This is a genomic window from Paenibacillus sp. PK4536, from assembly GCF_028594455.2.
Lineage (GTDB): Bacteria > Bacillota > Bacilli > Paenibacillales > Paenibacillaceae > Saccharibacillus > Saccharibacillus nuruki.
In genome coordinates this window covers 1,092,853-1,150,523 of record NZ_CP126313.1, presented here as the reverse complement: position 1 = coordinate 1,150,523, position 57,671 = coordinate 1,092,853, and the positions used below count along the sequence as shown (strand labels likewise).

The window sequence follows — 57,671 nt, the reverse complement described above, 5'->3', positions numbered from 1 at the left end:
AACCGCAAGAAGGTCATCGTCTAACTGATATTCCTGCTCATGATCCATTTGTGTTAGCAGATTCATCGACAGGTACATATTATTTATATACCGGGGCAGTACCTTCACTACACGGGGTAGCATCTTATGGAGTCTTGACGTATACCAGTCAGGACTTGGAGTCTTGGAAAGGCCCTTATCTTGTCTTTACCGTACCTGAAAATAGTTGGGCAAATCCTCAACATGGGGCTTGGGCTCCTGAAGTACACGCTTATAAAGGTCGGTACTATTTATTTGTGACACTTCATAATCAAGAGCGGAAGCTAGATGGTGAGCCTGTTCAAGGGTATGAGAAGCATTGGAGAGGTACTGTGATTGCTGTGAGCGATTCACCAGCAGGCCCTTTTGAAATGATCAACCCGGAAGCTCCTGTGGTATCTTCAACTCAGATGACATTAGATGGCACGCTGTATATGGATGAACAAGATGAGCCATGGATGGTCTATTGTCATGAATGGATTCAGACGATTGACGGTACGATCGAAGCGGTGCGTCTTAATGCTGACTTATCAACTGCTATCGGAGAACCGATGACGTTATTACAAGCTTCTTCGGCACCGTGGTTATCCCAGCAACAGCATGCGCCAGAGGATCAAGAGATATCTGTCTATGTCACCGATGGTTGTCAGCTTTATCGTACATCTGGCGGTAAGCTGATGATGTTATGGTCAAGCTATGAAGGAGATAGCTATGTGCAGACGATTGCTCGCTCAATCAGTGGTACACTTGCAGGTCCATGGGAACAATTGGAGCCATTAGTGAAAGAAGATAGCGGTCACGGGATGCTTTTTCAGACTTTTGATCAGCAATGGATGTTGATTTTGCATCGTCCTTTTGATATGCCTGCTTCACGTTGTTATCTATATGAGATTGAAGATACTGGAGATCGATTTAGACTGAAACATTCGATAGCAACGTTGTAATGCCAACTATATAATGGTCGCTGTACCTAAAGGATACGTAGTTTCTATCCAAAGCTAACGTATCCTTTTGACCTACATATTATGTATAATATAACATAATAAAAGCTGTAGATTGCTAGACAAAAGCATAGTAACCCGATAGACTTTAAGATGTTCGACTATTTCAGTCAATCTTCTCATTTTTTACCAGATCAAAATAGTTTATAATGAAGAGACACATGCCGATAATATTTTAAATAGAAGATAATTTGGTTATAATGAATACAGATAACGTATATTCCTGAGTGGAGCTTTGCTTCTGGAATGACCTGGATAGAAGCGCCTGCTCTTTTTTGCAAATATAAAGAGATAAAGGAAGGTTTTTATGAACAGCATACCGAAAAAAACAGACATTATCTTAATTGGTGCCGGAGTCATGAGTGCGACTTTGGGGTCATTGCTTAAAGAGTTAGCACCCGAATGGGAAATCAAAGTATTTGAGAAGCTAGCCAATGCAGGAGAAGAAAGCTCTAACGAATGGAATAATGCAGGAACAGGTCATGCTGCGCTGTGTGAACTGAACTATACGTCAGAGAAGCCAGATGGATCGGTCGATATTAGCAAAGCCGTTAATATTAACGAACAATTTCAATTATCCAAGCAGTTCTGGTCTCATCTCGTAAAGCGCAATATTATTCGTCGACCACAAGACTTTATCAAGCCGATTCCACATATGAGTTTTGTATTAGGACAAAGTAATGTGACTTTTCTGAATAAAAGATTTAAAGCGCTTTCGGAAAATCCATTATTTCAAGGCATGCAATATTCAGAAGACCCGGTTAAATTAAAACAATGGATTCCATTAATGATGGAAGGTCGTACATCGAATGAACCAATCGCCGCTACCAAAATCGATTATGGAACCGATGTGAACTTTGGTGCGTTAACTCGTATTTTATTCGACGATCTCAAAACTAAAAATGTAGAAATACACTATAAACATATGATTAAAGATATCAAGCGTGCTGCCGAAGGTGGATGGGAAGTCAAAGTCCATAATATCAGCACAGGCAAAACAGAACTTCATATTGCCAAATTTGTTTTTATTGGCGGAGGTGGCGGTAGTCTACCGTTGCTTCAAAAAACAGGTATTCCTGAATCCAAGCATATAGGTGGATTTCCGGTTAGTGGCGTCTTTATGTCATGTACCAATCAAGCAGTGATTGAGCAACATCATGCCAAAGTCTATGGTAAAGCAAAATTAGGTGCTCCGCCGATGTCTGTACCGCATTTGGATACACGTTATATTGGTAATAAAAAAGCACTACTCTTCGGCCCATTTGCAGGCTTTTCACCGAAATTCTTGAAAACGGGTTCAAATATGGATCTGATCAATTCGGTCAAACCGAACAACTTGTTCACGATGTTAGCCGCAGGAGCAAAAGAGATGGCGCTAACCAAATATCTGATTCAACAAGTGATGCTATCAAACGATAAACGGATGGAAGAAGTACGTGAATTTGTTCCTAATGCCAAAAGCGAAGATTGGGAAATCGTTGTTGCTGGTCAGCGTGTGCAGGTTATTAAAGACACAGAAGATGGCAAAGGTACACTTCAATTCGGGACAGAAGTCGTCAGTGCTGCTGACGGATCAATTGCTGCGTTGCTAGGTGCTTCACCCGGTGCTTCGACAGCTGTACATGTTATGCTCGATCTTTTCCAAAAATGTTTCCCGCAACGGATGCCAGAATGGGAACCTAAGCTTAGAGACATGATTCCTTCGTATGGTAAAAAGCTGGCGGAACATCCAGACCTTTTCCAAAGTATTCATGCCTCCACTTCTGACACGTTAGGTCTCAGCGATTATCCAGCGAATGAGCTAGATATGGATACCAAAGTCTTTAAAAAGGTATAGCTTGATGTGGAGCAACATAAGATAACATACGGTAATGTAAATAGTAGAACCTTTGATCTGTTTTGCAGATGGAAGGTTCTTTTTTTGACCAAAATTCCATATATCGCCAATCTAAACAGTCGGAATAACAGTTCTCACCAAAATGCTTGCCTAAAAACACAAAATGTTGCAATCGTCCCATGTTGCTGTGCAAAAGAGGATGCTATAGTGATCACAGCTATATGTAAGCGCTTTACATAAAAGAACAGTGCTTATGTGAAGATATACACATAGATAGAGCGAAAGGGGATACATCATTGAAAAGAAAGAAAAAGATAGCTTCGTTGTTGTTAGTAATGGTGATGATCATCGGTCTATTACCGGTTCATCTGACACCTGCATTAGCAGCAACAACGAATGACAACGAATGGATTCAAAATGGAGGATTTGAAAGTGACTTTTGGAATGATTCATCATGGCAAGTGGATTCTTCAGATTGGAAATTAATTGATATTCAGCAATATGCGTATGCGAATGATTCTTTTATTACACCCTCAGAAGATACGTATGCATTCAAATATTGGATAAGCGATCAATCCACGACTAGCCAGCAAGTCACTGTGAGTCAGAATGTGCCTACACTTTCTGCTGGAAGCTACGAATTATCTGTCCAGTCAATGGGCGGTACAGGAGCAGAAGCAAGTCATGTTCAATTGTTCGCAGGCAGTGAACAAAGTAATGACGTGGCAACAACAGGATACAATCAGTGGGGAACGGTCACATTGAAATTTGTTCTGACCGAGCCGACGACTAACCTTAAGATTGGAGCTAGAATCACAGGTGGAGCAGGCGCATGGGGATATCTTGATGCAGTGAAGTTGAAGCAGACAAGCACCGATACAACCACACCTGTACAAGCCGATATTTTTGTCCAAAAAGTACCGGGCTTGAAATCAGACTTTATCAAAGGGGTCGATGTATCCAGTATTCTCTCACTGGAGCAAAGTGGAGTGCGTTTCTATAATGAGCAAGGGATAGAGCAAGATATATTTACAACGTTAAAACAATCCGGTGTCAATTATATTCGTGTGCGTATCTGGAATGATCCGTATACAGCAGAAGGTAAAGGGTACGGTGGCGGAGATAATGATCTTGCCAAAGCGATCGAAATAGGAAAACGAGCGACGGCAAATGGTATGAAATTGTTAGTCGATTTCCATTATTCTGATTTCTGGGCAGATCCGGGTAAGCAACATACTCCGAAAGCATGGGCAAACCTTAATCTAGCGGACAAAGAACAAGCGGTCTATGATTATACCAAGACAAGCCTACAACAGATTATAGATGCAGGGATAGATGTAGGTATGGTGCAAGTAGGTAATGAAACGAATCAATCATTTATCGGGGAAAATAACTGGCTGAATATCAGCAGATTGTTCAATAAAGGCAGTCAGGCGATACGAGCAGTAGATCCTAAGATTCTGATTGCACTACATTTTACGAATCCAGAGACACCGGGTCGTTATCTTTCTTATGCCAAAGCGCTTGCGGAACAAGGAGTCGATTATGATGTATTTGCCAGTTCGTATTATCCATTCTGGCACGGTACACTGAGCAATCTGACTGCTGTATTGAAGCAAGTAGCCGATACGTATGGCAAAAAGGTGATGGTCGCTGAAACGTCTTATGCCTATACAGCCGAAGATGGAGACGGTCATGAAAATACAGCGCCTCGCAGTTCAGGACAGACCCTTGATTATCCGATCAGCGCTCAAGGACAAGCGACATCTGTGCGTAATGTGATCCAAGCGGTATCGCAAGTTGGAGATGCCGGCATAGGTGTATTTTATTGGGAACCTGCATGGTTACCTGTAGGGCCGAAAGAAAATATCGAACAAAATAAAAAACTATGGGAACAATATGGATCAGGTTGGGCATCTAGTTATGCGGCAGAATATGATCCTGATGATGCGGGTAAATGGTATGGCGGTAGTGCTGTCGATAATCAGGCATTGTTTGATTTTGCAGGTCATCCATTACCTTCGCTCAATGTATTCAAATACGTAAACACGGGTGCAGTAGCGACGCTCAAAGTCGATGAAGTGCAAACTGTGAATATTACAGCTAATGCAGGTGATCCTATCACATTACCTAGTGTAGTGACAGCAACTTATAATGACGGTACTACAGGCACGCTAGCTGTAGTCTGGGATCAGCAAGAGTTAGAAGATGCACTACGTCAAGGTGCAGGTCAGTATACGATCAAAGGAACAGCTACCGGTGGATATGCGGCACAAGCAAAACTGGATATTCGCCGTCCCAATCTACTGCTCAATGGTGGATTCGAACAAAATGATCGTAGTATGTGGGAAGTGACGTATGGCGATGGAAGTACACCGCATACTGATTTCCAAAACAAAGCTTCAGATGCCAAATCCGGACAATACTCGCTCCATTTCTTTTCAGCGGATGGTGTGAATTTTAAAGTGAAGCAGATCGTACAAGGACTGAAGCCCGGTTATTATGATCTCTCCATGTCGATTCAAGGTGGCGAAGCAAATCCATCCCAGATGGCTTTATTTGCTTCTACAGGTGGACAAGAAGTACAAGCAGAAACAGGAGTTAAAGGCTGGGTGCAATGGAATCAGCCTGAACTGAAAGACATCAAAGTAACTGATGGAATGTTAACCGTAGGTGCTACAATTCAAGCGGGTGGTGGAGCATGGGGATCATTAGATGATTTCTATTTAACATTTGCACGTGATCTAGAAGCGACTGAACCGGATGGAGGCACAACGCCTAATCCTGTTCCTAATCCAGAACCAACACCGACTCCAGAGCCTACTCCTACTACGGGTAATTCTTCCAGTAAAGGTGGCGGTGGTTCAGCAGTAGCGACTGAGAACATTACTTCTTCTAACCTTATAATTAAACGTACAACATTAGCAGATGGCACCAAAAAAGACACTGTTAATTACGAAGCGTCCCAAGCACAAGAAACGGTGCAAAAAGTAAAAGCAGAAGGTAAATCAACCTTACGTCTTATGATGCCAGATCCCAACAATGAAGTTAGTGAATTACAATTGAGTTTACCTCAACAAACAGCGAGCATATTGGTAAATAATCAAATGAATCTAGAAGTGTATACTAATCATGCACGACTAATTCTACCTGTAGCTACATTGTCTGCATTAGGCGCAGATCGTCTATTTACGATTCGTCCTTTGCAAAAAGCAACCGATCAACAAGCGGTGAACGAACGTGTGCAACAAGATCGTCTCATACAATCTGCTATAGGCAATGGAACCGTACAAGTGATCGGTACACCTGTAGAGATCGATACGAATCTACAAGGACAGCCTGTGAATCTAGTTCTTCCTTTAACAGAGCAAGCTTTACCAGCATCCACAACAGAACGTCAGACATTTGTGAACAATCTAATGATCTATGTTGAACACAGTGATGGAACCAAAGAGTTACTACAACCTACATTAATCTCTGAAGATAATGGATCTTCTGCATTACAATTTAGCGTTAACAAATTCAGTACATTTACAATTGTTCATCTGGAGAAATCGCTAGATCGTGACAAGACAAGCGAAAGCAAGCCAACGAACGAACCTTATATGCAAGGTTATCCGAATCAGACTTTTCAACCTAATCGTACTGTGACACGCGCCGAGTTAGCATCTATTCTTGTCCGTCTGGGAGGAGATGGCTTATCTACATCTTCCACAACAACAGATCAGACATCGAAGTATAGTGATGTGATTGCTGGCAAATGGAGTACAGAAGCGATTCAAGCGGTTACTGCCGCAGGTTGGATGCAAGGGGATAGTCCGAACACATTCGCACCGGAACGTCCAATCACTAGAGCTGAAATGGCGACGATTCTTGCTCGCTGGATGAAGCTTAGCGGAGAAGGTCCTATTTTCCCGGATACGAAAGGACACTGGGCAGACGTATCTATTGCTCAAGTTCAGCAAGCAGGTTATATGCAAGGGATGCCAGATGGTACATTCAAGCCGAACCAGACATTAAGCCGTGCACAAGCGGTTACCTTATTCAATCGATTACTGAATCTAACACCAAGCGTAGAGACAACTACCTCTCAGTGGTCGGATGTTCCAGCATCTCATTGGGCATTTGGAGATATTGTAACAGCGACAAGAATCAATCAGTAAAAGTGGAAAATTCAAAAAGAACGTTCTGGCTATAGGCTGGAGCGTTCTTTTTTTATAGAATAATCGTATGAGTTATACCTAAACCTAGAAATATTGATTATTGATGTAAATATAACTTTAATAAAGGCATGTTTTGATAGTATATTTAACGTAGCAACCTAGAGAATGAGCATCTATAGCCATTACCCAAACTACATTTCAGGAGGATGAATCATGTCATCTAAAATGATCTCCAAAGTAGAAGGTCAAACGTTAGTGCTAGAACGGGTTTTCGATGCTACACGTGAACATGTATTTCAAGCATTCTCAACAGCAGAACATTTGACAGAGTGGTGGGGGCCTAATGGATGGACGCTAACGGTCTGTAATATCGATTTTCGTCCAGAAGGGATCTGGCATTATTGTATGAAGTGTATCGATCCCACGCAAGGTGATTTTTATGGATATGAATCATGGGGTAAAGCCGTCTATCATGAGATTGAACCTAATCAAAAAATAGTCTATACCGATTATTTCTCCGATGCCGATAGCAATGAGGTTGAAGGAATGCCACCTAGTCATATTACGATGTTATTTGCAGATCAGGACGGGCAGACTCAATTAATCAGTCATTCTCGCTTTGAATCTGTGGAAGCTTTGCAACAGGTGATCGAGATGGGAGTAGAGCAAGGTATTCGCGAAACATGGGACCGACTTGAAGCCTATCTGCAATCTCTTTAATTAAATAGAATCGATGATAAAAGCCCTGATGGATGATGAAGTATATTCAACATTCGTTCAGGGATTTTGTTATTTTGAGTGAGTTTATTTTAAAATTTCACTTGAAATAAAACCGTCCAGACGGTATATTAAAATGGGTGATCAATGATGACAACAACTAAAAAAGAATTAAAAAAAGAAATGATTCTCAAAGCGGCTGCTCATGTGGTACGTGAAGAAGGCGTAGACAAATTAACGTTAGAAGCAGTAGCCAAACAAGCAGGCATCAGCAAAGGCGGACTACTATATCATTTTCCGAACAAAGAGGAATTGATTCTAGGTATGGTCGAACGGATGTCCAATCATTTTACCGGAGAATTATATCAACGAGCTGAGCAAGATTCCGATTCTAAAGGGAAATGGACACGTGCTTATGTAGAGACTTCATTTTCAGAAGAGCAGGATGTAGATGGTCTATATACCGCACTATCGGTAGCACACTTTACTCATCCCAAAATGCTTAAATTATTGCAAGAAGATTATCAAGATATTCAGCATAAACTCGAACATGATGAACTTGATCCAGTACGTGCTACGATGGCGCGATTAGTGGTAGATGGATTATGGTTCGCAGGTATGTTTGGTCTGGCGCCACCTGATGATAAGTTACAACAGCAGATTATGGAAGAACTTAGAAATTATATAAAGGAGCAATCATAATGGCATATCTGTTTTTGGCAATTTCAATTATAGGCGAATTGATTGGAACGTCGATGCTCAAAGCTTCTGAAGGATTTACCAAGTTATATCCGACATTGCTGACCATTGTTGCTTTTGTGATCTCATTTTACTTTGTTTCGTTAACGCTCAAAACGTTACCACTTAATATGACTTATGCGATCTGGTCAGGTGTCGGAGCTGTAGCGACAGCATTGATCTCTGTACTCATCTGGAAAGAAAAGATCAACACAGGAAGTATGGTAGGTATAGCGCTGATTGTAGTAGGAGTTGTGGTATTGAATTTATTTGGCGCAGGACACGGTGAAGCAAAAGAATCGACAGAAACAACAAGTTCAATTGCTCAGAAGTAAAGTTCGATGAAATCATATGACTCTTATATCTATCCCAAGCCAGCCTTGATCAAGGTTGGCTTTTTGCTATTCCTTTTTTCGCAAAAGATTCTTAAATAGTGAAGTCTCTTAGATATTTAAAAGGTGGGTATCATAGAACAAACAACAAATCACTTCCTAACTATTAGGAAACACTATAGGCTTGGTGTAAATAAAGCGCTTGCATTAGTATAAATGCGAGGAGGAAAACAAATGCGGAAACGTTACATTAAGCTATTGGAGCATTTAAAACAATCGGAGCATGACTTTGTGAGTGGGAGCGAATTAGCTAATCTATTTGATGTAACGACGAGAACGATACGCAATGACATCAAAGAAATCAACGAGAATTATTTAGATAAAGCGATTATCACAGGTAACACTCGCAAAGGATACAAGCTTGTCGGAGACTTGTCGAATCTCCATCAGAATGAAGATGATTATGAAGAGCGAGCTTTCCATATTATTAAAGCGTTATTGTCACAGACAGACTTTATCACTTATGAAGATTTAGCCAAAAATCTTTATTTTTCTACACAAACGATTCGCAAAGATGTACAGAAATTGTTGCAGACCATTCAAGCAGAAAAGCAGAATATTGAGATCGAAGCGATTATTTTTCAAGGCATTCGGCTTAAAGGAAGCGAAGTCGAAAAGCGGATTTTGCTCAAAAAGCTGGTGACTGCGGATTGTCTCAAACGCATGTCGTTGGATGAAGCGCTACAGTATTATTTTGGCGATTGGTTTAATGAATCAGCGATTACTTTTATCTATACATGTATCGAGGAAGAAGTCGCACGATATCATTTGCTACTGAGTTCACAGGAATTATTTTCGATCTGTGTGAATGTACTGATTAGCCTCAAGCGGGTTGAACTCGGACAGCCTATCGCAGCACAAGATATGCGTCTCGATCATACAAGCTTTGAAGAATTACGTATCGCCCGTTCTATTTTGAACCGTTTGACCATGGAGTTAAAGACTCCATTTGATGAATACGAGTATCAGTATCTAGGTTATCTGTTGATTGCACTACAGATTTTACCGAAAAAAAATGAAGGCATCGAACATGAGCAATCCAATGAGATCGAAGCGAAGATCAAAGCTGTGATCCAGAACGTTGGAGAGCAATATGGATTTGTCAGTTACAAAAATGAAGAACTGTTCGATCGACTACTTGCTCATATTACCAAGTCCTTATATCCGTTAAAGTATTACTTTCCTGTCGAAAATCCTTTTATTGCTCAAATAAAATCAGAATACACCAATGCTTATAATATTGCGGTTGTGTTAGCGAAAGAACTGCAATTTTGCTTAAATATCAAAATCCCGGAAAATGAAATCGGTTATTTAACGCTTCATGTGATGGGTATTATCGAGAACTCTCAAGAAACACGCAAACGAATAGCGATTATTTATGGCAAAAACCCGTTAGTGGGCAAGCTATTAGAACGCAAAATCAATCTGTATTTTCCGAATATCAAAATCGACAGTCTGCTCGCTAATCATGAAATTCATCTTCTGCCTGAAGGAATCGAGACCATTATTACGACAAGCGAGATCGCCGAACAACATCAATTACAGGCTCAAAATATAATTGTCGTGAGTGAAATGATTACCAGTGAAGATATGAAAAATATTTCGATCCAGTTAAATCGTGGATTATTGAAGTATTATTTATCGCCAAACGATCTCTTTTTCTTAGATGAAGATCAACCTACTGATTTATTGAAAACCCTTACAGAATTAGGAGACATTCAACATCTATATACCAGTATTCTGGAACGGGAAAAAATGTCGAGTACCAATATAGGAAATCTAGTCGCGATGCCCCATCCCTTTGATTGTGGAGATAACAAAAAATTACGTGTACTGGTCGCTATCAATAAGCAAAAAATACTGTGGGGCGATCAGATGGCGCAGATCATCTTTCTATTTATCCCACCCAAAAATCAAAAGGTGAACAACACCAAATTTTTTGAAGAAATTTATGATGTATTCAAGCAGACCAATATGACAGAAAAGCTACTCAAAATCACTAATTATGATGAATTTTTGGAAGTCTGGTCTTCCAAATAACCCTTAGGAGGCATTCAAATGTTAATAAATATGAGAGATTTACTTAAAGTGGCGTATGAGAATAAATTTGCAGTCGGTTCTTTTAATGTAGCAAATAGTGAGTTCGTCAAAGTGGTCATCAATGCCGCAGAAGCACAAAATTCACCTGCGATTATGCAGATCCATCCGAACGAAATTGATCTAGTCACAGATAGTTTTGTCGCTTATGTACGTGAAGCCGCATCCAAATCGAAAGTACCGTTTGTGATTCATCTGGATCATGGAGCAAGCATCAAAGATATTACACGCTCGATTCGTAACGGCTATACATCAGTCATGATGGATGCTTCGCATTTACCCTTTGAAGAAAATATTGCGGCTACTCGAGAAGCTGTAGAATTAGCACATCTGGTGGATGTATCGGTTGAAGGTGAACTGGGTACGATCGGTAGTAATGAAGGTAGCTCTGAAGGTGGAGCAGATGAGATTCTGTATACGAATCCTGATGAAGCGGCGATTTTTGTAGAACAGACAGGTATTGATACATTGGCTGTTGCGGTAGGGACTTCACACGGTATCTATCCGCAAACGAAAGACCATTCGATCAAAATTGATCGACTCCAACAGATCCATGAAAAAGTGAAAATTCCATTAGTCTTACATGGTGGTTCAGATAATCCAGATGAAGAAATCAGAGAAGCGGTGAAGCACGGTATCGCTAAGATTAATTTATCTACAGATATGAAGAGGGCCTTTTACAATCAATTAAGAAAAACACTCGATGCGAATCCTAATGCCTATGAACCTGATTTCTTAATGCCTGAAGCGACTCAAGCGGCAACAGAATTGGTGAAGAAAAAAATGGATCTGTTCGGATCAACAGGTAAAGCATCCCTTTACAAATTGGGAGAGCTATAAGAGGAGTGATCAATCATGAAGATTTCTAGTGTGTTACAACCGGAAAATATCATATTGGATGTCACCGCTACCACCAAAGCAGAATTGATAGATGAATTAGCGCAAAAGTTAAACGATAACGGCTATTTGAGCGATATTGAGCAATTTAAAAAAGATATCTGGGCGCGTGAAGAACAGGTACCGACTGAAGTGGGCTTCGGGATTGCTATTCCACATGCCAAGTCCGCAGGAGTTAAAGCGCCCGCAATTATTATGGGTCGATCACTAAGCGGTATTAATTACAGCACAGAATCATGTAATCTGTTTTTTATGATTGCTGTTGATCAACATTCGTCTTCTGAACATTTGCAGACGTTATCCAAAATCTCCACTTTTTTGATGGATGAATTGTTCAGAGCGAAGCTCATTCTGGCGCGTGATCGTGAAGAGATTGTGCGCCTATTTGAACAAGCCGAACAACAAGATACAGCAGCTCTGCATAGTGATAAAAAATATGCAGGCAAAAAAATCGTCGGCGTTACTGGTTGTCCTACAGGAATTGCTCATACCTTTATGGCGGCAGAATCATTAAAAAATGCCGCTCAAGAATTGGGAGTACAGATCAAAGTACAGACAAACGGATCAACAGGTGTCGAAAATGAATTAACAGCGGAAGATATTGAGCAAGCAGATGGAATCGTAGTTGCCGCCGATGTCAAAGTCGATATGAGCGTTTTCGGTAACCGTAAAGTGGTTCAAACGTCGGTCAAAAACGGTATTCATCATGCTAAAGATTTGATTGAAGAAGCGATAGCAGGTAAAGGTGTCGCTCAAAATGGTGGTCAATCCAACCTCAAAGAAGCAAAAGAAAAAACACGTCTCAAACAGCCTAAAATCTACAGCCATATTATGAATGGTGTCTCCTTTATGATTCCATTCGTCGTCGCTGGCGGAATATTGATTGCGCTCTCATTTATGTTCGGTATTCATGCCGCTGATCCAACAAGCCCTGATTATAATCCGTTTGCTGCTTTTTTGAGTACAGCAGGTGGTAGTGCAGCCTTTGCTCTAATGGTTCCTGTATTAGCAGGGTATATTGCCTATAGTATTGCAGATCGTCCTGGTCTAGCACCGGGGATGATTGGCGGAATGCTTGCCACACTTGGTGGTTCAGGCTTCCTCGGCGGGATGTTAGCAGGATTTATCGCAGGATATAGTATTTTAGCGATCAAACGATTAGTGAGAGGGATTCCTGATTCCTTACAAAGTCTGTCGCCTGTGTTGATTTTACCTTTAGTCGGTTCATTTGTAACAGCGATTATTATGTACTTTGTCGTGAATACACCGATGGCTTGGATTAACGTATCGTTACAGGGATGGCTCAATAGCTTAACAGGGACGAATGCGATATTGTTAGGTGCTTTACTTGCAGGTATGATGGCATCGGATATGGGTGGGCCGATTAACAAAACTGCATCTGCTTTTGGACTCGCTATGTTTGCCAATCAGATTTTTGAACCGTCAGCTGCTCTGATGGTTGGAGGTATGGTTCCACCGTTAGGCATCGCCTTAGCAACAACATTGTTCAAAAATAAATTTACCATCGAAGAACGCAATGCTGGCAAAGCCGCTTATATTATGGGAGCTTCTTTTATTACCGAAGCCGCTATTCCTTTTGCCGCTAATGATCCATTACGGATTATTCCTGCTAACATTGTTGGGGCAGCGATCGGTGGCGGAATGTGTATGGCACTAGGTATTTCACTACAAGCTCCGCATGGAGGCATCTTCGTGATTCCGATAGCAGCCAGTAATCCATTGCTCTATATCCTCTGTATTGCTGTTGGTTCTGTCGTTACCGCTTGTATCATTGGCTTGTTAAAAAAGCCAGTCTATCAATCGAAAAACAATGACCAAACAGAAGTAGAGAAAAGTGAATTAGCACCAACTATGAAATCAGCATAAGAATAGACTATATAGTCACATTTTAAAAAGAGTAGAATCCTTCAGAATGTTGAAAGGATTTTACTCTTTTTGGCGTGCAAATAACCTTTATTTTATAAAAATACATTACATACCTACATAAATCTTGAAAACCATTGACAACGTTTAAAAAATTACATAAGATAATCTTGTTCATTACTCTGTACAGAGTAATCTACGCAAAGTAATTTTTGATAAGCAAAGCATCGATAGAATCAAACCTATAGATAAATACACTGTTATAAATGAATAGGAACAAAGGAGATGCTTTTAATTGTCTATACAGATTTTTATTTTGGGAAAGCTTCATGATCAGGATTATCACCCGTATGATATCAAAAAAATTATTAATAACGGCACAGAAGGTCTGGTACGGGTCACCGATGGTAATTTGTACTACAATTTCGAAGCATTGCAAAAGAAAGACTATATTCAAAAAGTGAATACGATTCAAAATGATAATCGTCCTGAAAAAACAAATTATACGATTACTGAAAAAGGGAAAGAACATTTAAAAGAAATGATTTATAAAAGCTTTAAAAATCCTGAAGATGTTCGTTCTTTATTTGCTTCGCTGTTGTTTATTCAGCTTGTAGATGTGAACAAACTGATCTATTCGACATTGGAAACCATCGAAAATTTGGAGAAGCGAATAGACTATTTACAAACAAATTCATATCATCCTTTGCCTGACTATGTCGATCCTGATCAACACGAGATGGTTGATTTTATGGGTGCATATACATTGGATAAAAAGAAAGTCGAATTAAAAGCATTTAAACAATTACTATCGTTACTTGAAAAACATCGTTCTTGATGTATTACATGCTCTAAAGCAGAGATGAGTACAGATCGCGATGATTTTGAATAGGGATTCCCAACTTTTAGACTGCTGAGGTGGAGTAAGTGAAGAAGAAGATTATTTTAATTATTTTACTGGTACTACTGGTCGTAAGTGGTAGTGCACTGGGCTATTACTACTGGTATCAAGGAAGTCATTTCGTCAAAACAGATGATGCTCGAATCAGTGCAGATCAGTATAAAGTGATGCCTCAGCTGACTGCTCGATTAGATCATATTGATGTCGAAGAAGGCGATATTCTTAAAAAGAATGAACCGATCGCTGAACAAGATGTATCTGGTCTAGAAGCAAGTGATATTAGTAAATCAGTGGTACGTGCCCCTATTGACGGTACGGTGCTCAAAGTACAATCCAAAGAACGAGAAATGGGATCACCGAGTACAGCGATCGCTATTATGGCAGATATGAAAAATCTATATGTATCCACCAATATCGAAGAAACAGATATCAGCCGGATTAAGTTAGGTGCAAGGGTTGATATTACGCTTGATGCGATTGAAGGAGCCACGATACAAGGCAAAATTCGCAAAATTGGACAAGCTTCGAATGCTGTATTTTCTGCGATTCCTGCTACCAATACCAGTGGTAACTTTAACAAAGTGACCCAACGAATCCCTGTTGAAATAGCATTGAATGTACCGGACGGCATGACACTGATTCCCGGAACCAATGTTGAAATTAAAATCTATACACAGTAAAAGGGGGAGTCGATGTGGCTTCTAATGAAATGGCTGCTGCTCCTTCCTTGGATACCTCTTCCAAAGAACGCTGGCTTGCTTTCTTCGCTATTGTTCTTGGTGCTTTTATCGCTGTACTAAATAACAGCCTGATCAATGTAGCGATTCCGCAATTAACGACCGATCTAGGCTCAACCACAACCCGGATTCAATGGGTCATCACCGGCTATACATTAGCGTCAGGTATTATCGTGCCAATTACAGGATTTATGGAACGCAAAGTAGGCTACAAAAAGTTCTTAATTGGTGCATTAGCCCTGTTTACGCTAGGAATCGCTTTTTGTATTTTCGCATGGAATGATATGTCGTTGATTATTGCTCGTATTATTGCTGGTCTTGGTGGCGGCGTTATTATTCCACTGAGTATGACGATTATTTATAAAATTATTCCGCGTGAGCAAGTTGGTATGGCAATCGGGATCTGGGGGATTTCAGCCATGGCGGCTCCAGCGATAGGCCCTACACTAAGCGGATACTTGATCGAATGGTTTAACTGGCGTTTCCTCTTTATCGCTTGTGTACCGATTGCATTATTCGCTATTCTCATGGTCATGTTATTGATCAAAGAACCACCCAAAAGTGAACCGATTAAGTTCGATATTTTGGGATTTATACTGGCAGGAACATGTGCAGGAACTTTATTGTATGCTCTATCGAATGGTTCATCAAAAGGATGGACATCTTTTGAAATAGTCGGATTACTGTTTATCTCGGTCTGGTCATTAATCTTTTTGATCGTGGTCGAATGGGGCAAAGACAATGCTGTTATCGATGTATCTTTATTCAAAAATTATAAATTTACGATTAGTGTGATTACGTCTAGCTTTGTCATGATGGGAATGTATGGCGGAACATTTTTGGCACCTGTCTTTTTGCAAAGTGTACAGTCTTACTCGGCAATCGATACAGGCTTAATCTTACTTCCTCAAGCGTTAGCGATGGCGATAGTGATGCCATTTGCAGGGAAGCTACTGGATAAGATAGGCATTGTTCCAATAGGTCTGGTGGGCTTAACGTTAACCAGTCTGATGACTTTCCATATGTACAGCCTATCTCCACAGACTTCTCGGACTTGGTTCGAGATGGTCACCGTTCTACGTGGCATCGGAATCGGTATGTGTCTCATGCCTTTATCTACAGTAGGGATGAATGCGGTAGCACCGGAAAAAGTAGCCAATGCTTCGGCGGCATCCAATCTGATTCGGACGATTGCAGGTTCTATTGCGATTGCCATTTTAACATTTATTATGCAAAGTCGAACCGCTTTACACGGTCAACATATTGCAGAATCGATCACAGCAGATGGCGCTCAGACCTTGCAATCGACACTCGGTAGCTCATGGGTCTCTTCGTTAACAGGCATGATTTCACTGGATGCGTATTCGCGAGGGATTGCAGATACTTTTGTGATCTCATCGATTCCACTATTTTGCTCGATTCCATTAATCTTATTATTTATTAGCAAACGTAAGCCCAAACCAGCGAAAGAAGAAGTGATTTTGTCCAAAGCTTAAAGCCTCACCTATCCATATAGACAGAACCGTTCTCTAGAAAGGAAAGAAACGATGAACATCAAAAAGTGGGAAGTTACAGCAACAGCGCTATTATTAAGTACGGTTATTTTAGCAGGTTGTTCCAGTAGTGAAGCTGTTCAAGATATGAATGTCACGGTCAAAGTCAGTCAGGCGCAAACAGGCATGATCGGACAAGGCGAAATCTATACAGGCACAGTAACGCCATCAGCTACCGTCAATATTATGCCCAAAATATCCGGTAAAGTGTCAGCCATCTCGGTTGATATTGGGACAGAAGTGAAAAAAGGTCAGGTTCTTTTCAAGTTAGAAGACGATGATCTACGCAATAATCTGAAGATCGCTCAATCGAATGTAGAAGCGGCGGCGGCAGGTGTTACAACTGCTAAAGATTCGCGTGAATCCGGTATGGTCTCTGCCAATTCAGGTGTAGTGAGTTCAAAAGGCGGTGTGATTTCTTCCAAAAGCGCAATCGATCAAGCGACTGGGGGGATGAACCAAGCACAAGCAGGGGTAAATCAAGCGCAGACTGCACTCAAACAAGCGCAAACGGCTATTTCTACAGCTACGAATACCATTAGACAAACACAAGAAAATGTAACCAATGCACAAAAAACAGCATCACGTACACAATCGTTATTTAACAGTGGTCTAGCTACACAAGCTGAATTGGAGCAGGTTAATGCAGCGGTAATTACAGCGCAAACGGCGTATCAAAATGCTCTAAATACTAAAGCGAATGCAGAAGAACAATTAGTGGGCGCTCAAAATGCGCTAGGTACAGCGCAAAAAGGATTATCGACTGCACAAAGTGCCTATCAGAATGCTACAAACAGTTATGAAAATGCCAATAGCGGTTACAGCAATGCTCAGCGCCAGCTAGATGTTGCTCAAAGTACAGCAGGCATATCAGCTAGTGAGCAAAAAGTAGCTCAAGCTCGCTTGAATGTCAATATCGCTCAAGATAATCTTAAAAATGCTGTTGTCACTTCGCCAATTAATGGCATTATTACAACTAAAAATGCTGAAACGGGTGAAATGGTTGCTCCTTCCGCACCTTCACTTGTGATCGCAAATCTCAGTACGGTGAATATGCTGATCTATGTACCAGCAGATCAAATCAATAATATTCAAGCAGGCGATCGTGTACAGGTACGAGTCAATTCATCGAACATTTTAACGACAGGTAAAGTGAAAAATATTAACTCTATCGATAGCAGTGGAAATGGTTATCCGGTCCAAGTGGCTGTATCTAATGCAGACAATAAACTCAAACCGGGTATGCTTGCAGATGTCAGCTTTATCGGCAACGATGCCAAAGAAGGTATAATTGTGCCGACCAAAGCGATTCAAAAAGACGGAAAAACCTCTTATGTCTATGTGGCTGTCAATAATAAGGCCATCCGTAAAGAAGTAAAAGTAGGTAGTGAAATGGGCTCGCAGACATTGATTACCAGCGGATTGAAAGATGGCGATAAAGTCATTCAGAACAATATAGCGTTACTTAGTGATCAGAGTACCGTTACGGTAAGTGCAGATTAAATGATTCAGCATAATATATTAATTTATACTAAAAACCGCTCTATGATTTTGTAGAGCGGTTTTTTTCGTGTAAGTTTTGTTGTGTAAGTATATGAAGTGCATTTGCGGGAGTGGCTTGTATTTCATTCTCTTTTCTAATAAGTGTACATTAGAGATATGATATGAAGGAGTCGATGTCTACATTTAAGATAATCCATATGTCAACGACTCCACTTAAACACCAAGGATGGTGAATAGATATGGTGAATGTTAATGATCTACGTGTCGTACGCACACAAAGTTGGTTACGAGAAGCATTAATCAAGCTGATCGAACAGGTAGGATTTGATGCGATAACAGTGCAAAGTCTGACACGAGAAGCAGGAATTAATCGGGCTACCTTTTACCAGCATTATCGAGATAAATACGATCTATTGGATCAAAGTATGACGGATATGCTCACTTCACTCCAAGCTGAAGTGAAATTAAAAGAAATGAAAAAAGTAAACTTAGATATTCATTCGTTAGAAGCTTTATTTTTACGTGTGCTTACGATTATTTCTCAGCATCGGCCTTATTTTAAAGTGATGCTTGGTGATAAAGGGTTACCTTCTTTTCAATCTCAGCTTATCCAGCTTATCAAAGCCAATCTCAATGAAGTGATCGGGCAACATTTCTCCTCTGATCCTCAGCAACAGATCACTCAAGATATAGCGATTACCTATGTGGCGACAGCCAATGTAGGATTGATTACACAATGGTTAACAGGTGTGATGCCCTATTCAGCAGCATTTATGGCTACACAAATGGCTTATTTGTTTGTACAAGGCCCTTTACAAACGTTACAAAAAACTTCGATCTGATCATCTTCCAAACAGCAGTCACTCCTATAGATGGAGTGGCTTTTTTGTGTTGTTTATCGTCAGTATAGGCTGTATTGTGCGTTATCCGAGAGATAGCCATCACTATACGAAATAGTGTAGGTTAAGCAACGATTCTGGTTTTATTGTTTGTTGAATATGAACGCCAGATTGTTACAATTTAAGCAACAACATGTTGTTTATTTGTACGAGATATATCCAATATCAAAGAAAGCAGGTCATAAAAATGGACAATTCGAATACTAAAAGTCTGTTGATCGTTATCTCAATATCGATTACGTTGTCAGTTCTATTACTGATTCATGTGGGATGGGGAATAGGTGCAGAATATACATTGGTGACTGTACTTGCTCTAATTGGATGGTTAACCTATTCGTATCGTGCTGTACCTCGTATCGATTCGCTATTACCTGTCTATATCATCTGTATTGTCTTGTTGATTGCACTGAATACTTTCCGTTATACATCTAAATATGCAAGTTTTATAGCTATACATTATTCCGCTGGATTTGCTCAAGATTTTGTAATGAGTCATACGAATTGGTTTGTCTGGATGGTGAGCTTACCGATTGTTATTTTGTTATTGGGTGGTTACTTTTTAAGCAAAGGATATCGTGTAGGTGCATTTTTTGCCTGGTGGGGATATGGTTATGTCGCTGTCGAATCTATTATTCAACTCGTCGTAGAATTAGGAAATTATTCGTTATATGCACATCATTATCTCGGTGGAGTCTGGGTAGCGATGTTGTTATTTTATCTAGGCGGTACGGGAATACTGAAGCTTATTCGACCACAAGATCAAGTGATACCGCATAAACCGATACAACCGTTAAGTCGACGTAAAAAAAATCTATGGACGATCTTAATCGTAACTTGTATTGCGATCTATGGAATAACTTTTTATGCACAAACCGGTAGCTTATTACCTGTCGGTGTAATCATCGGCTCTATGATGGGTGGATTGATCTGTTGGCGCAAAACAACTGCGAATTTACCGGCTGATCCGTATACATTAGTACCGCTGTATTTATTGTTACAAGCGCTCTTTTATATTCATGTGGGAGAAGAAGTGTTGACTCATTTTAATCAAGGAATAGCTTCAATTACTGGCCAGACATGGTCTGATCAAGATTTCGATTATTTGATTACTTTTATTGGCCCTTTCTTCTGGGTATTGGGGGCTTACAGTCTGTGGAAAAGACAAGCGTTTGGTAATTTTATTTTGTGGTTTATGATTGTCGGTATGATTCTGGGAGAACCTACCCATTTGCTTGTATTTCCTATCGTACGGATGGTACAAGAAGGCGTAGGATATGAATATTTTTCAGGCATGTATACAGCTCTATTTCCGATGATTCCTGCGATTCTAAGTCTGATTGTGATTGTAAAAGATCATCGCAAGCAAAAAGAGATGATTGTACATGATTAGGATGTTTATATGTGTCCTTATACTAGGATGGTTGCCAGCAGGTATTGTAGAAGCCCATGGATTTGGTGGTAGTGGTTTTTTGCATCCTTTAACAGGAGTGGATCATCTGGTCGCTATGCTAGCTGTTGGTGTATGGAGTGCGCAGATTGGAGGACGAGCAATCTATATCGTGCCTTCTTGCTTTGTATTGATGATGACGTTAGGTGGAGTGGTTGAATTAGAAGGATGGTTATGGACACATCTAGAAGTCTATATCGCTTGTTCGGTATGTTTGCTAGGCTTAGCGATCGTCTGGAATCGTCAACAATCGGTATGGATTGCTAGTGGTGGAGTTGCTCTTTTTGGATTTGCACACGGTTATGCGCATGGTCTTGAAATTCCTCAATTGCTGAGTCCAGCAGTATACATTATAGGATTCCTGATCACAACAATTGGCTTACATGTGATCGGAGCTGTCGGAGGTTTGGTTATTTTGGAAGAACCTAAAGGGGCTATTCGATTAAGGTTGATAGGTGTAGTGATTTTAGTCATAGGGTTAAAACTGATTTTGTTTTGAAAAATAGACCCTATTTGAGATAACAGATAGTATAGTTAAAGTAATGGTTTTAGAGGTATTATGAAATAAATTTAACAGTAAGTTAGTGGAGGAGTAATGAAAACAAAATGGTACTTGCGACCGATGGTTATTATTGTGTTATCGATTGTTGTACCTCCCATCGGATATATAAACATATTTCTCAATAAAAAGAATATTCATGCTACAGAATGGGTAGGGTATTTAGCGATATCCACTATATTTACTGCTCTATGGATGACCAAGTTTTTACCTCATGAGATACGGATACCTGCTATTTTAGTTGTAGTGCTATTGGGGACATATTTACTGAGTAAGAAATAAATTAAAAGGGGATCTTTACATATTTTCGATCAGAGCCCAGAAGAGTTTGAAAAATTATTATGATATGTATGGTGTTACATTGTAACGATTATTTCCATTGACAACGTATAGTAGCTACTATAAAATTCAATCTAATTGATAATAATTATCAATTGAGTAATGAGAATATAGTTACTGTTGAACCGATTGAACATACATAGAGATACATATGTCAATCGTTCCACAGAGAGAGAAATCAATGGATAGAGGGGTTATGTATGAAAAAGTGGATAGGGATCACATTAGGAATCTGTATGATATGGGTGTTAAGTGCTTGCGGGTCAACACCAGCAGTCACTGAAACAACAAGCACGACGGAAACTACAGAGAACAAAAAGATAGCGTCAATTTCTATTTTTCTAACAGGGGATCTGATGGCATTAGGCATCAAACCTGCGGCAACGACAACAAGCGATTATTTACCGATTACAGGTGAACAATATCAAGGGATACAGTATTTAGGGTTTACTAAAGAACCGGACATGGAAGCATTAATTGAACTACAACCGGACGAGATTTTTATCGATGCTGAATTTGCAGATAAGCTTGGACTGGATAAATTGGAGCAGATTGCTACCACCCATGTCATTAATTTAGATGAAGGAAGATGGCAAGATCATTTACGTGCTATTGCCCAAATCGTAGATCGCACAGACAATGCAGAGTCATTTATTACAGCGTACGATGCCAAAGCCAAAGAAGTATCTGCATTATTTCAAAAAGAAATCGGCAATGGCAAAGTGTTAGCGATGCGTGTATCTGCTAAAGGATTCCGTATCTATGGTATGGATCGTCCGCTGGGCCCTATTTTATTCGAAGATTTGAAATTAAACCCTTCTCCAGATGTCACAAAAATCGATAAAAACTGGGAAAATATCTCCAAAGAAATCCTACCTGATTTGGATGCAGATGCTATCTTTGTACTGGTATCTTCTGTCGATGAAGGCAGCGATCAAGTATTTGAAAAGCTACAATCCGACCCGATCTGGCTAGGGCTCAAAGCTGTGAAAAATCAAAAAGTATATATGATCACAGAGCAACCGTGGCTAGATTATTCAGCTTCAGGTAATTTGCAGGCATTAGAACAATTAGAGAAGCTGCTAAGTGAAAAATAATTTATTTTTAAACAGATAATAGATTCACAATAAGTAGACATCAAATCATCAGTTATACAAGAACAGCTATACAAGTCGTACATTATCTATACACAGAAAAGCCTTCGTTGTAAGCATGAAGGCTTTTTTTGTATTTAACATGATGAGTACAAAGCAGATGAAAAAACAGAGTTACCGTATAACAATTCCGAAAATCCATTCAAAAGAATATTAACTTCATGTAGTATATAGAAAATTACTTTTTATTCCTTATTATACTAATAAATCATAATCACTAAACATCATCTCCGAAAAGTAATGTCCTGTCGTTCAGTATTTTGTAAGCGTTACCAAAATAACTTCAACTCAAATGATGGAGGGATAATAATTATGTCCAAAGTTGAATTACAATCAAGACATTGGGGATGGCATCAGTGGTTGACGTTAGTTGTTGTCATCGTATTAGTAGGAGTATCGAGTGTATTTCCTGCTTACACCGGGCATGCCGCGGCGATCGGTGTAACAGATAATGGATCAACGATTATTGTAAATACAGGTGCAGGTCTAGTCTATACGGTGAACAAAGACAATGGAGATATCACATCTAGCAAAATGAATGGAATCGAACTCAGTAGTTCAGCAGGCAAAGGTTCTCATATTAGTTCAGGTCTGGGATCAGGGGCAGATGTGACATGGAATACATCTCCATCAGGTTCTACAGTAACGATCATCACCAAGACAAGCACATTAACTCATTATTATGTGTCCCGTAGTGGCGAAAATATTATCTATATGGCGACGTACATAACAGCAGAGCCTTCGGTTGGCGAACTGCGTTATATTTTCAGAGGTAACGGAAGTGTACTGACCGGTGTTCCTGCACATTCCAATATCCGCAATAATACAGGGGCGATTGAAAGTCAGGATGTATTTGGATTATCCAACGGTCAGACGGTATCCAAATATTATGGCAACGATCAAGCCAAAGACTTGAGTGTGCGTGGAGTGACTGGTAACGGTGTAGGTGTCTTTATGGCGTATGGTAATCGGGAGAAAAGTTCAGGAGGACCTTTTTTCCGGGATATTCAATTTCAGAGCGGTGGAGATACTGAAGTCTACAATTATATGAACTCCGGTCATGAGCAGACCGAAGATTGGCGGCTTGGTCTGCATGGTCCGTATGCGCTGATCTTTACTACAGGCTCAACGCCAAGTGTACCGGACTTTAGCTGGATGTCTGGACTGGGATTAGCAGGTTGGGTATCCAGTCGTGGAGCTGTTGTATTAAACGGATTATCGGGTATGGTGAGCGGTTCGACGTATACGATCGGATTTGCAAATGATAATGCTCAATACTGGACAACCGCATCGTCGAGTGGAGCGGCAGTTCGCCGTGATATGATTCCCGGAACGTATACGATGACCGTCTACAAAGGCGAGTTAGGCGTGTATAAAGAAAGTGTCAATGTCACCGCAGGTAACACAACAACGATCAATACAAGAACAATTTCAGGTGATCCTGCAAGCAAACCAGCATTATGGCGTATAGGCACATGGGATGGCACACCGCTAGAGTTTCTGAATGGACAGACGATTGCTGTTCGTCATCCATCGGATAGCCGTAATGCAAGTTGGGGCCCTGTGACGTATGCGGTCGGTGGTGCAACCAACAAATTCCCTGCCATTCAATTCAGAGGGCAAAATTCACCGACTAAAATTACATTTACTCTGACAGCGGCTCAAGCATCTTTACCACATGTGCTGAATATTGGAATCACTGCCGCATATAATAATGGTCGCCCTAGTGTGACTGTGAACAACACAATATTAAGTAATCCCGCAGCATCGACACAACCGAATTCACGTAGCTTTACGATTGGAACATATCGTGGCAACAACACCACATTTTCATGGACGATTCCTGCTTCTGCTCTAGTGGCAGGCACGAATACGATCTCGATCACTCCGATTAGCGGTTCCAGTGATCTTGGAAATTGGCTTAGTGCAGGGTGGGTGTATGATGCGGTAGAGTTGCTCAATTGAGAAGTTGAATTAAGATATAGAAAGAGATGTATTAACGATCAAAAAGAGGCTTTAAGTTCGCAGTGGAACTTGAAGCCTCTTTTTGATGATATACAATATTAGATAGAATTTCGTTATTATATGTATTTCATTCCTGTTGTGACTTATATTTATTTGAAGTTGATGCTTGATCTATATTATTATTTACACTACAAGCAGATATGTAAAAAAAGATGATTAAGAATACAATAATGAGCTTGCTTGCTTGCATACTATACGGTCAATTTAAATTAATCGATTTTGCTAATACATCACATCTGTAATATTTGTTTATATCGAGAGGAGATTTTCAGATGATTCAAGGGATTTTTGAAACGCATATTAATGTCAGTGACTACAAAAAATCAGCAGAATTTTACGAGAAGTTATTACATATTATTCCACTACATCATGATCCTTTTCGCAAATCGAAGTTCTATTGGGTAGGGAAGCCCGGGGAATCGATGCTTGGGATTCGGGAAAATTATCCGTCATCGCTTATCCAACGTCAGCATTTTGCTTTTCGCATTGCGTTAGAAGATATGCCTCAAGCACGTAGCTATTTGGAAGGGTTAGGGATTGCGACGACGAATTTTTTTGGAGAAAGCGCAGAGCAGTTATCTGTCTTTCCGTTTATGCCAGCTGTGTCTATTTATTTCCAAGATCCAGATGGTCATTCGGTGGAGTTGTTAGCGATGTTGGAGGATCAGCCGAGAGCAGATTTGGAAATTATGTCGTGGGAAGAATGGGAGACGCTTCATGGCAGATCGAAGACACAAGATTGATCTGGCAAGCCAAGCATCTGAATATGGATGCATTTTTTATGATTGATGTGCAGTTGTTATGCGGTGCTGGCTTAGAAGCGACTCAGTTATATTTGTTAGAGATCGACGATGAAGACGCAAATGCAGAGTTAGCCTATTTAGAAAAATGTGAAGCGATAGGAGATTTTGAAGCGTTTAGCAAGGAAGTGTGAATTTCTTCAATAACATAATGGACGGCTTGTATGATTTTTTCAGATTCATAGTAGGGATCAATAAAGATATCAGCTGGAAATTGAATATCTACTATGCAATCTGGAGACAGAATCAATTCTTGTAATTGGATTTCAAATCGTAATGAATCTTCAAACGTATCCCCATCTCGATCCCGATAACAACACATCGCCTCAACATCTTCAATTTCGATAATTAGCGTAGCATTCACTGTAAATTGCATCGTTGAACTCTCCTTTGGAATTAAAGTTCTGATAATCCCTATATTATAAAAGATCCCATTATAATTCTAAAATATTAAATAAAGAATTTAAACAAGGAGATTTGCTGATACAAATACTATTCTCTATAAATGAAATACAAGAATTGAAAGATTGCCAAGAATTATTTGAAGATATGAAGGTTGACGATGTAGAAGTAACTTGCTTTCAAATCATAGATGATCTAATACATAAAAATAATATTTATCAGCAAGCAGACATTCTATATGCTTATGAGCAATTTGAGATAGCTGTTGAACTATTGAAAGAAATAGAGTGGTTTGATAGTTCCATGTTAGAGAACATGTTGCCTAAAGTGAAGCAATTGCTGGTATCTACAAATTCTTTTTAAGGAGATTACATATATGAACTTTACAGCTATTTTTAATCGTGAACATATGGATACAGAAGATTTAATTAAGGTAATAAACCATATATTTGAAACTGATAAAAATAAGCAGTGGTATTGGTACATAGATAATGAGAATATGAGTCTTTTAGAAAATTACTATTTTTTTGGATATATAAAGTTGATTGGATCTCATGGTCAGGAATTGATCATAGGTAAATATCTTTTGGAGTATGATCATTTAATAAATTGGAAGTTATTTTTGCTTGATGAAAAGATAACCCAACAATTAAGAGAGTTCTGTTCTAGATTGAGAAACATATCTCCATATGCTATTTATCTACCTAGTGAATATGACTTTGTTAACGATGTATTTGAAGCCCAAAAGTGGAGAGATGTTTTAAAAAAATTACATAAAGATTTTGGCGATCCTGTTGCTACTATTCAATCTATGTTTGCTCAAAAAGATGATTCTTGGTACAGTTATGGATATTTTATTGACGAACTCTAGCATAACATCGTTAAGTATGTCGCAGATTACTGGTGTTATTGGGGACATGTGCTATTAGTGCTGGAAGAATAACTGGATGCCTTGCTAGAAGATAGAAAGACATTTGAATTAATGTTAGAAATGAGCGATCAGTTAGCTTATAAAACAGAAATGCATGGTTCTCCTACCATAATGGGAGCCAAACTATTTCTAGTCGATTAAAAATCTGCTTCACAGATGTTATTTTCAATATAGTAGTTAATTTCTGTGTAATAAAAATTTTTAAAAAAGCCACTCTTATAATATAGGGTGGCTTTGTGCTTATTAATAATGTATATCAATTCCATATTATTACATGCCTAAGTAGGGTACCTTTTTATAGAACTAATTCTTTATACCTAATTTTATTAAATAAAACAAAATAATTTATTAAATTACAAATATCGACAGACTATGACAAACAATTTACATATAATAGAGTTATTCGTTATGAATAATAATTTAATTAAAGAACGGTACAGAATTTTAAAATGCCGAAGAAAGGAGTGGAGAACATTGAGAAATATCTATAAAACGATAACAAAAATGGGAATCTGTTCGTTAGTTATTGCCGGGTTGATATTTTCGCCTATAGCAACAGAAGCCGCTAGTGCAAAAAGTTATCAATATGATAATAGTGGTCGTTTGCAATCGATCACACTGTCTGGGTATAAAATTACATTTACGTATGACAAAAATGGTAATTTGTTAAAACGTTCAGTAACGAAGACTACAGTAGCAAAATAATATTGTAAGCTGAAGTAAACGAACAAAAGTTCAAAAAGAATATCAAACTAAAAAAGAATATATAGATAAAGGGGATTATTAAATCCAATGAATAAAGCCTTACAAAAGATGATGCTACTTCTCATGGTAGGCATGCTTGTTTTAACTTCGCTAACTAGTGTGTTTCTGCCATCTGCATCTGCTGCCACAACGACTTCAAGAACGAAATCAGCTTCTAAGCCTATCCTTCCGCCAGGTGTCACTTTAATTCCAGGAAATTATAAAGCTCCTGTGATGCCACCTCCTAAAGTTATCGAGTTTGATGAAGATACAGTCAATCAAAATGTTTATGGAACTGCTCTCAAAAATAGCATAGGTGCTCGATCTATGAGTATCATGGAAACCAAAGAACCTTCAGTAGAAGATTCGATCCCAGCAGAAGAGAAAGAACCCATTCCTTTTGTAGCCAAATCTGCATTAACCACACAACAAGTCATTGACTTGATGGATGCAGGTGCTAATGCCTATGATCGGTATCAGATTCATTTACTCGCTTCTCAACAATCCATTGATCCGTTAGCCATTTGGGAACAAAAACTGAAAAGTGGTCTTTCTTGGAAAGAATGGCTGAGCCAAAGTGAGTTACAACTTGCAGATCCTTCTTCCGTTTCTCAAGATGTTTATGGGATAGATCCTAATGTAGAACTAGATTCAGCAACGACAAGTGTGCAGGAAGATACCTACATAGTAAAACCGTTGTCGATGATGCGTTCGTTAGCTGCTGAGGACAATCAGATTAATTTAGAGCAACAGACTTTAGCAGGTTATCGTAACCTCATTAACCCGCAACAAATGAATCAAATTAAAAAAGAACAATATTCTGATCGTCAAAAAACAAGTGAATCGATTGACCCTGCAACCGGAGCATTGACATGGAAATTTAACGCTCTTAGCTATCCAGGTCGCGATGGACTCAACATGGATTTAGGTTTGATGTACCAATCCAGTCAGGCGAAAAGCTTTTTGTCTGCCAAAGGAATGTACTTAGTAGCCAACTATAAAGACGGACAATTAAAATATGAATACCAAAATACAGCTAGCTTTTTGTGGCAGACGCCCAACTACCTAGTTGATCGCTATCATTTGGGTAATGGATGGTCCTTCCAGTTTCCTTCAGTACAACAAGAAGAGGGCTCCATGTATTATCATAATGGTCAAGGCGCATCGTACCAGATTAAGTTTGACCAAAAAACAGGTTTAGCCGTAGACACGAATATCGTAGATCCACCGAATAAACTGACCAAGTTTATGAAAGATAACGGTAGCTTTAGTAATGGACAAACTTCTTCTGCTTTCTATATGCAATACCCAGATAAAAAACGGGAATACTTTAATGGAAACGGAAATATTATTGGGGTAGTTGATCGGTACAATAACAAAATCACGTATGAATACGGAGACACACCGAATCGTTATATTCAAATTACCGATACAGTCGGGCGTAAGCTTAAAATTGTCTATGAAAATGCAGGAGTAGAAGGGACTATTACAGTCTACTCCATCACACCGGATGGCCAACAACAAGCAGAGATCGTGATGAAGAATCAAGCACAATCGATTTCTTACAAAGACCGTGGGAAATATGGAGATGAGAAAAAAGATGCGATTCGTGATGTGAATCCAGTCCTGCAAAATATCTCGTATGTTCATGATAATACCAGTGGTCAACGGGAATATTTATGGTCTACAACCTTTAATTACGATCCACGTGTAAGTGCATTTAGTTATGCTGAAAAGCAATATGTATCTAAAAGTGGATTCAATGCGTATTATTTGCTAAATGAAATCAACTATCCACGTTCTCAAACGTACTATACGTACGAAGAGAAGACACGTAACTTAGGACCCGAGGGAATGATTCAGGACTTTATTGTGAACCATCGTTCAGATGAACATAATAAAAAAGATAATAGCCGAAAAACGAATTTGGTCAATCAGGTAGAATATACGTATAGCGGAGATTACACAGGCTATCCAAATAACAATCCAGATGCGATTCCAGCAGATTACACGTATTCCTCGCGTTCGTCGGTATCAGATGGAGCAGGGAGTTATACCACTCGCACAAGAACTAGATACAATAACCAAGCGCAAAAAATGACAACGGATCAATCAACAGCTAGCGGAGATCGGGTACTAGAAACAGTACAATCGTATCATCCAGTATTCAAATTTATGCCTGTTAAAACAGAAAAAACACTTCAAGATAATTCCGGGGTCAATCTTCTATACACAGAGAACATTTATGATGATGTCGGGAATTTAAGAGAAACAACAATGCCTCTTACAGCAGCGCAGTTTGGAGATAGCAATTTCAAGCGTACGCACACGACTAGTTATACTTATGAACCACAGTATAATCAGGTAGCGACAGTAACTTCGTACCAACAAGACAATGTGAATGCGCCGCTAACAGAAAGATATAACTATACGAATGAAGGACGGTTAAGTTCAAAAGTAGACACCGCTAATCAAGAAACGACGTATGCCTATGGAACAGTATCGGGTATGGTGAATCAGGTGACAGAAGAACATCCTGTGAAGCCTGGAGTGAAGGCACGTACAATCACTGAATATGGTGCTGAAACGAATTATGCTTTACCATCTAAAGTCAGTACGTACTTCCGTTCTGCAACGAACGGTAGCGAACTACAAAATAGTAAGTCGATGACGTACGATCCACGTACAGGATTGGTACTTCAAGAAAAAGATGCTGAAGGAAAAGTAATGTCATACACATATGATCTATTGGACCGTGTAATTGCTACTAAGTCGCCTTCGGTTACCAATACCGATGGGGAAGTATACGATACAGTCGAAGGATACGAATATAACGATGTGTATATTGATCGACAAGATGGCAGTCCTGTTGTCAAAGGTCTATCTGTAAATACGTTCAAAAATTATACACAACGTTCTACAGGTGTAGTAACTACCTTAAATGAAAGTAATGCAACGTATGATGGATTTGGAAATGCATTAACCGAAACCTATATTGATCGTAAAAGCACATTAGCTGAAACGAATGTGCATATGACACGCTATACAACCGATGGATTGTCACGTCCAACAAAGCAGACGACAGTAGTCTATCATCCTGCAAATGGCGGTGCTAGTCTAGAGCTAGCGAGTGGACCGAATACTGATGTTGCAGTTACGTATGATGGTTGGGGCAAAGTCAATGAAACAAAAGATGTGCAAGGAAATAAAGTCTCTTCAACGAGTTATTTGACGCAATATCGTAATGAACTTACGTTTGCTGATGCAAATGGGAACAAATTGAATGCTGTTGATCAACAATACGATCAATGGGGCAATATGTTGAAGACAACTGCCTATCAAGATCCGAATGGAAAAGGCGGAGCTGTTGAAGAATCGTACACGTACGATGTGATGGGGAATGTCCTCAGTTATATAGATCCGAAAGGAAACAGAAATAACGAGGGAGCTACACAAACGTTCCGCTACGATGGACTGAATCGCCTGACTAGTCTCAAAGATGCGAAAAGTCAGACGGCAAGTTATCAATATGATGGAAATAATCAACTGACTCAAGTCAGTATGGTTGATGCTAGTGGAGCTGATAAAGCCGTTATCTTTAGCAAAGACTTCAATGAAGCGTCTCAACTGCTAAGCAAAACCGATGCTGCTAATCAAAGTACGCAAAACCAATTTGATAAACTAGGTCGTATGCAGTCGTCCACGGATCGAAATGGTTCGAATACAGCATATGCGTATGATGAAGCTAATCAATTAACAAGTTATCAGAAAACAATGACTTCACCCAAAGCACAAACCGTGAAATACACGTATACATCCGGTAAAGGTAATATCTATACGGATAAAGCAACCTTACAAACTACAGGGTTACCACTAATTAGTCAGCAGACTAAAATAGATCAACTAGGACGTATTATCCAACAACATGCGTATACTACATCGAATGATTATGTAGGTACAACGAATTTAGGATATAACGGATGGGGTCAAGTATCTTCTAATCAAACGAGTTATCAAGCAAGTGCAGACACGATTGTTAAAGGAACGCAACAAAGTTATACGTATAATACCAAGCAACAATTAACAGGTATTAATATGGCTGGAACAACCAAAGGGATTCAATATACGTACACAGCTCAAGGAAAAATAGAGTCGATTACCTATCCAGCGATGACCAATGGGAAAGTGCTCAAAACCACTTATACGTACAATGCATTGAGTCAAATGCTAAGTATGAAGAATGTATTAGACGGTGTGGAGTTATCTTCTTCAACCAACGGATATGATACGAATGGCAATATTATTCAGACGACTGAAAAGCGTCAAGGACAAGCCGATCGTGTAACGACCTATGACTATGATCCTTTGAATCGATTGATTAGTCTCAATGAATCTGGTAAAGGCACAGCAAGTTACACGTATGATCTACGTGGTAATCGTCTGACGCTAGAAGATAATCGCGGGCAAGCTGATACATTAGAAAATCTGAAAGAAACCAATTATAGCTATAATGCACTGGATCAATTAGATAGCTATCAACAAGATAAGACGAGTACTTCATTCCGCTACTTACCGGATGGAACTCGTTACCAGAAGCAAACAACAGTGACGAATACCGATGGAACGAAAACGACCACCTCTTCGAAATTTATTAGTAATGGAGATGGAAAGGTAACGTTTGAAGCCAAAGGGACAGATTACAATGAGTATATCCGTGGTGATCGCGTTTTACTGAAAAAGAAACCCGGTAGTAATTCGTTACAATATTATTTGTACAATGGACATGGTGATGTGATTGGTCTTTTATACGATAATGGAACCGTAGCAAATACGTATGATTATGATGAGTTTGGTAATCTAACAACTCAACAAGAGAAAACGTATAATCCATTCAAATATGCAGGAGAATATCAGGATAGTGAAAGTGGACTGTATTATCTAAATGCTCGTTATTATGATCCTAGTATGGGACGGTTTTTGAACGAGGACAGTTATGAAGGCCAAGTTAGTAATCCACTGACTTTCAATATCTATGCTTATGTGAATAATAATCCGATGGGCTATGTAGATCCAACAGGTCATGAAAGTGGTCAGGTTACCTATGATACTTCACAATCTATGGCCAAAGATAAAGCAAATATTGCACAATTTGGATCTGTAATAAAAGATGTAGCTGACTTTTTGATTTTAAACGATATTCAAACTTTGTCAGATCCTAATAGTTCTGGATGGGCAAAAAGTTTTGCTATGGTTGGTCTAATTCCTATAGGCAAGGTATACAAAGCAGGGAAATTGACTGTTGATTTTGTCAATGATGCAGGAAAGATTGTTAAAAAAGAATATAAAGTCTCCGATAATGCTTTAAAATATGCTGATAATTGCCAGTGTTTTACAGCAGGAACTAAGGTACAGACAGACCAAGGAGAGAAGAATATTGAAGACATTAAAGTCGGAGATAAGGTTCTTTCTAAGGATGAAAATACAGGAGAAGTAGCTTATAAAGAAGTCGAATGGCTTTTTCAACGTAATGTAGAAGAAACATATAATATTACTGTAGATGATGAGGTTATAACGACAACTGATGAACATCCATTTTGGATTGTAAATAAAGGTTGGGTGAAGTCAAAAAGCCTTTCTGTAGGAGAAATATTAATAACTTCAAATGGTAAAAAATTAGCAATCAAAAAGATTGAAGTTAAAAAGAACCGTGCTATAGTCTATAATTTTAAGGTGAAGGATTTCCATACGTATTTTGTTTCGAATCTTGGTATTTGGACGCACAATGCTTGTGGAGTAGCCCCTCATGTTGTCGAAAATGCGTTATCAAGTTTTCAAAGTAGTCGAATGAAATTTGGAGGTAATACTTTTCTACTTGATAAGTCTGGTATGAAACATATTTTAGAACGCCATCATCCAAACTATTGGGATGGTACAGTAAAGGCACAACAGTCATTTCTTGATGCAAATATGTCAATTGAGGATATTAGAAAAGCTATTAAGTCAGTGATGTCCCAAAATAGAGACACTCTTATAAATAAGGGGACTACAGGCATGTATCAAATCAAAGGGAGTTACAATGGAAGCGATTATGTACTTGGTTTAAATAATGGACGCGTAGGTCAATTCTATAATCCGTGAGGGTGATAAAATGTTTCAAGTGAATTCATATTTGCTGAAGCCGCAGTGTAAAATTAATAATTTAAATGATGTAGTTCAAAATCCTCAAAATTATTTTATAGAAATTACAGATCGGTCAAAACTAAAAGAAATTCATAAGGATCTTAATTTCCAATATCTTAATGGATCGATCAATTTAAAATACTATGAAGAAAGTATTTTAGATATGAGGCATTGGGATTTAATTGATCAATTATGGGCATATATGATGAATTTAATTGAAGAAACACTTAAAAATGGAGAAGGAAGCTTATATTTTCCTGACCAACCTATTAAAATTGTTCTATGTTCAAAAAATAATGATTTATTGCTATTCTCAGTTATAAGTAATGAAGTTAAAAATTATTTATTACCTGAAAAATTTTTTTTTGAAACGCTAGTTCACGGAGCAGAACAGTTTTTTGTCTGTATGTCTCATACATTCAATTTTGATTGTGATTATTCGTACGAATTAGAAAGAATAGCTAAATTGAAGCAGGAATTAAAATAAAGTAAAAGACCTTGAGATGAAATTCTTAAGGTCTTTTCTTTCTGAGTAGCTAAGAAAGAATTATTAATATTATTAATATTTGCAAATAGTAATAGTATTGTTGGATGGGAACAGGTTATAGACTTTGAAGCGATGAAAACCTCTCCAACCCCTTTTAAAATTAATTTTCAAGAGCTAGGAATTGATTTATTGATTATCTGATCCACTTTTGGATTCTGTCCATGTTATGATATAGCACAATACCTAAAGAGTTGATACATAATGATTAGTACAGATATTCTATTTAACACAATCGACTGGAATCAGGTGGCTTCGAACATACAGGGATTGAAGGAATGCCTTACTGGCGGACGTTAAAGATTGAAAATATTCGTATACGGATGGTGGAGTATACCGCAGGGTATGTTGCCGATCACTGGTGTCATCGAGGGCATGTGCTGTTGGTGCTTGAAGGAGAGTTAGATACTTTATTAGAATATGAACGAACACTTAAATTAATAGCAAGTATGAGCTATAAGGTGGCTGACGAAGCAGAACAGCATCGTTCCTTTACCATAACCGAAGCCAAACTGTTTATAGTCGATTAAACAATTTAATAATCTCACATTATTTTTGATCTTCCTCCAAAATGGGTATGATAATACATAGCACCTCAAAAATAAATGAACCACAAGGAGAGCAGATCCATGACGAATCTTGTAAATAATGCGATTTTGAAAGCAAAAGCAGGGCATGAAGAGCAATTGAAAGCAGAGTTGGTCAAAATGTTGGAGCCTTCTCGTAATGAAAGTGGTTGTATTCAATATACATTGCATGAATCGATTGAACCCGGGGTGTTTGTATTTTATGAAATCTGGGAAGATGAAGCGGCGCTTGAATTCCATATGAATACGCCTCATTTCAAATCGTATCGGGAAAATATTGCGTCTCTGGTTGATTCTCGTGAAGCATTCCGTTTGCACAAAGTAGAACAATAAAAGTAATACCACGAAAGTGATTTCTATTTATAGAGATCACTTTTTAGTTTGTCGATATCACCTAAAGCTTATAGCAGAGAATGGCTGTCTAAGCGCTACATTTGATTATACCCCTGCAACTTCTTTATGATGAGAAGAAGTACCCTATGAATAGGAGTGAAACATAATGGATAAACAACAACAACTAGCAATGGTGAAGAAAGTAAGAGAAGCATCGACCAATAATGTCAATGGATCTACATTACAACCGAGCTATACCCCGCAGGTGAAGCAGGAGTCGCGAATGATTCCTACTTCTTATGAAGATGCACCTGTAACCGTGCATATCCCTGATCGTGAGCTGGCTGATCCATTACCTGTTTTCGTTAATTTTCATGGTGGTGGATTTGTGATGGGGAATCCTAAAATGGATGATCCGTGGTGTAGTGTAATTGCGGATCGGGCAGAATGTATCGTGGTAAATGTCGACTATTTGTTAGCACCCGAATATCCGTTTCCTGTGCCTGTCTACCAATCGTATGAAGTGGTGAAATGGATAGCCGAGCATGCTACAGAGCTGAATATCGATGCAACTCGTATTGCGGTCGGGGGACATAGTGCCGGTGGTAATCTAGCGGCAGCGATCTGTCTACTGAACAAAGAACGTGGGAATGAGCTGAATATTGTGTATCAGGTAATTGATTATGCACCACTTGATCTCGATACCGACCCAGCGCAAAAACCACAATTTCCAGAAGCGATCCCAAATGATATCTCTCGCATCTTTAATGCTTGTTATTTGGAACATCCAGAAGATGGACGTAATCCGTTAGCTTCGCCTGTATTTGCCCCTTCTCTAACAGGGCTTCCGTCCGCATTGGTCATCACCGCAGAACGCGATTCATTGGCAGCAGAGACGGTAGGTTATGCCAAGCAGTTAGAAGAAGCAGGTGTTACCGTTACCGCCAAGCAATATGCAGGAGCGGCGCATGGATTTACCCATAATGGTGATCTGGCTGTAGCCGAAGATGCCTGGCACCTAATGAGTGACAAGTTAAAAGAAGCATTTACAGCTAAACAATAATTTTTAGATGGTGTGACATCAAAAGAGACGACTCCTGATTAAGCTGAGGAACGTCTCTTTTTGATGACTGGCAATCAAAGGGCGCTTGATTTATAATATTTAAATGAAACATAGTTTTATTAGATGAAACTATAGGAGCGTGATAACAATGAATAGCAAAGAAAGATTTTCAGATCGAGTCCATGCGTATGTGAAATACCGTCCTAGTTATCCGGTAGCGGCTATCGATTATCTTTATGATGTGATTGGTATGAAGCGAGAAAGTACAATTGCTGATATTGGAGCAGGTACAGGTATTTTTGCAGAGTTGTTATTAGAACGTGGTAACCCTGTGATCGGCGTAGAGCCCAATACAGAAATGCGTGAAGTCGCTGTAGCTACATTAGCAGAAGAGCCTAACTTTGAAGTCAGTGCAGGATCGGCAGAAGCGACAGAATTGCCAAATGAATCGGTAGATTACATTACGTGCGCGCAGGCTTTTCACTGGTTTGATCAGCAAGCGACTCGGTTAGAATTTAAACGTATTCTCAAGCCAGAAGGTAAAGTCATTTTGATCTGGAATTCTAGATTGACGACAGGTACTTCATTTTTGGAACAGTATGAGCAATTATTGCATGATTATGGGACCGATTATACGAAGGTCAATCATAAAAATATTTCAGCAGAGAAATTAGAACCTTTTTTCAAAAAAGATACGATGGAGCTCGCGAAGTTTGGTAATCGTCAAGTGTTTGATTGGGAAGGATTACGTGGTCGGTTAGAATCTTCTTCGTATGTTCCTAGCTTCGATGATCCCCGGTATAACGATATGATCGATCAATTAAAGCTTATTTTTGAGCACAATCAGCACGAAGGTGTTGTCTTTTTTGATTATGAGACTGAAGTGTTCTGGGGAGAAGTCTAACCCGATCGATTGCGATATAAATAAAAAAGCCCCCATCGTTAAACATGGAGGCTTTTTGCTAATGTATTTTATTACAGAATAGCTAGATTACATAAAGTCCATCACATAACGAACCACATGGAAAAAGACAGGCGCTGTATAGGTTAAGCTGTCGATTCGGCTAAGATAACTTTGCTTTTCGTTGTCTACTTTTGGATCATCACCGATTAACAAATCTCGCTTGAGTACAGAAACAGTTAGACTTCCAAAAAATCCACTCAAACTAATCAGCATCCCTGTAACCAGACCAAAGTTAGCACCAAGCGGTGTAAGTATAGGAGCTACAAAGTAAGAAGTAATCGCTGTGACAATAAAAGCACAAGCAAAGCCTTCCCATGTTAAGCTGGCATTGGATGTAGGTACAATTTTGCGTTTACCGATATACATCGAAGCGACATAATGCACAACATCATTAAGCTGTGTAAGTAACACGAGGAATAAAACTAATCTTCCTCCATATTGTGGTGTGGCAAATGGAAAATAAGCCAGATGACTAAGTCCGAATACCATTAGCATCAATCCCCATTGGGTTGAACTGACGCTTCGTAGAAATCCGCCTGTTCCTTTATTAATCAAGCGTGGAAGTGGAAGCAATAAAAAGACATAAATCGGAATAAACACGATAAACATGCCATACCAACCAATATAAATCCAATAAAATTGAATTGGAATCGCTAAGTATGCCCATAAAAATAATCGCCGATCTGCTTTGCGTGAGCGAATCATCGAAAAGTATTCTTTCAGTGCAAAAAACGTAAGAACCATCAGTGAAAGAAGCGATACAATAGGATTAAATAACGTAGCCAGACAGAATATAAAGAACATTCCCCACCACGTTTTGATCCGTAATCCGATCACGCTATAATCTTGATTTTTTTGAATTTTGCTTACGATGATGTAAATAAAATGGATGACTAATAGAGCAGCAAAAATAAGAATTAACGTTATTAGCGAACTATTCATGAATCAGCACCAACTTACCTTGAATTAGGATTCCATAAAAGGGATCATATGCTATTATGAAGGAATAAAGGTAACTTGATAAGGGGAAATTTTGTGATGGCAGCAGAGCAATCGGTTTTTATTTTATTGACCAACACTGGAACGTTATTTACAAAGGTGATCCAGACGTATACCAAAGCACCGTATAACCATGCTTCGATTTCGTTTGACCGTGAATTATCGGAGTTGTATAGCTTTGGACGGAAGCATCCTAGTAATCCACTGAATGGTGGTTTTGTGAAAGAAGATATTAAGACAGGTACATACAGCAAATACCCGAATACCACTTGTGTGATCTATGAACTTCGTGTGACCGAGCGTGAAGTCGAGAAAATGCAGCGTGTATTGCAATTATTTATTCGTAAGCATCAGAAGTATTTATATAATATTCTAGGTGTGATCAGCATTACGCTCAAAGAACCTGTTGAATTCAGTAATTCGTATTTTTGCTCTCAATTTGTCGCAGAAATCTTACAACGATCCGGTATCAAAATTTGGAATAAGCTTCCCGCTCTGGTCACTCCGGATGATTTTCGCCAAAGTGAACGATTGCAGTTGATCTATGAAGGAAAGTTAAGTGAATATGAAGCGACACCCGAAGAAAACCTCTAGTTCTCATACAGTCTGTATACCCACAAATAAGAATAGATAAAAGTAAGAATCCGCAGTTTAGACTTGTACATCACAGGTTTAGAATGTGGATTTTTTGTTGCGATGAATGTGAAAAATAGAAGCTGTAGGCTTTTTCGATGTGCTTATAATGGAGTTTACTATTGAATTACTATATCGTGGCGTGATATAGTGACTGTATTAGACTATATCGAGGTGCGATATAGTTGTGGTGAAAAGGTGGAGGAAATGATGAACGAAATAACACGTAGTTATCTCCCGATGACGGAGACTGCCTTTTATATTCTGCTGACTTTGCAAAAAGTTCATTATGGTTATGGGATTATGCAAGATGTCGAGAAGTTAACGAACGGTCGAATTAAACTTGGCGCAGGCACTATTTATGGCAGTCTATCTCGTATGGAAAAGGATCAATTGATTGAAGTCGTCGGTGAGGAAAATCGCCGTAAGTCATATACAGCTACAAAGCTAGGCAGAGAGCTACTTCAGCAGGAAATCGCTCGGATCAGTGAGCTGTATCATAATGCTATCCAAATGGAGGGAAACAATAATGAATAACAAAAAAGTATTCCGTTGGTGGTGGAGCTGGGAATCAGAGAAGATTGAGAAGTGGATCGAGGCGCAGGAAGGGCAAGGCTGGCATTTAGTGAAAGTGAAAAGCAACTTAATGAGATTCCAGTTTGTCAAAGGTTCCCCGCGTACGATGCGTTATGTATTCGATTATCAGAATAATGTAGATATAGATTATAAGCAGCTCTATGAAGATGCAGGTTGGGAACAGGTGTATGCGAAGGATAACTGGTATTTATGGCGCAAATCGTATCCAGCAGATCAGCCTGAACTACGTCCCGAAATTTATTCAGATGTGGATTCAATCATCCAACGGAACAATCGAATTAAGAAAACATTAATTACAGTAGGACTGGTACTCATTCCGATCCTCATCATGAATATGGTGGTACAACCAATGTGGCAAATTCGTACTTCTATTCTAGTCGTGTATCTGCTGATTTTTATACTATTTTTGTATGGGTTGAATCGTCTTGCTACACAGAATCGTAGACTGCAAGGAAAGTCGAAGTCTCTGAAGAATTAGTATTCAAAATCAAATGAGATAGCAACCAGTTTATGAATAAATATGTAAAAAAATATAAAAAATCTGTTTAAAGCTCAAAGAGGAGGTTAAATATAGGCTAACAACAAAATACATTAATCGAAGGAGATACAACACCATGATGAAAAAATTTCAGATGACTTTTCTCTCGTTATTAATTGTATTAACAGTTGGAGCGACACCAACGTTCGCTTCAAGTACGGGAACGACTGGTGGTAGTACAGGAACAGATGCTACAGGAACAACAGGAACCGATTCAACAGGCATGACGGGAACAGATGCTACAGGAACAACAGGGACCGATTCGACTGGTGTGACAGGAACAGATGCTACAGGAACAACAGGAACGGATTCGACCGGAGTTACAGGAACAGACGCTACAGGAACAACAGGAACGGATTCGACCGGAGTTACAGGAACAGACGCTACAGGAACAACAGGAACGGATTCGACCGGAGTCACAGGAACAGACGCTACAGGTACGACGGGAACGGATTCGACTGGATTCACAGGAACAACGGGTAGTACCACTGGTGTGACAGGTACGACAGGAACGACAGCCACTGATGCACCGATGACAACAGATATGGACGACGATGACAACGATACGGATTGGGGATGGCTAGGGTTGCTAGGTCTGCTTGGATTATTAGGACTTAGAGGACGCCGTCATGACCCACGTGATACCAATCGCCCTCTTTAACAGAGCCATGAATAGATTGATCAAATAAATCATATTCTCTACACAAAATCACCGATGACATCGTATACGTCATCGGTGATTTTTATGTGTAGAGGTATATGTTGTAACATGTATTGGATCGTCTTAAGACCATGTTGACATTAAGCTTCTTCTGGCACAACGACACGAATATGACCCGGGATAATACGTAGATCAACAGGTAAAGAAGGCCCTTCCTCACCATCGACATTCGTTTTTACAGGTTCGGTTGAACTGACTCTTACATGTTTAGCCGTAAAATAGATAACATCTTTATGACCTTTCAGATTACCAAGCAATAAAGATAATCCTGCGGTTAACGTATTGAACATATTGAGATTGGTCATAATAAAGCAATGTAATAATCCATCATCTACTTCAGCATCAGGAACCATACTTTCAAAACCACCGACAGAATTCGTGAGTGCGGCTAGAAAAAGAGGAGCTTCTCCTTCCCACACTTCACCATCATATTCGATTTTTAAAGGAGATGCCGAATTGCTCATTAACTCTTTCATACCATCTCTAAAATAAGCAAAAGCACCTAATTTGGATTTATCTTCAGAAGGAACAGACGATAAAGCTTCTGCCAATGAACCCGCAGCAATTACATTTGCAAATAATTGATCATTCAATTGACCCATATCTACCGTTTTAACATTGGAAGAGCGTAGTGTCTCAATCGCTTGATCAGGATTAAGTGGAATCTGAAGAGCACGTGCAAAATCATTCACCGTTCCCAGTGGAATCACAGCAAGCTTCGGACGGTGTTCTTGATCCATAAGTCCATTGATGGTCTCATGCAGTGTACCATCTCCGCCGATCGACACGACTAGATCATGGCACTCTTTACAAGCGTCTGTGCAGAATTGAGTCGCATCTAATTCTTTGGCAGTCTCATTTACTGCGACATGATATCCTTGCTCACTAAGAATATCCTCTGCCTTTTTGACATATTCTAAGGCTTGTTCTTTACCCGAAGATGGATTAATAATGATCGTTGCCTTCATGAGATGGATTCTCCTCTACAATTTATATAAGTGCATTTAAGCAATTTCGCAAAAATAAAAAATAATTCGACATCAATTACCATTACCCAAAATAGTAGGGATGATACAGCATTATAACCTTTTCACCTCAAATTTTGAAAAATAATAGCTATCGTTTATAGAGCGATATCATTTGTTTGCTTATATGAGAAATGGTATCGTAAAGGAGATTTAGGGTTATTACTGTATAGATAGGCTACTTTGTCACGGAGGTGTATTTATGAAAGCGCTATTTATTGGAGGCACAGGTATTATCAGTTCAGCGATTACCCAGCAATTATTAACTACCGATTGTGAATTGTATTTGCTGAATCGGGGGAACCGTAATCAAGATTTGCCTGACAATGCCCATATTTTGCAAGCAGATATTAATGATGAGCAACAAGTCGCAGAGCTGATTGCTGATCTAGAATTTGATGTTGTGGCTGATTTTATTGCGTTTGAACCTTCCCAATTAGAACGGGATTATCGTTTATTTACAGGTAAAACGAAGCAATTTATTTTTATCAGTTCAGCCTCTGCTTATCAGTCTCCTCCTGCGGATTATCGTATTAATGAAGGCACTCCTTTGTCCAATCCATACTGGGAATATTCTCGTAATAAAATAGCTTGTGAAGATTATCTAATGAAAATGTATCGTGAACAGCAATTCCCGATCACGATTGTGCGTCCAAGTCATACGTATGATGAACGCTCGATTCCAATGGGTGTACACGGTAGCGAAGGAAGCTGGCAAGTCGCTAAGCGAATGCTCGAAAACAAACCGGTTATTATTCATGGAGATGGTACATCGCTCTGGACGATGACGCATAATACCGATTTTGCCAAAGGATTTATCGGATTGATGGGAAATATACAGGCAATCGGGGAAGCGGTGCAGATCACATCGGATGAATCGTTAACCTGGAATCAGATTTATCATGCAGTAGCCGATGCACTAGGCGTGAAGCTCAATGCGGTGTATGTATCTTCTACATTCTTGGATGCTTGCAGTACCGAAGATTATCGTGGAAGTCTACTTGGAGATAAAGCCAATTCTGTGGTTTTTGACAATAGTAAGCTCAAGCGTTTAGTACCAGATTTTGTAGCTACAACTCGTTTCGATCAAGGGGTGAAGCAAGTCGTCGATCACATTCTAAGTCACCCTGAATTGCAAAAAGAAGATCCTGAATTTGATACATGGTGTAATAAAGTGATTACAGCTTTGGATCAGGCTGTCCAATCGGTTCGTTCTTAACATTTTACTTCATTAAAGGGAAAGCATATCTACTGCTTTCTCTTTTTTTGTTATATCGTTATTTGGCATATTACATTATTTCCTTATGTTTATAGCGAAAATCCAGAGATAAGTTGTTACACTTACAAATGTAAGCGCTTATATAAAATTTTGGTAATTTTTGCGATGAGAACGTACGTCTACTATCTATGGAGTCAAAAGGAGGAAATAAGATGTCAAAATCAAGCCTATGGAAAGTGATTGGAACAGTCGCATTAACAGGGGTATTGTGTACATCGACTTTTGCAGAGTACAGTTATGCCAGTCTAACCAGCGGGAGTAAATTTCTAGGTAATATTATTGCAGGAAATGTACCGGCAAGTTACGGCAATTATTGGAATCAAGTCACTCCTGAAAATTCGACGAAATGGGGAGCTGTCGAAGGTAATCGGAATGCGATGAACTGGGGACAAGCGGATATGGCTTACAATTATGCACAAAGCAAAGGGTATCCTTTTAAATTTCATACATTAGTCTGGGGAAGTCAGGAACCTGCATGGGTGAGTGGTCTGTCTGCCGCAGATCAGAAAGCGGAAGTGACTCAGTGGATTCAGTTAGCAGGTCAAAAGTATTCAAAATCCGCCTTTGTTGATGTAGTCAACGAACCATTTCATGCCAAGCCATCTTACAGTAATGCGATCGGTGGAAGTGGATCGACAGGCTGGGACTGGATTGTATGGTCTTTCCAACAAGCAAGGCAACAATTTCCTAATTCCAAATTGTTAATTAATGAATATGGAGTTATTAGCGATCCTAATCTAGCCGATCAATATGTGAAAATTATTAATATTCTCAAAAGTCGCGGGTTAATCGACGGTATCGGTATTCAATGTCACCATTTTAATATGAATAATGTTTCGACCAGTACCATGACGACAGTACTGAATAAATTAGGGTCTACAGGGTTACCGATCTACGTATCTGAACTGGATATGACTGGTGATGATGCAACCCAACTGGCTCGTTATAAAGAAAAATTCCCTGTACTTTGGAACCATCCTTCGGTTAAAGGAGTTACATTATGGGGATACATTGAAGGACAGACATGGGAGCCTAACACCCATTTATTGAATGCCAATGGCACAGAGCGTCCTGCACTGAAATGGTTAAAACAATTTTTCGGTAAAGGGATTACAGATGGACAATCCATTATGCTCGAAAAAGATAATCTAGAGACAGCTGAAGTGCCTTCTCAATAAAGAAGGGATCTGTTTTTAACGGAAATGTATATTCCTATCTAATACGTATATATCCAATTATTAAAGAGTGTCAAAACCTTCTCTATGAGAAGTCTTTGACACTCTTTTTTTTTGTTGTGCCAAAGACTTAAAAAAAACACAACTTCAAGATACATTAAACTAGGGTCATCCGATTGGATATAGAAAGGTTTGATATTTATTAAACGAGCTGGAGTGTGATCACGATGAAAAAAATGCTTCCTAACCTGTTTACGCTGGGCAATTTGCTATCAGGTTTTGCTGCTATCCTTTTAATATCTCAAGAACAATTTGAAATATCGGTACTGCTTATCGTAGTAGGCTTAGTCTGTGATTTCCTTGATGGGTACTGTGCAAGAATACTTCATGCAACATCCGAATTCGGAAAAGAGTTGGATTCATTAGCAGATCTGATCACGTTTGGCGTTGCTCCTGCTATTTTTGCATATGTCGTATCCCTACATGAGATACATGTCGTTGGTGCAGTCTGCTGTTTATTTTATGTATGTTGCAGTGCTCTCAGATTAGCACGCTTTAATGTAAGACAAAGTCATATGACTGTTTTTGTAGGCATGCCGACACCCGTAGCTGCTGTACTGTCTATACTTCTGACTATTTATGTATATCCTTTAGTTGCTATGGTTGGAATAGTATTGATCGGCATACTGATGGTCAGTCCATTTTATTTTCCGAGTCTCAAAAAAGTAAAGTCTGAAGCGATGGAGGACTGTTAATGTCTACAATGCTTCAATTTTTATCAGATTATGGCTATCTGGCGATATACGGTCTGTTAACCTTAGGAATCGTTGGGCTACCAGTGCCTGATGAATTGCTAATGACTACCGTTGGTTATTTAACTACGATTGGAACGATGAAATTCCCTTATGCTCTTTTCTTTAGTTTTGCAGGAGCGATGAGCGGGATGATGATCAGTTATTGGATTGGAAAAAAAGCAGGTCGTCCTTTTCTTAATCGCTATGGGAAGTGGGTCGGTTTGAAACCGCATCGAATTGCGAAAGCTGAGCAATGGATGAATAAATATGGCCCTTTATCTATTATGTTTGGTTATTTTATTCCAGGGTTTAGACATGTGACTTGTTATTTGTGTGGAATTACCAAAATGCCACTACGTAAGTATAGTCTATTCGCTTCTCTAGGAGCTTTATTTTGGTGCTTGATTTTTATTCTAATAGGTAGAGTATTAGGATATGCAAACAATGGATAAAGTGCGCTACACACTTCAAATAGCTTGATACTTATTTTATGTCTTTTGAAGAAAGGAAGTACATTATATTGACTAAAAAGGTTTTAATCGTAGAAGACGAACATCGTATACGTGAATTAATATCAGATTATTTTAGTAATGAACATTGGATCGTATTTCAAGCAGAAAATGGAGTAGAGGGATGGTATGTATTTGAAGAGAAGACGCCTGATCTAGTCATTCTTGATCTTATGATGCCAGAAATGAATGGTTGGGAACTATGTCGGAAAATTCGGCAATATTCCAATGTACCGATTATTATTCTAACCGCAGTATCTGGCGACGAAAGGCAAATAGAAGGTTACGAATTAGGAGCGGATGATTATGTCACCAAGCCGTTTAGCCCTAAAGTGTTAGTCTCCAAAGCAGAGGTACTAATGCGAAGAGTCGATGGTCAGCTTGTTTCTGCTCATACTCCAATCGGTTTGGACGTGGTACTGAATACCTTAACTCATAGATTAGAACGAAAAGACGGCATATTTGACTTAACACCTAAAGAATATGGAATTTTACAGCTATTACTTCGCAATAAAGGTATTGTTCTTCCTCGGGATACGATATTGAGATCGATTTGGGGAGCGGAATATGAAGGAGATGAACGGGTTGTAGATACACATATCAAAAAGTTACGTAGTAAGATGGGCGTTGCCGCTGATTGTATACGTACGGTATTTGGTGTGGGATATACATTTGAGGAATCCGTATGAAAAGAACAGGGATCACCACTAAATTATTTTTAGCTACAGCATCTATTTTCGTTCTGTTTTATGTGATTGTTCTGGTTAGCCAAATTTTGGTGTTTCCAGAGTTTTATGAACATCAAAAAATGATTCAGCTCGAAAAGAATGCAGTTGAGCTGACTTCAATATATCAAAAAGATCCTACTGCGCTTCGTGAGACAGGTTCTTCTTCCATCCTGCAATCGCATAAAAGAGAGATGAACTTTGCACTGACGGATTTTGATGGGAATATGACAGTCAATGATCCTTATCGTATGCGCTTGATTCAAAAAGACGGCACAGAAGTGGATGTCTCCTTATACTACATCGTCAGTGCGTACGGAGCAGAATTTAAAAAATTGAATCTTGCTGTTGGAACAGAACTCAAAATGTATGGTGAATTTGGTGAAAGTTCAAACAGTCGAACATTCTATCCTTACTATATTCAAACAAGTGATGGAAAAGATGTAGGTGTAAATGAACAGCAAAGTTCAGAAGATGCCGTTCAGGGCAAAATCATTTCTATCAGCTTACCTAGTGTAGTCAAAACAGAACAGCGATTAGGGCTTCTTTATGTAACTGTCGATGAATTTTTCCCACTAGAAAAGACGTATATAGATCGCTTGAAAAGAATGGAACAGGTAGAACTCAAGTGGAAAAATCCATTTAGCGGAAGCCGAAGTGGTATTTTAATCCAGCCGTTACGTGAACAAAACGGCAACATCGAATTACTCTTTCTTGTGACTTCACTTCAGGAGATCAAAGAAACAAATAGTGCACTTCGATTATTTTATGCTTATTTGGGCGCTGGAGGCTTTATTCTAATTTTACTCCTTTCTGTACTGTATTCTCGTCTGGTGACCCGTCCTCTTCTTATGCTAAACAAACAAGCACACAAAATGAAAGAACTTGATTTTACAGGCGAGAAGCCTTTACCACGCAAAGATGAATTAGGGAATTTATCTGGGACATTATTTGAATTATCCGGCAAATTAAATATCACGTTAGATGAGCTTAACAAAGCCAATGTTCAATTAAAAAAAGAAATCATACAGAATAAACAGATGGAGCAACTACAAAAGGACTTTTTTGCCAATGCTTCACATGAATTGAAAACCCCAATCAGTATTGTACGCGGTTTTGCAGAAGGAATACGTGATGGAATTAGTATGGGCCGTCAGGAGCATTATGTGGAAGTTATTTTGGAGGAAAGCGCCAAAATGGAACAACTGGTTCAAGATATGCTTGACCTTTTGCGCTTAGAATCATCAGCAGTGAAGTTGTATAAGTCGCCTGTACTACTCAGTGAACTTACTCAAGACATGTTGGAGAAGCTGACTTATCAAATGGACGAAAAAGAACTTTCTGCACATCTTGTGTACAAGCAGGAGACAGAAATCAATGTCGATCCAGTCAAGATCGAGCAAGTGTTGTTGAACTTGATGACCAATGCGATCCGCCATGCCGAAAAAGGTAGCACGATAGAAATTCATATTTTGGGAACAGAACAAACGTGTCTGTATTCTATTTATAACAAAGGTGATCAAATTCCAGAAGATTATCTAAAGCGAATCTGGGAACGCTTTTTCCGGGTAGAAGCTTCTAGAGATCGGAAAAGTGGAGGTACAGGTCTAGGACTAGCAATTGTTAAACGAATTTTGGAATTACATGAGTGTGAGTATAATGTGAAAAACGTAGAAGACGGTGTTATTTTTGAGTTAACTTTTAAAAAAGTACTCACCAAGTAACCCGGTTGTGGGAGGATATTGAACTATGGAAGCACCGTTTGAAAAAGAATTGCCCGCAGGACCCATCAACAAGTCAATGCTTCGCTATTTGTATAAATTGTTAAGTACGACGGGCATGCCTAAAAAAATACTGAGCATCGCTGCGATTCTCAGTATTGCATCTTCAATGATTGGTCTCGTTTGGCCAGTGATGACAGGCAGATTTATTGACCAATTTAGTACAGGTGGAATTAATGGATTATTGATTATCCTACTTGTTGGCGTATTCCTGATGGAAGCATTAACGACAGGGGTTTCCTATTATATGTTAGCTTATGCAGGCAATCGCACAGTTACAATGTTACGTAAGCGATTATGGAGCAAAACGTTAGCATTGCCTGTTCACTTTTTTGATAATCACCGATCAGCAGATGTGATGAGCCGAATCAGTCGAGATACAGACGAGATTCGTACGTTGATTACAGAACATCTGATTTCTTTTTTCTCCAATGTACTGACCGTCATTGGCGCACTGGTCATTCTGTTCTGGCTAGATTGGCGTTTGACGTTGGTTGTTCTGCTAGCCGCTCCACTGGGTGCAGCGGTTATTATGCCAATAGGCGGAAAAATGTACAAAATTTCGATGAATATGTACGAGCAGTTGGGACAGTTTGCTTCCGTATTGACTCAGGTTATTGGAGAAATTCGATTAGTGAAGTATTCAAATGCGGAAAAGCGTGAAGAAAAAAATGGATTTGATAAAGTAGATCATTTATTTGAATTGAGTATGAAAGAAGCAAAAGTCTATGCTGTTCTTTCACCGCTAATGTCGATGATTATGATTGTACTACTTACGACTGTTGTTGCTTATGGGGGTATGCGTGTATCTTCGGGCGCTTTAAGCACAGGAGTGCTTGTATCTTTTGTATTACTTTTATTTCAGATTATGCTCCCGATTAATACATTCGCTACTTTTTATTCTAACTTGCAGAAAGTATCAGGAGCAGTAGAACGCTTAAAACCGATTCTGGAAGCAGAAGTTGAAGATGAACACGATGAGAAAGGTGCTATTATGCCTATCCTTACGCAAGATATTGTCTTTCACAATGTGGAGTTCGCTTACTCCTCTGAAGAACCTATTTTAAAAGGGATTAATATATGTATGCATGCTGGACAAGTTACCGCATTAGTAGGCCCTAGTGGTAGTGGGAAAACGACTATATTTTCGCTACTTGAACGATTTTATGTACCTGACAAAGGGTTGATCACTTATGGTGAAAGATCAATTACCGATTTCGATATTGCTTCTTTTCGCAGTAAAATCGGTTATGTTTCTCAAGAAAGTCCGTTAGTGGATGGAACGATCCGTGACAATATTATGTATGGACGTATAGATACGGTAACAGAAGCAGAGATGATAGAGGCAAGCCAACAGGCATATGCCCACGATTTTATTACTTTATTGTCTAAAGGTTATGATACCGAAGTCGGTGAAAGAGGAATCCGATTGTCAGGCGGTCAGAAACAGCGGATTGCTATCGCTCGTGCTTTACTGCGTAAGCCAGATATTCTGCTACTTGATGAAGCCACAGCGAGTCTGGATAGTGATTCGGAGCATGAAGTTCAGCAAGCTTTAGAGCATTTAATGAGCCGTTGTACAACGATCGTTATCGCCCATAGACTTTCAACGATTACGAATGCAGATCAGATTGTCGTTTTGGAGTTTGGACAGATTACAGGTACAGGACGGCATGAAGAATTACTAAACACTCATTCTTCCTACGCAGAATGGACAAATAAACAGTTCCGGCAAACTCGAAGTCATGATCCTCAACGTTTGATAGATTAATAAAAAAAGCGGTCACTTTTGTAGTGATCGCTTTTAGTGATAAGTAATGAATATGATTATTATTGTGTACATCTAGATTACTCAATCGACTGGTTAGATCGCATTAAATTGCAAATGAAATGTAGTCGATTCGCCGATTGTACTGGTCGCATACAACTTTCCACTATGCTGATCGACAATAGAGCTAGCAATAGCAAGCCCTAAGCCATAGCCACCCTGCTTACGAGCACGTGAGGTGTCTGTACGGTAAAAGCGGTCGAAGATACGGGTAAGATGCTCTGGTGCGATACCTTCGCCTGTATTGGTCACTATCAGCGATACTTCATGTGGTTGGCGCTTGAGCATAATAGTAATCGTACCCTGAGCATTGGCGTATTTAATAGCATTATCCAGTACGATCATAATTACTTGATGAATTTGCTCCTGACTACCGTTGACCCTAAGATTATGTTCAATATGATAATCAAGGGTGAGTTCTTTTTCAAAAATAACAGCTTCCATCGTTAAGATAATACGCTCTGTCGTTTCACTAAGATCGAAAGGCATATAGACCATCTGTGTACGAGAACCTTCCATTTCTGTGAGGTAAAGAAGATCATTGGTTAAGCGAGCCATGCGTTCTGTTTCTAACTTGATATACTCTAGCCATCTTGCCTGACTTTCGATCGTTTCTTCACGATTGGATAGAAGAACATCTGCATTGGTATTGATAATAGCCAGTGGTGTTTTGAGTTCGTGAGAAGCATCCGCAATAAACTGTTTTTGTTTATCAAAAGCTTCTTTGACAGGTTGAATCGAACGGTTCGCAAAAAATCGACTGGTGAAATATAAAGCGACTAACATAATCAAGCCGACAGCCGCAAAAGTATAGATCAGATTACGTAAAATATCTTGTTGAGCGGTAATATCGAGAAAAATCAATTTGTACCCTGAACCTGTAGGTTGCTTGATAAATGCCCAATCACTACTATCTAGCTTAAATTGTCCATTATCTTTGTTGATTGTTTTGGCTTCAGTCAGTGCCGATTGATACAAAGTGCTATCCATTTCAAAGGGAGAGTGAGCGGCTGTCATATTCCAATTACTATCCGTCTCAATGGAAAAAGATAACGAGCGTTCTGTAAAGGTATTATCATTAGGTTGACCGTTATTATTCATACCGCCTGCATTGTTCATGCCACCCTGATTAGGTGGCATCTGTCCATTACCAGCATTGCGAGGATAAATAGTAGCAATTCGAGATAATTCACTACGAATATCATTTTGAGCATTGCGGTAGGTAATCGTATAGATCGAAGCAAATGCAAGTAGCATTAATACCGAAATCGTGACGAGATTAACAATCAGAAATCGATTACGAAGCTTGTTGAACATCAGGAAGTCACCTCTTCTAATACATAACCGACCCCACGAATCGTACTGATCTTGACTTGAGAGTGCAGAAAGTTGAGCTTTTTACGTAAAAAAGAAATATACACTTCCACATTGTTGTACTCTACATCGGAATCGAATCCCCATAACTTTTCAATAATCTGCTCTTTGGAAGTCACTCCTTGCTTGCGGGTAATAAGCAATTCGAGCAACTCATTTTCTTTCAAATTCAGCTTCATTTCTTTGCCACTAACGGATAACTTGAGATTGGCTGTGTTTAATTGAATATCTCCAAATATAAGCCCTTCTTCCGGTAAAACTTCTCCTTTACGGCGGAGTGCAGCTCGGATACGTGCCAGTAATTCTTCTGCTGAAAAAGGCTTGGCGATATAATCGTCTGCGCCATAATCCAGTCCGATCACTTTATCTGTAATTTCTCCTTTGGCAGTTAGCAAAATAACAGGTGTTGCGACTCCTTGCTGACGCAACGTTTTGAGAACACTGATCCCGTCCATTTCAGGCATCATAATATCCAGTAAGAGCAGATCATAGATACCGGTCTGGGCATAATCTAGCCCTGTCCGTCCATCATGTACCGCATCAACAGAATAATGATTTTTTTTCAAAATTTGTGTTAACGCTTCTGCTAAATGCAGTTCATCTTCTACTATTAATATTCGCATAATGGTGATCACCCTTTAGTTGTTGTTCTATGATACATTAATAATAATGGTCAAAGCTTTAGCCAATCTTAAACTTTATTACTGTATCGACCAGATCTGCGCCAAATTTGAATATATCTAAGAAGGTGGGCTTATATGAGTAAACCAACAATGCGTACTGTTACAATAAACATGCCTAAAGAATATGAGTATAGACAGCTTCATTTCATGTACCAGACGATGCAATTATTTACGATTAAGAAATACGTAGATATGTCTCCAGACGATTTTGATTTTGATCTACATATCGAAGATCTGTTTCTATATAAAGGAATTCTAAGTTGTGATGCCCAAACAGGTGAAGTAAGTACATATTATTTTCCGCAATACAAAGTATTAAATCTAAGTAGCAGTCAGAACACAAGTACTTTATTCTATCTAGCCTATAGCGATGATTATCGTATGCTGTACTGTTATAAACGTGATCTTGAAGCAGAAGTCGATCAGCTTGTATTCACCCAAGATATCAGTGATGCTTATGAACCGTCGATCAATCGTGTATGGTCTGTACATCATTTCTATTCACTAAATGAGCGGTATGCGCTGATCGCTTATTTGTTGCCAGGTCAACAAAGAGGTTATAACTATGCGTTGATCGATGCACTAGAGCAGACGATGATTCCTTTTGTACCTAATGATATGATTCGAAATATAGATTGTATTATGGGATTCAACTGCAATGGAACAGAATATCTGCTAATCAAGACAGGTGAACATATGGTACATGAACGAAAAATAGATTGGGAATATAACCGTCCAGAAGTAGAGCAATTAATAGTGATTGCAGTCGATAAATTTATCTCCAACGTTCAATCTAGTGATATAGACTTGAGTGATTTTGTTATACATTCTTCTCAAAGTCATGAAGCTTTTGCAGATTTGCTTATATTGGATCAGCAATTAATCATTTTACTAGAACGATTTGATACAGAAGATTCTCTAGTTATGTTATACACTGTGGATAACCAAAAGACTGAATATATTAGTTATCCACATGTGTATAACAAATTATATCATCTGAACCAAATCTTTTATGCTACTCGTAAGTCGGATACATCGACTCGATTGTATAAGTTACACACAGGCGAGCAGATTGCTGAGATTTTGCAACCTCAAGGAGTGGTTACGATGATAGAAGAAGGAATCGTTACAATAGATCAGCGTCTGGGAAGTGAAGATCGACAATTCTATATCTATAATGATCAGGGATGTACATTATGGACAGAAGATTGTGCATGGATCGATTACAAGCAGCGATTTATATTAAAAATAAAACAAGGCTGACTTTATTCTTCTTATAGAAGCGAATTATATAGATTATTCATTATTGCCATGTGCGCTTATATGCGTCATGGCTTTTTTATGTTTTGTAGAAATGTTTTCGCAATGTAAAACATTTAAGATTCACTAAAGGTTAGGGCTGTAAGATTCAAATATAAGCAATCGAGACACACTAACACACGACAATATCAACACTTTATTCAAGCTCAATATACTTAAAAGTATTTTTAAAAAAACTAATCAAGTCACACCAATACATGTATACACGAAAGGAAATGATCCACATGGCAATCGAAGTATTTAACCGCTACGAAAGTAAATATTTGATGGACACTCAGTCTTACTTCAAATTGTATAACGAATTATTGGAACATATGGAAGTCGATGAATATTGCAAGCAACATGATTTCTACTCGATCAGCAATCTGTACTTTGATACACCGCATGATTCCTTGATCCGGATGAGTCTTTCCAAACCCAAATATAAAGAAAAATTGCGCTTACGCGCTTACGGTGTTCCTGGTGAACATGCCAAAGTATATCTAGAGATCAAAAAGAAAGTGATGGGACTGGTGAACAAACGCCGTACAGCGTTAAAGCTAGATGAAGCGTATGAATTTGTTCGTACCGGTATTGCTCCACCGTATCAAGAGTATATGAATCAGCAGGTACTGAATGAACTGACTTACTTTTTGCAAATCTACGATCTGGAACCTAAATTGTACCTCTCCTATGATCGCAAAGCGTTATTCAGCAAGCACAATCGTGATCTACGAATTACATTTGATAGCAATATCCGTACCCGACGCTACGATCTGAAATTAGAACAAGGCGATTATGGCGACCAACTGATGGACAAAGGACAATGGCTGATGGAAGTCAAAGCGGAAAAAACGATTCCATTATGGTTATCGCAAAAGTTGTCCGAGCATCAGATGTACCGTACCAGCTTTTCCAAATACGGCAACGAATACAAACAACTATTGAAATCAAGACTAAACCAACCTGTAGAAACGATTCCAACTGAAAAGGAGAGCATTCTTTATGCTTGATTCATTACTAACTGCGGCTACAACGACAACAGACCTAACGTTAACCACTTCGTTACTCACGATATTTGTCGCTATTGTTCTAGGCGGATTGATTAGCTTTACGTATATGAAAACCAACCCGAGCGGGTACTCACAGAATTTCACGTTAACGATGGTACTGCTTCCTGTCATCGTCGCTATCATCATTTTATTGATCGGTAGCAATATCGCAAGAGCGTTCAGTCTTGCTGGTGCCTTCTCGATTATTCGCTTTAGAAGTGCTCCTGGCGATCCGAAAGATATCGCTTATGTATTGTTCACAATGGCAGCAGGACTTGCTTGTGGTACAGGGTATTTCGGTTATGCAGTACTATTCACTATCATTCTATGTGTGATGATGTTTGTGTTAAATCGCTTCAAATTTGGCGTTAGCAAAAAATTGCAAAAAACACTTAAAGTCACGATTCCTGAAAATTTAGCATATGATGAAGCATTTGCTGAAGTCTTCAACCAATTTAACGTACAGTATGATTTGAAAAAAATTAGAACGACCGAGCTTGGAAGTCTGTATGAACTGGTCTATCTGGTTACGATGAATCAAGTCACTAACCAGAAAGAATTTCTAGATGCGATCCGGTGCAGAAATGGCAACCTCGATCTGTCTTTAACGATGAGCCCAACAGCGGCAGAAGCATATTAAATCACCACACTCCAACCAACAATCGAAGGGAACGATTACGATGAAAAAATGGATAACAAAAACGAACTTGAGCATTGTTCTTCTCAGTACACTGGCATTATCAGCTTGCAGTTCAGCCACACCGACAGCAACCGAGGCATTGGCAGCGGCAACTAGCTCAACCGCTACAGTGTCTACAACAGCAACAACTGCTTCCTCTTCCACGGCGTTGAAAGTCTCGGATCTAGTGACTTTTGACAGTGGCGATGATGCTATCGATTGGAAATCATCCGACTATACAGCGATTCAATTAACAGGCTCCAGTGCTACGATTACAGGCAATGGCGCAACTGCAACCAGTAGCATCATTACAATTACCGCAGGCGGTACGTATGTGCTTAGTGGTGAACTGACAGACGGACAAATTGTTGTCGATTCACAGGATGATCAAGATGTGATACTGGTATTGAATGGCGTAACGATTACAGATAACGATAGCGCGCCAATCTATATCAAAGAAGCTAAAAACGCATTTATTACATTAGCCGATGGCACTAAAAATGTGATCACGGATGGAGCAACGTATACATTAGCAGATGATACCACAGATGAGCCTAGCGCAGCGATTTTTAGCAAAGCCGATCTAACGATCAATGGGGAAGGTACATTATCGGTCAAAGCTAATTATAAAGATGGAATCACAAGTAAAGATGATCTAAAAATCGTATCCGGTACACTGAATATCACAGCAAAAGATGACGGGATTGTAGGTAAAGATATGGTTGCGATCGAAGAGGGTACATTCCATATTGTAGCGGGTGGCGATGGTATTAAATCGACGAATGATACTGATGCCGATAAAGGATTTATCGCTATTGCAGGCGGGACATTTGATATTCAATCGACCAACGATGGTATTCAATCTGAAAAGCAATTAGTGATCGACGATGGAACATTTAATATTGTATCTGGTGGAGGTCATACTCAAGCGGAAGCAAAAGTTGAAGAGCAACCCGGTCAAGGCGGAGGATTCGGTGGACGACAAACTCAAGATGCTCAAGCTACAGCCACAACGTCTACAGAGACAACAACATCTTCAACTGATACCGATGCAACAGCTACCGAATCAACGAGTACCAAAGGGCTGAAAGCAACAGGCGATATCACGATTAATGAGGGTACGTTCACAATAGATTCCGCAGATGATGCTGTTCATAGTAATGCAACTGTACATGTCACAGGCGGTACACTTGAAATTGCGACAGGCGATGATGCTCTGCATGCTGATGTGGATCTGAATATCTCGGGTGGCAAAATCAATATTACAACCAGTTACGAAGGGTTAGAAGCAACCAATATTAATGTATCTGGTGGAGACACTAATGTCATAGCTTCTGATGACGGTGTAAATGCTTCGGGTGATGCGAATACCACAACGACAGAGACTTCAACAACAGAACCAACTCCAACAGAGTCCAGTACGACAGCAACAACTTCTACAGATCCTACATCTACAACAGATCCAGCAGGTAACAGCGCGCCTCCAGGTGGATTCGGTGGAGGTCAAGGAAGTTCTCAAAATGCTTTATTAAATATTACAGGTGGCACACTCACTGTAGATGCTCAAGGCGATGGATTAGATTCCAATGGATCCATCACAATGTCAGGCGGAACTGTGATCGTGAACGGCCCAATTACTAATGGAAATGGTTCACTCGATTATGATGGTACTTTTGAGATGACAGGTGGATATGTAGTTGCTGTCGGAAGTTCAGGCATGACTCAAGCACCTTCTGATGATTCTACTCAAGCGGCAATCAGTATGAGTTATTCTGCAACTCAAAATGCAGGCACATTAGTTCATATTCAAGATAGCGCAGGTAAAAATATATTAACTTTGGCACCGACAAAAGATTACCAATCAGTTGTAGTCAGCTCACCGGATCTAGTGAAAGGTAGTTCATATTCTATCTATACAGGTGGAACATCTACAGGTACAGCAACAGATGGACTATATGCAGACGGTGAATACACAGGCGGTACTAAAGTGGTTGATTTTAAATTGGCGAGCCAGATCACATGGGTGAACGAATCAGGTGTGACGACAGCTAATACAGGATTTGGTGGGGGCGGAGGTCAAAGACCGTCTAGAAATATGACGAACAACACAACAACAGATAGCACATCAGATACGGCACAGTAATCTTTTTATACTATATATGAATATAACTTAACATGAAAAATAAGGATATCAGATAAATAAGCTGATATCCTTATTTTGTGTTATATAAAATAACATATTATTTGCATAAATATACAAAAGTATTGAGTTATTTTACGTTATATCGTTATAATCAATATTAATATTACATTAATGTGATATTAAGTTACATAAAATTTACGATGATGTCAGTATGATCTACTTATTGAGGGGGATGGATATGAAATTATCAGTACAATGGAAACAAAAATGGTGTATTTCGATGTTAACAGCGGTATTGTTGATGCCTGTCATGAGCTATTCAGTATCAGCGGCAACAGAAACGAGCACCACTTCTCAAACTACAGCTGTACAAACATCTTTGCCTAAGATCAAGATTCTTGCTACAGGCGGAACGATTGCTGGCTCTT

At 39.2% G+C, this 57,671-nt stretch carries 51 protein-coding genes (2 of these 51 only partly in view); 46 read left to right on the top strand and 5 right to left on the bottom strand.

Annotated elements, in window-relative coordinates; genetic code table 11:
• From PO903_RS05350 to PO903_RS05250, 21 genes are all read left to right on the top strand, one after another.
• Positions 1-962: the 3' portion of a glycoside hydrolase family 43 protein gene (locus PO903_RS05350; protein ID WP_273592837.1), read on the top strand. 34 nt of this gene lie to the left of the window's left edge; only the last 962 of its 996 coding nucleotides appear in the window; its start codon lies beyond the left edge, outside the window; it ends in the stop codon at positions 960-962.
• 364 nt (positions 963-1,326) lie between these two features.
• The gene (locus tag PO903_RS05345) at positions 1,327-2,856 is read left to right on the top strand and encodes a malate:quinone oxidoreductase (RefSeq protein WP_273592836.1); all 1,530 of its coding nucleotides are present in this window, start codon (positions 1,327-1,329) and stop codon (positions 2,854-2,856) included.
• Positions 2,857-3,191: 335 nt separating this feature from the next.
• Positions 3,192-7,019 carry a glycosyl hydrolase 53 family protein gene (locus PO903_RS05340; protein WP_273594625.1) on the top strand — a complete coding sequence of 1,276 codons (3,828 nt, stop codon included), beginning with the start codon at positions 3,192-3,194 and terminating at the stop codon, positions 7,017-7,019.
• 213 nt (positions 7,020-7,232) lie between these two features.
• Positions 7,233-7,739 (top strand): SRPBCC domain-containing protein, encoded by a 507-nt coding sequence (locus PO903_RS05335; RefSeq protein ID WP_273592835.1) that lies wholly within the window; start codon positions 7,233-7,235, stop codon positions 7,737-7,739.
• A 147-nt stretch (positions 7,740-7,886) separates the two neighbouring features.
• Positions 7,887-8,438, top strand: coding sequence for a TetR/AcrR family transcriptional regulator (locus tag PO903_RS05330; protein ID WP_273592834.1), 552 nt, complete (start codon positions 7,887-7,889; stop codon positions 8,436-8,438).
• The gene (locus PO903_RS05325; protein WP_273592833.1) at positions 8,438-8,809 is read left to right on the top strand and encodes a DMT family transporter; all 372 of its coding nucleotides are present in this window, start codon (positions 8,438-8,440) and stop codon (positions 8,807-8,809) included. Before PO903_RS05330 ends, PO903_RS05325 begins: the two co-directional genes overlap by 1 nt.
• A 231-nt stretch (positions 8,810-9,040) precedes the next feature.
• Positions 9,041-10,906, top strand: a complete 1,866-nt coding sequence (locus PO903_RS05320) for a BglG family transcription antiterminator (RefSeq protein WP_069326442.1) — start codon at positions 9,041-9,043, stop codon at positions 10,904-10,906.
• 18 nt (positions 10,907-10,924) lie between these two features.
• Positions 10,925-11,803, top strand: a complete 879-nt coding sequence (locus PO903_RS05315; RefSeq protein WP_069326443.1) for a ketose-bisphosphate aldolase — start codon at positions 10,925-10,927, stop codon at positions 11,801-11,803.
• A 15-nt stretch (positions 11,804-11,818) separates the two neighbouring features.
• Complete coding sequence (locus PO903_RS05310; protein WP_273592832.1) at positions 11,819-13,747, top strand: PTS fructose transporter subunit IIABC; 1,929 nt, start codon at positions 11,819-11,821, stop codon at positions 13,745-13,747.
• Positions 13,748-14,039: 292 nt separating this feature from the next.
• Positions 14,040-14,582: a PadR family transcriptional regulator gene (locus PO903_RS05305; RefSeq protein WP_069326445.1), complete on the top strand. Its 543-nt coding sequence runs from the start codon at positions 14,040-14,042 to the stop codon at positions 14,580-14,582.
• Between the two features lie 89 nt (positions 14,583-14,671).
• Positions 14,672-15,325 carry an HlyD family secretion protein gene (locus PO903_RS05300; RefSeq protein ID WP_069326446.1) on the top strand — a complete coding sequence of 218 codons (654 nt, stop codon included), beginning with the start codon at positions 14,672-14,674 and terminating at the stop codon, positions 15,323-15,325.
• 14 nt (positions 15,326-15,339) lie between these two features.
• The gene (locus PO903_RS05295; RefSeq protein WP_273592831.1) at positions 15,340-16,878 is read left to right on the top strand and encodes a DHA2 family efflux MFS transporter permease subunit; all 1,539 of its coding nucleotides are present in this window, start codon (positions 15,340-15,342) and stop codon (positions 16,876-16,878) included.
• A 51-nt stretch (positions 16,879-16,929) separates the two neighbouring features.
• Positions 16,930-18,438, top strand: a complete 1,509-nt coding sequence (locus PO903_RS05290) for an efflux RND transporter periplasmic adaptor subunit (protein WP_273592830.1) — start codon at positions 16,930-16,932, stop codon at positions 18,436-18,438.
• 239 nt (positions 18,439-18,677) lie between these two features.
• Entirely contained in the window at positions 18,678-19,280 is a 603-nt protein-coding gene (locus PO903_RS05285; protein ID WP_273592829.1) for a TetR/AcrR family transcriptional regulator, read from the top strand.
• A gap of 244 nt (positions 19,281-19,524) precedes the next feature.
• Entirely contained in the window at positions 19,525-20,727 is a 1,203-nt protein-coding gene (locus tag PO903_RS05280; RefSeq protein WP_273592828.1) for a hypothetical protein, read from the top strand.
• Positions 20,720-21,283, top strand: a complete 564-nt coding sequence (locus tag PO903_RS05275) for a HupE/UreJ family protein (protein WP_273592827.1) — start codon at positions 20,720-20,722, stop codon at positions 21,281-21,283. The genes PO903_RS05280 and PO903_RS05275 overlap by 8 nt, the downstream gene beginning before the upstream one ends.
• A gap of 96 nt (positions 21,284-21,379) precedes the next feature.
• On the top strand, positions 21,380-21,625 hold the full coding sequence (locus PO903_RS05270) for a hypothetical protein (RefSeq protein ID WP_069326452.1): 246 nt from the start codon (positions 21,380-21,382) through the stop codon (positions 21,623-21,625).
• Between the two features lie 257 nt (positions 21,626-21,882).
• Complete coding sequence (locus tag PO903_RS05265) at positions 21,883-22,779, top strand: ABC transporter substrate-binding protein (protein WP_273592826.1); 897 nt, start codon at positions 21,883-21,885, stop codon at positions 22,777-22,779.
• A gap of 369 nt (positions 22,780-23,148) precedes the next feature.
• Positions 23,149-24,801, top strand: a complete 1,653-nt coding sequence (locus PO903_RS05260) for a rhamnogalacturonan lyase B N-terminal domain-containing protein (protein ID WP_273592825.1) — start codon at positions 23,149-23,151, stop codon at positions 24,799-24,801.
• Between the two features lie 332 nt (positions 24,802-25,133).
• Positions 25,134-25,604, top strand: coding sequence for a VOC family protein (locus tag PO903_RS05255; RefSeq protein ID WP_273592824.1), 471 nt, complete (start codon positions 25,134-25,136; stop codon positions 25,602-25,604).
• On the top strand, positions 25,556-25,795 hold the full coding sequence (locus tag PO903_RS05250; protein WP_273592823.1) for a hypothetical protein: 240 nt from the start codon (positions 25,556-25,558) through the stop codon (positions 25,793-25,795). The genes PO903_RS05255 and PO903_RS05250 overlap by 49 nt, the downstream gene beginning before the upstream one ends.
• Here PO903_RS05250 and PO903_RS05245 read toward each other — a convergent pair.
• Entirely contained in the window at positions 25,738-26,037 is a 300-nt protein-coding gene (locus tag PO903_RS05245; RefSeq protein ID WP_273592822.1) for a hypothetical protein, read from the bottom strand. The two genes, PO903_RS05250 and PO903_RS05245, sit on opposite strands and share 58 nt — an antisense overlap.
• Before the next feature lie 101 nt (positions 26,038-26,138).
• Between PO903_RS05245 and PO903_RS05240 the strand changes: the two genes are divergently transcribed.
• From PO903_RS05240 to PO903_RS05200, 9 genes are all read left to right on the top strand, one after another.
• Positions 26,139-26,426, top strand: coding sequence for a hypothetical protein (locus tag PO903_RS05240; RefSeq protein ID WP_273592821.1), 288 nt, complete (start codon positions 26,139-26,141; stop codon positions 26,424-26,426).
• Positions 26,427-26,439: 13 nt separating this feature from the next.
• Positions 26,440-26,934 carry a hypothetical protein gene (locus tag PO903_RS05235; RefSeq protein WP_273592820.1) on the top strand — a complete coding sequence of 165 codons (495 nt, stop codon included), beginning with the start codon at positions 26,440-26,442 and terminating at the stop codon, positions 26,932-26,934.
• Positions 26,935-27,468: 534 nt separating this feature from the next.
• Positions 27,469-27,699: an RHS repeat domain-containing protein gene (locus tag PO903_RS05230; RefSeq protein WP_273592819.1), complete on the top strand. Its 231-nt coding sequence runs from the start codon at positions 27,469-27,471 to the stop codon at positions 27,697-27,699.
• 87 nt (positions 27,700-27,786) lie between these two features.
• Positions 27,787-33,876: a polymorphic toxin-type HINT domain-containing protein gene (locus tag PO903_RS05225; RefSeq protein ID WP_273592818.1), complete on the top strand. Its 6,090-nt coding sequence runs from the start codon at positions 27,787-27,789 to the stop codon at positions 33,874-33,876.
• 10 nt (positions 33,877-33,886) lie between these two features.
• The gene (locus PO903_RS05220; RefSeq protein ID WP_273592817.1) at positions 33,887-34,405 is read left to right on the top strand and encodes a hypothetical protein; all 519 of its coding nucleotides are present in this window, start codon (positions 33,887-33,889) and stop codon (positions 34,403-34,405) included.
• A gap of 296 nt (positions 34,406-34,701) precedes the next feature.
• On the top strand, positions 34,702-34,992 hold the full coding sequence (locus tag PO903_RS05215; RefSeq protein ID WP_502921680.1) for a DHCW motif cupin fold protein: 291 nt from the start codon (positions 34,702-34,704) through the stop codon (positions 34,990-34,992).
• A gap of 99 nt (positions 34,993-35,091) precedes the next feature.
• Positions 35,092-35,382 (top strand): putative quinol monooxygenase, encoded by a 291-nt coding sequence (locus PO903_RS05210; RefSeq protein ID WP_069326470.1) that lies wholly within the window; start codon positions 35,092-35,094, stop codon positions 35,380-35,382.
• 166 nt (positions 35,383-35,548) lie between these two features.
• Positions 35,549-36,445, top strand: a complete 897-nt coding sequence (locus PO903_RS05205; RefSeq protein WP_273592816.1) for an alpha/beta hydrolase — start codon at positions 35,549-35,551, stop codon at positions 36,443-36,445.
• A 148-nt stretch (positions 36,446-36,593) separates the two neighbouring features.
• Positions 36,594-37,349: a class I SAM-dependent methyltransferase gene (locus PO903_RS05200; protein ID WP_273592815.1), complete on the top strand. Its 756-nt coding sequence runs from the start codon at positions 36,594-36,596 to the stop codon at positions 37,347-37,349.
• 87 nt (positions 37,350-37,436) lie between these two features.
• Here PO903_RS05200 and PO903_RS05195 read toward each other — a convergent pair whose 3' ends face one another.
• Entirely contained in the window at positions 37,437-38,351 is a 915-nt protein-coding gene (locus tag PO903_RS05195) for a phosphatidate cytidylyltransferase (protein ID WP_273592814.1), read from the bottom strand.
• A gap of 96 nt (positions 38,352-38,447) precedes the next feature.
• Here PO903_RS05195 and PO903_RS05190 point away from each other — a divergent pair, with 96 nt between their 5' ends.
• From PO903_RS05190 to PO903_RS05175, 4 genes are all read left to right on the top strand, one after another.
• Positions 38,448-39,002, top strand: coding sequence for a hypothetical protein (locus tag PO903_RS05190; RefSeq protein ID WP_273592813.1), 555 nt, complete (start codon positions 38,448-38,450; stop codon positions 39,000-39,002).
• 249 nt (positions 39,003-39,251) lie between these two features.
• Positions 39,252-39,578 carry a PadR family transcriptional regulator gene (locus tag PO903_RS05185; RefSeq protein WP_069326475.1) on the top strand — a complete coding sequence of 109 codons (327 nt, stop codon included), beginning with the start codon at positions 39,252-39,254 and terminating at the stop codon, positions 39,576-39,578.
• A complete protein-coding gene (locus tag PO903_RS05180; protein ID WP_273592812.1) occupies positions 39,571-40,116 on the top strand; it encodes a DUF2812 domain-containing protein in 546 nt (181 codons plus the stop codon). Before PO903_RS05185 ends, PO903_RS05180 begins: the two co-directional genes overlap by 8 nt.
• Before the next feature lie 136 nt (positions 40,117-40,252).
• Entirely contained in the window at positions 40,253-40,837 is a 585-nt protein-coding gene (locus tag PO903_RS05175; protein WP_273592811.1) for a WGxxGxxG-CTERM domain-containing protein, read from the top strand.
• A 140-nt stretch (positions 40,838-40,977) separates the two neighbouring features.
• On the opposite strand, the gene PO903_RS05170 is transcribed toward PO903_RS05175, so the two are convergent.
• The gene (locus PO903_RS05170) at positions 40,978-41,865 is read right to left on the bottom strand and encodes a diacylglycerol/lipid kinase family protein (protein WP_273592810.1); all 888 of its coding nucleotides are present in this window, start codon (positions 41,863-41,865) and stop codon (positions 40,978-40,980) included.
• Positions 41,866-42,124: 259 nt separating this feature from the next.
• Between PO903_RS05170 and PO903_RS05165 the strand changes: the two genes are divergently transcribed.
• The 7 genes from PO903_RS05165 to PO903_RS05135 all read left to right on the top strand — a co-directional run bounded on the left by PO903_RS05165 (position 42,125) and on the right by PO903_RS05135 (position 49,956).
• Positions 42,125-43,141, top strand: a complete 1,017-nt coding sequence (locus PO903_RS05165) for an SDR family oxidoreductase (protein ID WP_273592809.1) — start codon at positions 42,125-42,127, stop codon at positions 43,139-43,141.
• Between the two features lie 212 nt (positions 43,142-43,353).
• Positions 43,354-44,379, top strand: coding sequence for an endo-1,4-beta-xylanase (locus PO903_RS05160; RefSeq protein WP_083243357.1), 1,026 nt, complete (start codon positions 43,354-43,356; stop codon positions 44,377-44,379).
• Between the two features lie 224 nt (positions 44,380-44,603).
• Positions 44,604-45,131, top strand: a complete 528-nt coding sequence (gene pssA, locus PO903_RS05155; protein WP_273592808.1) for a CDP-diacylglycerol--serine O-phosphatidyltransferase — start codon at positions 44,604-44,606, stop codon at positions 45,129-45,131.
• Entirely contained in the window at positions 45,131-45,622 is a 492-nt protein-coding gene (locus tag PO903_RS05150; RefSeq protein WP_137224695.1) for a DedA family protein, read from the top strand. The genes pssA and PO903_RS05150 overlap by 1 nt, the downstream gene beginning before the upstream one ends.
• A gap of 68 nt (positions 45,623-45,690) precedes the next feature.
• On the top strand, positions 45,691-46,368 hold the full coding sequence (locus PO903_RS05145; RefSeq protein ID WP_273592807.1) for a response regulator transcription factor: 678 nt from the start codon (positions 45,691-45,693) through the stop codon (positions 46,366-46,368).
• Positions 46,365-48,128, top strand: a complete 1,764-nt coding sequence (locus PO903_RS05140) for a sensor histidine kinase (RefSeq protein ID WP_273592806.1) — start codon at positions 46,365-46,367, stop codon at positions 48,126-48,128. The genes PO903_RS05145 and PO903_RS05140 overlap by 4 nt, the downstream gene beginning before the upstream one ends.
• Before the next feature lie 25 nt (positions 48,129-48,153).
• Complete coding sequence (locus tag PO903_RS05135; RefSeq protein WP_273592805.1) at positions 48,154-49,956, top strand: ABC transporter ATP-binding protein; 1,803 nt, start codon at positions 48,154-48,156, stop codon at positions 49,954-49,956.
• Positions 49,957-50,049: 93 nt separating this feature from the next.
• On the opposite strand, the gene PO903_RS05130 is transcribed toward PO903_RS05135, so the two are convergent.
• Positions 50,050-51,330 carry a sensor histidine kinase gene (locus PO903_RS05130; protein WP_273592804.1) on the bottom strand — a complete coding sequence of 427 codons (1,281 nt, stop codon included), beginning with the start codon at positions 51,328-51,330 and terminating at the stop codon, positions 50,050-50,052.
• Positions 51,330-52,010 carry a response regulator transcription factor gene (locus PO903_RS05125; protein ID WP_069326484.1) on the bottom strand — a complete coding sequence of 227 codons (681 nt, stop codon included), beginning with the start codon at positions 52,008-52,010 and terminating at the stop codon, positions 51,330-51,332. The genes PO903_RS05130 and PO903_RS05125 overlap by 1 nt, the downstream gene beginning before the upstream one ends.
• A gap of 135 nt (positions 52,011-52,145) precedes the next feature.
• Between PO903_RS05125 and PO903_RS05120 the strand changes: the two genes are divergently transcribed.
• The 5 genes from PO903_RS05120 to PO903_RS05100 form a co-directional block, all read left to right on the top strand.
• Positions 52,146-53,333, top strand: coding sequence for a hypothetical protein (locus PO903_RS05120; RefSeq protein ID WP_273592803.1), 1,188 nt, complete (start codon positions 52,146-52,148; stop codon positions 53,331-53,333).
• Between the two features lie 281 nt (positions 53,334-53,614).
• The gene (locus tag PO903_RS05115; RefSeq protein WP_137224683.1) at positions 53,615-54,382 is read left to right on the top strand and encodes a polyphosphate polymerase domain-containing protein; all 768 of its coding nucleotides are present in this window, start codon (positions 53,615-53,617) and stop codon (positions 54,380-54,382) included.
• Entirely contained in the window at positions 54,375-55,061 is a 687-nt protein-coding gene (locus PO903_RS05110; RefSeq protein ID WP_137224681.1) for a DUF4956 domain-containing protein, read from the top strand. The genes PO903_RS05115 and PO903_RS05110 overlap by 8 nt, the downstream gene beginning before the upstream one ends.
• A 40-nt stretch (positions 55,062-55,101) precedes the next feature.
• Entirely contained in the window at positions 55,102-57,243 is a 2,142-nt protein-coding gene (locus PO903_RS05105) for a carbohydrate-binding domain-containing protein (RefSeq protein WP_273592802.1), read from the top strand.
• A gap of 280 nt (positions 57,244-57,523) precedes the next feature.
• Positions 57,524-57,671, top strand: partial view of a type II asparaginase gene (locus tag PO903_RS05100; RefSeq protein WP_502921679.1) — the 5' end (the start) only. Its footprint extends 935 nt past the window's final position; 148 of the gene's 1,083 nt are visible here — the first part of the coding sequence; it begins with the start codon at positions 57,524-57,526; the stop codon falls past the right edge of the window.

Bases quoted from the DNA above. Each gene is read 5' to 3' on its own strand.
- PO903_RS05225 (WP_273592818.1), top strand. From the start codon at position 27,787: ATGAATAAAGCCTTACAAAAGATGATGCTACTTCTCATGGTAGGCATG.
- PO903_RS05340 (WP_273594625.1), top strand. From the start codon at position 3,192: ATGGTGATGATCATCGGTCTATTACCGGTTCATCTGACACCTGCATTA.
- PO903_RS05265 (WP_273592826.1), top strand. From the start codon at position 21,883: ATGAAAAAGTGGATAGGGATCACATTAGGAATCTGTATGATATGGGTG.
- PO903_RS05260 (WP_273592825.1), top strand. From the start codon at position 23,149: ATGTCCAAAGTTGAATTACAATCAAGACATTGGGGATGGCATCAGTGG.
- PO903_RS05105 (WP_273592802.1), top strand. From the start codon at position 55,102: ATGAAAAAATGGATAACAAAAACGAACTTGAGCATTGTTCTTCTCAGT.
- PO903_RS05280 (WP_273592828.1), top strand. From the start codon at position 19,525: ATGGACAATTCGAATACTAAAAGTCTGTTGATCGTTATCTCAATATCG.
- PO903_RS05210 (WP_069326470.1), top strand. From the start codon at position 35,092: ATGACGAATCTTGTAAATAATGCGATTTTGAAAGCAAAAGCAGGGCAT.
- PO903_RS05130 (WP_273592804.1), bottom strand. From the start codon at position 51,330: ATGTTCAACAAGCTTCGTAATCGATTTCTGATTGTTAATCTCGTCACG.
- PO903_RS05290 (WP_273592830.1), top strand. From the start codon at position 16,930: ATGAACATCAAAAAGTGGGAAGTTACAGCAACAGCGCTATTATTAAGT.
- PO903_RS05275 (WP_273592827.1), top strand. From the start codon at position 20,720: ATGATTAGGATGTTTATATGTGTCCTTATACTAGGATGGTTGCCAGCA.
- PO903_RS05335 (WP_273592835.1), top strand. From the start codon at position 7,233: ATGTCATCTAAAATGATCTCCAAAGTAGAAGGTCAAACGTTAGTGCTA.
- PO903_RS05175 (WP_273592811.1), top strand. From the start codon at position 40,253: ATGATGAAAAAATTTCAGATGACTTTTCTCTCGTTATTAATTGTATTA.
- PO903_RS05200 (WP_273592815.1), top strand. From the start codon at position 36,594: ATGAATAGCAAAGAAAGATTTTCAGATCGAGTCCATGCGTATGTGAAA.
- PO903_RS05150 (WP_137224695.1), top strand. From the start codon at position 45,131: ATGTCTACAATGCTTCAATTTTTATCAGATTATGGCTATCTGGCGATA.
- PO903_RS05170 (WP_273592810.1), bottom strand. From the start codon at position 41,865: ATGAAGGCAACGATCATTATTAATCCATCTTCGGGTAAAGAACAAGCC.
- PO903_RS05185 (WP_069326475.1), top strand. From the start codon at position 39,252: ATGAACGAAATAACACGTAGTTATCTCCCGATGACGGAGACTGCCTTT.
- PO903_RS05245 (WP_273592822.1), bottom strand. From the start codon at position 26,037: ATGCAATTTACAGTGAATGCTACGCTAATTATCGAAATTGAAGATGTT.
- PO903_RS05325 (WP_273592833.1), top strand. From the start codon at position 8,438: ATGGCATATCTGTTTTTGGCAATTTCAATTATAGGCGAATTGATTGGA.
- PO903_RS05345 (WP_273592836.1), top strand. From the start codon at position 1,327: ATGAACAGCATACCGAAAAAAACAGACATTATCTTAATTGGTGCCGGA.
- PO903_RS05110 (WP_137224681.1), top strand. From the start codon at position 54,375: ATGCTTGATTCATTACTAACTGCGGCTACAACGACAACAGACCTAACG.
- PO903_RS05255 (WP_273592824.1), top strand. From the start codon at position 25,134: ATGATTCAAGGGATTTTTGAAACGCATATTAATGTCAGTGACTACAAA.
- PO903_RS05330 (WP_273592834.1), top strand. From the start codon at position 7,887: ATGACAACAACTAAAAAAGAATTAAAAAAAGAAATGATTCTCAAAGCG.
- PO903_RS05310 (WP_273592832.1), top strand. From the start codon at position 11,819: ATGAAGATTTCTAGTGTGTTACAACCGGAAAATATCATATTGGATGTC.
- PO903_RS05315 (WP_069326443.1), top strand. From the start codon at position 10,925: ATGTTAATAAATATGAGAGATTTACTTAAAGTGGCGTATGAGAATAAA.
- PO903_RS05125 (WP_069326484.1), bottom strand. From the start codon at position 52,010: ATGCGAATATTAATAGTAGAAGATGAACTGCATTTAGCAGAAGCGTTA.
- PO903_RS05180 (WP_273592812.1), top strand. From the start codon at position 39,571: ATGAATAACAAAAAAGTATTCCGTTGGTGGTGGAGCTGGGAATCAGAG.
- PO903_RS05205 (WP_273592816.1), top strand. From the start codon at position 35,549: ATGGATAAACAACAACAACTAGCAATGGTGAAGAAAGTAAGAGAAGCA.
- PO903_RS05270 (WP_069326452.1), top strand. From the start codon at position 21,380: ATGAAAACAAAATGGTACTTGCGACCGATGGTTATTATTGTGTTATCG.
- PO903_RS05320 (WP_069326442.1), top strand. From the start codon at position 9,041: ATGCGGAAACGTTACATTAAGCTATTGGAGCATTTAAAACAATCGGAG.
- PO903_RS05120 (WP_273592803.1), top strand. From the start codon at position 52,146: ATGAGTAAACCAACAATGCGTACTGTTACAATAAACATGCCTAAAGAA.
- PO903_RS05165 (WP_273592809.1), top strand. From the start codon at position 42,125: ATGAAAGCGCTATTTATTGGAGGCACAGGTATTATCAGTTCAGCGATT.
- PO903_RS05220 (WP_273592817.1), top strand. From the start codon at position 33,887: ATGTTTCAAGTGAATTCATATTTGCTGAAGCCGCAGTGTAAAATTAAT.
- PO903_RS05140 (WP_273592806.1), top strand. From the start codon at position 46,365: ATGAAAAGAACAGGGATCACCACTAAATTATTTTTAGCTACAGCATCT.
- PO903_RS05135 (WP_273592805.1), top strand. From the start codon at position 48,154: ATGGAAGCACCGTTTGAAAAAGAATTGCCCGCAGGACCCATCAACAAG.
- pssA (WP_273592808.1), top strand. From the start codon at position 44,604: ATGAAAAAAATGCTTCCTAACCTGTTTACGCTGGGCAATTTGCTATCA.
- PO903_RS05190 (WP_273592813.1), top strand. From the start codon at position 38,448: ATGGCAGCAGAGCAATCGGTTTTTATTTTATTGACCAACACTGGAACG.
- PO903_RS05160 (WP_083243357.1), top strand. From the start codon at position 43,354: ATGTCAAAATCAAGCCTATGGAAAGTGATTGGAACAGTCGCATTAACA.
- PO903_RS05235 (WP_273592820.1), top strand. From the start codon at position 26,440: ATGAACTTTACAGCTATTTTTAATCGTGAACATATGGATACAGAAGAT.
- PO903_RS05195 (WP_273592814.1), bottom strand. From the start codon at position 38,351: ATGAATAGTTCGCTAATAACGTTAATTCTTATTTTTGCTGCTCTATTA.
- PO903_RS05285 (WP_273592829.1), top strand. From the start codon at position 18,678: ATGGTGAATGTTAATGATCTACGTGTCGTACGCACACAAAGTTGGTTA.
- PO903_RS05115 (WP_137224683.1), top strand. From the start codon at position 53,615: ATGGCAATCGAAGTATTTAACCGCTACGAAAGTAAATATTTGATGGAC.